We start from the raw sequence: 57,671 nt of genomic DNA, 5'->3' as shown, positions 1-57,671 counted from the left end.
TGCGGCCACCAGACGCTTGGTGTACGGGTGCTGGGGGTGCTGCAGCACTTCAAGGGAGGGACCAGATTCGACGACCTGGCCCTTGTACATCACCACGATATGCTGGGCGCGCTCGGCGGCCAGGCCCAAGTCGTGGGTGATGAACAGCACTGCCGTTCCGAGATTGTCGGTGAGCATGCGCAGGTGGTCGAGGATGCGCTTCTGCACGGTCACGTCCAGAGCGGAAGTGGGCTCGTCGGCGATAAGCAGATCAGGGCGGCAGGCCAGACCGATGGCAATCAGTGCACGCTGGCGCATACCGCCGGAGAACTCGTGCGGATACTGACGGGCGCGGGTGGCGGCATCGGGCAGACCGGCTTCGGACAGCAGGCCGGCGATGCGATCGTCCATGGTGGCGCCAAGCACATACTTTTTGGCAATGCTCCATGCCTGTTCGCTGGCCACGCCTGCCTTGATGAGGTCATCGGCCACACGCCAACGGGTTTCGGAACCCGGAACCCATTCGCTTTCGAAGCCGGCTACAGCCTTGTCGAAGGCCTCGCCGGTCACGCCAGCTGCGTTCAGGGCCTTCTTGGCCGCATCCATCAGCTCAGGCAGTTCCTTGGAGCCGAGGAAGGTCTCATCATCATTGCCCTTGAGTTGCACTGCGGCCTCACCTGCGGCCAGTGCCTTGGCCAGAGAGGAACGCTTTTCATGGGCGACGTCCATATTGTTGGCCTTCAGTGCTTCCTTGACCTGCGTGCCGATACGCCACACGGGGTTCAGGTTGCTCATGGGGTCCTGCGGCACCAGACCCATCTTGGTGCCACGCAGCTTGTCGAATTCGGACTGCTTGGCACCGGCGATTTCCTTGCCGTCGAGTTTGATGGAGCCGCCGACCACGTGGCCGGTGCCAGGCAACAGGCCCAGCACAGCCATAGCGGAGGTGGACTTGCCTGAACCGGATTCGCCCACGATGGCCACCCACTGTCCGGGGTACACCGAGAAGGACGAATCACGCACGGCATGCACGGCCTTGCCGGTATCCGTGGTGAAGTCGATGGCCAAGTGGCTCACTTCCAGCAGCGGCCCATGTTCCTTCTGCATGGCGCGCAGATCGGAGTTGACGTTCTCAGTCATAATGTTTCCTTACTCCCTCGCTCAGGCCGTACGGCTCTTCGGGTCGAGGGCGTCCTTGACGGCGTCGCCCATCATGATGAAGGCCAGCACGGTGATGGCCAATGCAGCGGCTGGGTAGAACAGTACGAGCGGATCGGTCTGAAGGTTCGTCTGGGCGCTGGAGATATCGCCGCCCCAGCTCACCGTGGTGGTGGGTAGGCCGACGCCCAGGAAGCTCAGCGTAGCCTCCGCCACAATGTAGGAGGCCAGCGACGTGGTGCCGATCACGATGATCGGGGCCAAGGAATTCGGCAGGATGTGGCGGAACAGGTTACGTGCCGGAGTGGAGCCCAGTGCAGTGGAGGCCGTGTTGAATTCCAGATTCTTGGATTCCATAACGGCGCTTCGGGCGATACGGGCCACGCCCACCCATCCGAACAGAGCCAGCACAAGCACGATTTTCCAGATGGACTTGGAGGTCTTGAACATCTGCAGCACCACGATGGCACCGAGCAGCATCGGCAAAGCGAAGAAGATATCGGTGATGCGGGAGAGCACCGCGTCAAGCCAGCCGCCGAAGAAGCCGGCCACGGAACCGATCAGCGTGCCGAGGATCACCACAAGCAGTGTGGAGAGAATGCCCACGGACAGCGAGGTGCGGGTGCCGTACACCACACGCGTGTACACGTCGCAGCCCTGCAGGTCATAGCCGAAGGGATGCCCGTCAGAGGCGGGGCTCAGCGAATTGGCCAGGTCGCAGGCGTTCGGATCCTGCTTGGTGAACAGCCCCGGCGCGATGGCCACCACGATGATGAACAGAATCAGCAGTCCGGAGATGATGAACAGCGGGTTGCGGCGCAGCGTACGCCACGCATCGGCCCACATGCTGGTGGCAGGGGCGTTTTCGTCGACGGAGTCGACGCTTTGCAAAGGTGTTTCCTCGATCGGGGCGACATAGCGCTCCTGACCGGGCAGGGTTTCGACGGCATACCCGTCGGATTTGGTGGTGATATCGGTCATATCAGATATTCCTCCCTGGATCACGCGTAGCGGATGCGCGGGTCGAGGGCCGCGTACAACATGTCGACGATAAGATTGCACACCACGAACACCAGCATCAGCAGTGTGACGATGGACACCACAAGATTGGCCTCACCCTTGAGAATGGACTGGTAGGTGAGGAAGCCGATGCCGTGGATGTTGAAGATCTGCTCGGTGATCATGGCACCGCCCATCAGGGCACCGATGTCCTGACCGAGATAGGTGACCACGGGAATCAACGAGTTGCGCAGCACATGGCGCAGCATGACCTGACCGTTGCCCATGCCTTTGGCACGTGCGGTGCGCACATAATCCTCGGCGATGTTGGAGGAGATTTCGGCGCGGGTCAGTCGGATGATGTATGCCATGGACACCGAACCGAGCACCATAGCCGGCATAAGCAGGTCGAGGAAGGTGGGGTCAGAGCCGGCGGTCACGGGCAGAATGGACCATTTGATGCCGAGCAGGTACTGCAGCACGAAGCCGGTGACGAAGGTCGGCACGGAGATAAGCAGCAGGGAGACGATTAGGATAACCGTGTCATACCACTTGCCCTTCTTCAAGCCGGAGATGATGCCGAACACCACGCCGAAAATGGCCTCGAACACGAACGCCATCAAACCGAGCTTGATGGTGACGGGGAAGGCGCGAGTGATTTCGTCGATTACCGGCTGACCGGCAAAAGTATTGCCGAAATCCAGGGTAAGCGCGTTCTTCAGATAGATGAAGTACTGGATGATGAACGGCTGATCAAGATGATATTCAGCGCGGATCTGGGCTGCGACGGCCTCATTGATGGGCTTGTCTCCGAACATGGCCTTAACCGGATCACCGGGCAGGAAGAACACAAGCGCGTACACAAGAAATGTCGTACCAAGAACCACGGGAATCATCTGCAGGATTCGTCGCAGCAGATACTTGCCCATTTGGTTGTCTCCTTGTTTACTTTGACCGGTTCGGAATGCAGCAAGCACCCTTGCCAGTCGACAAATACTCGGTTAGTTTACCGCAAGGGCTGACGAGCCCTTGACAATTGCACGGATTGTGGCCTTTTTATGCTGCTGAATGCTGCCACGCTCCTATACGACAAGGGCGGGAACCCGAAGATTCCCGCCCTTGTTTGCCATGAATGGCTTACCGAAAACGAATCGGCGAAGGTGAGGTCAAACTCACTTCTTGGTCATGGATTCGTAGGTCGGCAGGTTCTGCCAGTTCATCTCGAAGCCGTCCTTGACGTTCAGGGAGGCCACGCCGTTGGCGTTGGAGTAGTACAGCGGGAATGCCGGCAGATCCTTCAGAAGGATCTCCTCGGCCTGCTGGTAAAGCTTGTTGGCCTCATCAGTGCTCTTGGCGGCAGCAGCCTGCAGGCACAGGTTGTCGAACTCAGGGTTCTTGTAGTCGCCATCGTTGGAGCCCTTGCCGTCGGCAGCGGCGGTGGAATAGAGCTGCCACAGATAGTTCTCAGCGGACGGGTAATCCGGCTGCCAGCCAGTGCGGAAGGCACCGGTCATCTGGCGGTTGGTGATCGCGTCGCGGAACTCCTGGAAGGTCGGGATCGGGTTGGTGGAGGCGTTGATGCCGAGGTTGTTCTTGAGCTGGTTCACCACGGCGTCATAGATCGGCTTGGCACCGCCATCGGCGTTGTAGGCGAAGGTCAGTTCGCCATCGAACTTGGAGATGGCGTCGGCCTGCTCCCACAGCTTCTTGGCCTCATCCGGGTTGTACTTGAGGTATTCGCTGCCCTTGAGGTTCTTGGAATAGCCAGGGGTCTTCGGGGAGGTGAAGTCGGTCGGAGCGGTGGCTTCGCCGTTGAGTACCTTGTCGATGATCTGCTGACGATCGATGGCCATGGAGATGGCCTCACGACGCAGGTTGCCTTCCTCAGTGTTGTTCTGGAAGTGTTCCAAGTTGGAGGGGATGGTGAAGGTCTGGATGACGGAGCCGGCCTCGGAGTAGTACTGGATCTTCTTGTCGGTCTTGTAGGTCTTGGTGAAGGAAGCCGGGACGGATTCCATCACGTCAAGGTTGCCGGCCTGGATATCGCGGTAGGCGGCGGTGTCGTCGGTGTAGATCTTGAAGGTCACGCCGTCGTTCTTGACTTCCTCGTTGCCCTTGTAGTCAGGGTTCTTGACGAGCACGAGTTCCTTGTTGTGATCCCACTTCTCCAGCTTGTACGGGCCGTTGGAGACGGGCTTCTCGCCGAAGGCCTTGGTGTCCTTGTAGAAGGCTTCAGGCAGCGGGGCGAAGGCCAGGTAGCCGACCTTGATCGGGAAGACGGAATCGGACTGGTTCATGTCCACGGTGAAGGTGTGGTCATCCACAACGGTCAGACCGGAGAGCTGCTCGTCACCCTTCAAGCCGTCCTTCTGCAGATCCTCATAACCCTTGATGGTGGAGAAGAAGGAGGAGCACTTCTGGGCGTTCTTGGCGTTGGCCACGTAAGACCAAGCCTTGGTGAAGGACTCGGCGGTCACCGGGGTGCCGTCGGTGAACTTCCAGCCATCCTTAATCTTGATGGCGTACTGGGTGGCGTCGTCGTTCGGGGTGATAGATTCGGCGACCTCGTTGGAAGCGTTGCCGTCCTTGTCGAAGGAGACGAGGCGGGAGAACAGCAGATCGCCCGGCTTGCCGCCACCGGTTTCGTTGGTGTTGCCCGGGATCAGCGGGTTCTGCGGTTCGGAAGCGTAAGCAGTGATGACATTGGAGCCGGCAGTGGTGCCGTCAGCGGCGTTGTCGGCGCTGGAGCCGCCGCAAGCGCTCAGCAGCATGGCCATGGAGCAAGCCATGGCGGCGAAAGCAAGAGCTTTCTTCTTCATTGATTATCTCCTATTCATTGGAATACGGAACAGTACCGTTCCATCTCACGCGAACGGGGTTGGCGATCCTGACCGTTATGTATCGTGCGGTCGGGAACACACCAACCCCGTTGCTGATTGATTGTTAGTATCCCTCACTTGGCCGACAACCGGTAGTCCGTTTGTTACGACAATGTGAATATCCGGTGTTTCTTGTCTGGCATTGGTCTGTGAATTGGGTGTTTTTTCGCTCTGCCCGGGCTTGTTCCACACTTGGAGTCAAGCCCTCGGAAACGCCTGACCGTATCGGGCTTTGAGCTGTTCGATGGACACATGCGTGTAGCGCTGCGTGGTTTTGAGCGAGGAATGGCCCAGCATCTCCTGCACCTGACGCAGGTCCGCGCCCCCATCCAGCAGGTGGGTAGCGGCCGAATGACGCAGTGCGTGTGGGCTGATGTCAGGGACGCCGGCGGCCCGTGCGGCTCTGTGCACCACATCCCTGGCGACGCGCTGATTAAGACGTGCGCCGCGGATTCCCAAAAACAGCGCATCAGTCGCTTGGCGCTGAATATCGCTTGCGTGCCCCTGACCAGACATGCGATTCGTCAGCAATCCGCAACGCACATCAAGCCAACGCTCCAGTGCCTGTGCGGCCGGGCCACCGAACGGTACCACGCGCTGCTTGTTGCCTTTGCCCGTCACGCGAATGGTGCGTTGGGTGAAATCCACATCCCGTACATCCAAGGCGACCAGTTCGGCAACACGGATGCCCGTGGCATACAACAGTTCCAGCATTGCCATATCCCGCGCTCGAATTTCTAGGGGTTCCTCGGCGCGATGGTCGGTGTCGGCATCGTCTGGCTCGCCGCAGTTGCCAGCTTTTGTCTCATCCTGCGCTTTGTCAGGTTGCGTTGCGGCGGATGCGCAGGCGTCGGCCGTATCCAGCAATTGTTCGGCCTGGGCTTCACTGAGCACGGCGGGCAGCGTATCGGGAATTTTCGGCGTCATCAATGTGGCGGCGGGATTGACGCGTATCAGCTCATGCTCGTGCGCCCAAGCGAAGAATCCACGCACCGCCACGGTTTTTCGAGCCATGCTGCTTTTGGCGTGGGTTCTGGAGACATACGCCATCCAACTACGCAAATCGTCCAGACTGATTTCGCACAGATCCTGCATGCCACGCCGATCGAAGAACTGCAGGCAGTCCTGCACATCCGCGCGATACGCTTTCAGCGTATTGGCGGATAAGCCGCGATTGGCCTTGAGATAGCGCAGGAATGCGTCCAGCGTGTCTTCGAATCCCATAATCGGCCCTTCTCCTCGAATATTATGCGCCGGCACACGGCCCTGCCAACGACTATAACCGTCAGTCACGGTGTATTCTGTTAGCACACCGAACACTGTGGTTACGGGTATTCGCTTCAGCTTCATGGAAGGGGCATATCATGACATTGCCAAGACAGATCCCAGCGGGCGCACGCGTGGTGGTGCGCGTCACCGAAGGCGTCGATCAGACGGATGGCCGCATGAAATTCCGTGACTATGTGGGCCATGTGATCTCGTGGAACGGCTACACGCTGGAACTGCTGCGCGATGCGGCGGCCAATGGTTCACGTCCGCAACAGAACGTCACCATTCACCAAGAGCAGATCGCCACGTTGAAGCCCGTTCCCGAGCGCCCGGATAATCCTGGACGGCCGTAAGTACGCTAGGCTACGGCGTAAGTGACATCTCTCCCCCGAAAAACCACAGAGGCAATTATCCGCTAGCGCATCGCCGGCTGTTGCACAACGGTAGCTGTGCGCTCTGAGCCGGCGGCATTGAGGGCAATGATGGCTTCGCCTCGACGGGCTGATTCAAGCAACGCCTGCTGCCAGCCGTGTTCGGGAATTAGCATGGTGTGTCGAGACGCTTCAGCACCTGCATTGACGGCAGCCTTGTAAGCCCGGAACGGATCTCCTGCGGCAAAGAATTCGCCGATTGCCCGCTCGTTACCATCGTGCAGATGATCGGCGATGTCCGTCAGCCGTGCGGCCATATGTCGCAGCAGCTCCTCGACGTTTACGGCATCCTCTTCAATCATCGCGCGAGTGCGCTCAGGGTCGGTCAAGGCGACGCGGGTCATGTCACGCCAGGATCCTGCGGCCAAGGCGGCTGCGATATTGCGATCGGGATTGGCAACCAGTTCGTTGATCAGCGCGGTGGATACCGCGTGGGGCATGTGGGAGATCATCGCCGCGGCCTTGTCATGGCTATCGTCATCCACCACGATGAGCCGATTGCCGATGGCTCCGCAAATCAACTGGGCCACTGCGGCAAAACGCACATAATCCGTGCGTTCATCCACGGTAATAGCCCAGAGAGCCCCGTCATAGAGGTGTGGGTCGGCTGCCTGCCAGCCGGAATGCTCATTGCCGGCCATCGGGTGGGCGCCCACGTATTGTTCACTCAGCCCGGCTTCTTCGATTTGTTGGCGCACCATGCCCTTCACCGACCCCACGTCGGTAAGCGTGATATCAGGATGGGCATCCAGCAATGGTTGCAATGCGCCCAGTATTGCAGGCATGGCTTTCAGCGGATTGCACAATACGATGATGTCTGGTTCGGCTGCCACTAGCTGCGCCAAACTAGGCACACAGCGAATACCATCTGCTTCGGCCTGTGCATAAGGATGCGGACGATGGTTCCATGCCACAACATTGACGCCGCGATCCACCAGTCTGCGGGCTAAGGAGCCTCCGATCAGGCCGAGGCCGATGATGCCGATATTGCTTACCACAGCATCTCCCTTCGCACAATGTCATGCTCTCGCCAGTTGCTGTCCGCCATTTCGGATTCGATATGCACGCCTCCGGTGGGCAGCATCCACGTGTTCACCGGCGGATTGGGGCGTTCGCGACGCGGATAGACGGCCAGGGTCTTCACCCAATCGCCATGATCGACAATCTCTTCCAAGGCGTTGCGGAAGCGTTGCTCCCATGGCGCGGCGTCGACGGTGGCGATGAAGCTGTATGTGCCGTCGTGGCCTTTGATCGGTCGGGAGATGAAGCTGGTCATATTCAATCCTGCGTCGCGCAGCACGTCCAGCAAATTCGCCAGCACGCCGGGACCAGTGACCAGCGGAATGAAGGTGACGATGGTTTCGAATTCCTCCGCCTGCCCATGGCCTGCACGGGCGTTGAGCTCGTGCACCACATCGCGCGGGGCGATAATAAGGAATTCAGTGTGTGCGCCGTCATAATCCTGCACATGTTCGGCGATGGTGCTCAGATGATACAGTTCGCCGCAGATGCCGGGGCCGAGCGCCACTTGGCCATCCTGCAGGTCGCGGCAAGCCGCCGCATTCGATGAAGAAGGTTTGGAGCGCAACCCGTGCGCGGCGATGAACTGCTTGCATTGGGCCAGACCGTGGCTATGCGCGAGCACCTGCGCACCGCCCAACCCCGTTCCGCTTGTCTGTGTGTCATGGGTGACGAAGGCATTGAAGGCAATGTCAACGCTCACTCTGGCGAATCCCGCCACATCCGGCGCATCGATCAGCGCGTCGAGGTTCGGCACCACATAGCCTTCGACGTTATTCTCCCATGCGATCACGCCCCACCCTTTGTGGGATTGCACGGCCTCGAAAATCGAGGGAATGTCCGGCATGGCGGCCAAATCGAAATCGCCAAGCAAATGGAATTCTTCGGCGGCCATCATTGCCGCCTGATGCGTGAAGGTACCCTCGGGCCCCAGATAGAACAACGTCATTCGTGCCATAGGCATCTATGGTAGCGGCACCACCGTGAAATCAGCGTTGTTTGGTTCACGATGACGAGATGATGTCGCCCTCAGCATCGGCGTCGGCATGGGTACCAACGTCAGCATGAACGGCATCAACCTTACGCGGAGGCACCACGAACCATGCACGCGGCAGGCATAGCTCGATAACCTGCACCGCAATCAGGCCATACAACCAGATATAGCCGGCATGCTGGCTGAAGAACGGCATATCGCCTTGGAATCCGCCTACGATTACGGCATTGCCGCTGGAGGCGGTCAAGGCCAGCCACCATGCGGTACTGGACGATGAGATCAGATGCAGGGCCAAACCCACGACGCCCATGCGCGCACGGGCGCACCATGTGGACAGTCCAATAAGCAGGAATGCCAGTGCCAACCCGTAGGGAATGTTCATATCCGCACCCATACGGTGTGCGAATGTGCCCACGAATGCGGCGAATGCGCCGGCCAGCAACGTGATAAGCGTTCTGACCAGCGCATTCTGGCGATGCGACCAAGGAAGCATAATCACCTTCTGATTGGTCTGATTAACAATCCAACAGCATCCAAGCCGCTGCGAAACAGGCTCAGGCCTTGGTCTGGTTGTTCTGGCGACGCTGCTTGGCGCGCCACTTGTACCAATCCTCACGGCCGAGGATGATCTTGCGCACACGCACGGATTCCGGCGTCACTTCCACGCACTCATCTTCATTGGCGAAGTCGAGGCATTCCTCGAGGCTCATCTTGATCGGCGGGGTCAGGGTTTCGAGCACGTCGGCGGTGGAGGAACGCATGTTGGTCATATGCTTGGCCAGCGTGATGTTCACATCCAGCTCGTCAGGCTTGTTGTTCACACCCACGACCTGGCCTTCATACACCGGCGACTGCGGATCGACGAAGAAGTTGCCACGAGCCTGCAAACGCTGCATGGCGTACGGGGTGGCAACGCCCTGACGATCGCAGACCATGGAGCCGTTCTGACGGGTCACGATCTGGCCCGCCCACGGAGCATAGCCGGCGGAGATGGAAGAAGCGATGCCGGTGCCGCGAGTGGCGGACAGCAGCGCGGTACGGAAGCCAATCAGGCCACGGGACGGCACGGTGAACTGCAGACGCACCCAGCCGGAGCCATGGTTGGTCATGCCGTCCATACGGCCCTTGCGGTCGGCCATCAGCTGGGTGACGGTGCCCATGTATTCTTCGGGCACGTCGATGGTGGTGTTTTCCATCGGCTCGTTGATCACGCCGTCGATGGTCTTGGTAACCACCTGGGGGCGGCCGACGGTCAGCTCGTAACCTTCGCGGCGCATCTGCTCGGCAAGCACGGCCAGGGCGAGTTCGCCACGGCCCTGCACCTCCCAAGCATCGGGTCGGTCGGTGGGCAGCACCTTGATGGACACGTTACCGATAAGCTCGCGATCGAGACGATCCTTGATCATGCGGGCAGTGAGCTTGTGATCCTTGCCTTCGGTGCCGGCCAGCGGGGAGTCGTTGATGCCGAAGGTCATCGAGATGGCCGGGTCATCCACGTGAATCAGCGGCAGGGGCTTGGGATCGTTGGGATCGACGATGGTTTCGCCGATCATGATGTCGTTCACGCCGGCGACGGCAACGATGTCGCCGGGGCCAGCGGAGGCAACCGGGAAGCGGTCGAGGCCCTGGGTGCGCAGCAGCTCGGAAACACGGAAGTTCTCGATGGAGCCGTCCACACGAGACAGGCCGTAGGTCTTGCCCTTCTCCAGCGTGCCGTTGTATATACGCACCAGGCCGAGACGTCCGAGGAAGTCGGAGGAGTCGATGTTGGCCACATGCGCCTGCAGCGGCGCGCCTTCCTCGTATTCGGGGGCAGGAATGTTCTTGATAATGGCTTCGAACAACGGTTCGAGGTTGTCGTTGTCGGGCAGCTGGCCGTCCTCAGGCTGGTTGACGGAGGCATAGCCGGCCTTGGCCGCGCAGTAGATCACCGGCAGGTCGAGCAGAGCGTCAAGATCCAGGTCGATGCCCTCGTGCTGCACATCGTCGGCCAGGCCGAGCAGCAGATCGGAGGATTCGCCCACCACTTCATCGATACGGGAATCGGGGCGGTCGACCTTGTTAACGCACAGAATCACCGGCAGCTTGGCTTCCAAAGCCTTGCGCAGCACGAAACGGGTCTGCGGCAGCGGACCTTCCGAAGCGTCGACGAGCAGCACCACGCCGTCGACCATGGAGATGCCGCGCTCAACCTCACCACCGAAATCAGCGTGGCCAGGGGTGTCGATGATGTTCAGGGTGATGCCATCGGGATGGCCATACTTGGCGGCCAGCGGGCCGGTGTATTCCACGGCCGTGTTCTTGGCGAGAATGGTGATGCCCTTCTCACGCTCAAGATCGTTGGAGTCCATCACGCGATCGGGGACTTCCTCGCGCTCACTGAAGACATGGGACTGCTGGAGCATGGCATTGACCAGGGTGGTCTTGCCGTGGTCGACGTGAGCCACAATCGCCACATTACGGATATCACCGCGAACCGCCATCGAAACCTCTCTTAACTGTTGATTTTGGGTTCTTTCGTCTGTCTACCGATTCATTACGCTCGGTACTTACACATAAACCGACCTAAGCGTAGCGGCATATCAGGACACTGTGCAGAGCACTCCCCCGATATCGCAAATGGCTGCTGCCGACGATAGCAACGTCGGCAGCAGCCATAAACAAGCTACGCTTCCATGTCCGTTCAGCCAAGCACGGTGGCGGAATCGGTGATGGTGATCAACGGTGTGAACAGAGCCATGGTGTCGAGGGCGCGCTGATGGTTCTCCGGCGAGCTGCCGGCGCAGGCGTCGGCCACCACGCGTACGGCCACACCGGCGTCGGCGGCGGCCAAGGCGGTGGTGATCACGCAGCAGTCAGTGGCCACGCCGCACAGGGCAATCCGTTTGGCGCCATCGATGGCCTGTGCCAATTCGTCGCCCCATTTGCCGAATGTGTCCTTCGAAACCACCGGATGGCCGACGGCGAGTGCCGCGGTATCGGCGGTCAGATCGTACATCGGATCATCCGGTGGCACGAGGAACTGCGGCCAATCCTTGAAGTAGTCGACCCATGCGTTCAAGGCTGGCGTGGGTGCCACATATCGCGTATAGGCAACGCGGTCGCCGTAGGCCTTGGCAAGCGCCGAGAAGGCCGCGTCGGTGGTGTGGAAGCTGCCATTCGGGCAGGCCCAATCGGACCAGTCGGATTCAGCGAATACCTTCTGGCGGTCGATGACGACCAGCCATTCGTCATTGGGTACACTCATGGCTCAGGCCTCCTGTTCCTGACGCTTGATGTCGTCGCGCTGGAAGATGATCGCGCCGAGCAGGCCAACCAGCAATGCCACGATGACGCCGAGGTTGGCGGAGGCCCAGTTACCGTCCTTGCCGCCGAAGAGGCCAAGGAAGTAGCCCTGCCATTCGAGCCAGCCGGCGGAGGTGTTCACCACCAGGCCCCAGCCGAGCACGGTGCCCACGGCCAAGATGACCAGCGACTTGATGTTCCAGGCACCATAGCGGCCGTTGGCGTCGTAAAGGTCGTCGGTGTTGTAATCCTGCTTGCGCAGCAGCACGTCGGCGATGAACAGGCCCGTCCATACGGCCATCGGCACGCCGAGGGTGATCAGGAAGCCCTGGAACGGGCCGATGAAGGTGTCGGAGAAGAAGGTCACATACACCACGCCGAGCACGGTGAGGGCGGCGGTGAGGGCGGCGGCGGCCACGCGCGGCATCTTGATGCCGAAGCTCAGCAGTGCCAGTCCGTTGGAGTAGTTGTCCATGATAGCGCCGGACATCAGGCCAAGCACGGCCACGATGGTGAACGGCACGAGATACCAGGTCGGCAGAATGGAGGCCATGGCGCCGATCGGATCGTTGCCCACAGCCTCAGACAGTTCGGGGCTGGAGACGGCAAGCAGTCCGCCGTAGACGACCAGCAGCACAGGGGCCAGCGAGGCGCCGACCGTGGTCCACGCCACGATGCCGGAGTTCGAGGATTTGCGCGGCAGGTAGCGCGAGTAGTCGGCGGCCATATTCACCCAGCCGAGGCCGAATCCGGTCATCACGAAGAAGCATGCGCCGAGTACGGCAGGCAGGGAGCCATTGGCCGCAGAGCCGATGGCGGAGAAGTCGATGTGGGACCAGCCGAGGATAAAGAAGCCGACGGTTACCACGCCGGTGACGATGGTGATAACCTGCTGGGCTTTCATGATCAGGTCGTAGCCGAAAATACCGGCGACGACCACAAGTCCGACCACCACGATGGTGGAGATGAGCTTCGGCGCGGCACCCGATCCCAGCCCCAGACGATCAAAGGTAGAGGCGAGGGCGAGCACGGCGGTGGTGGTCAGCGAAATCTCCCAGCCGAGCGTGGCGATCCAGCTCAGGACGCTCGGCACCTTGGCACCTTCCACGCCGAAGGTGGCGCGGGTGATCACCATGGTCGGGGCGTTGGCACGCTTGCCGGCGATCGAGACCACGCCGACCAGCAGGAAGGAGACCACGATGCCGATGATGGTGGCGAGCGTGGCCTGCCAGAACGAGATGCCGAAGCCCAATGCCCATGCGCCATACGACATGGCCAGCACGGAGATGTTGACGGCGAACCACGGCCAGAACAGATCTTTTGGCGTGCCGTGGCGATCGGATTCGGCAATGGTGTCGATGCCCTGCTCCTCCACGCTGAACGCGGAGTTTCTCTCTTTGTTTTCAGTAGTGTCACTCATGGTGACCCCCTTGGGTGTTTGGTTTGGTTATTCGATGAATCGACAGGCGAAGGAACTATTGCGCATGTTCCGCGTGGCGCCGCCGCTCCGGACGGGAGGGCATGAGCGCGGACAACGCATCATCCACAGGATCTCGTTCGACAGTTGCGGCGTTCACTTCACCGCCGTCGAACGCATATGGCGCGCTGATGCGCGGGGTGCGTTCGGACGCATACCGGTAGATGGTGGCAGGGCGTTGACGCCCTTCCCTGGTCTTCTCTCCGGTGTCTTCGAGCATGCCTGAGGCCAGGATTTTGCGACGGAAGTTGGCCAGATCCACCAGTTTGCCGTCAATAGCCTCGTAAACGTCATGCAGCTGCCGCAGGGTGAATGTTGGGCCGAGCAGACGAGTGGCCACGTCGGAATATTCGATTTTCGAACGCAATCTGGTCAATGCGTAGTCAACGATTTCCCGATGGTCGAAAGCCAACGGCGGCAGCGTGTCTTCGGGGAACCAGCGCACGTTGTCGCCTTCCTCGAATCCTGCCGTCTCCCCCTGGCCCACCAACGCCCAGTAGACGATAGAGACCATGGGAAGTCCGCCGTGCGAGCGCTCAGGATCGCCGAAGGTGTAAAGCTGTTCCAGGTATCGCGGATGCAATGCCGTGGTGGATTCAAGCGCCGCGAATGCCGATTGTTCCAGTGAACGGTCGGCCCTGAGACCGCCGCCGGGCAGCGCCCAATCGCCAAGGAAGGGTTGCTTCACCCTTCTGACCAGCGGCAGCCACAATCGCGATCGATCGGATCGGTCGCCGTTGTTCATATCAGGCTTGTTCAGAGGCACATCGCCGTCACTGTTTTGGGAGATTTGGGAATGCTTGGGTCCCAAGGCCAGTATCACCACGGATACGCCGACTTGGGGCGGCGCACTGCGCCGTTCGGAGACATTGCCGAATCCCATGCTATTCCACCTTTGCCGTGCGGATGCCATCGATTACATTGGCTCCCTGATGGGAACCGGATGACAGTGCATCAGCATACCACTACTTATAGTCATCGTGACTATAAGTCGGTGCGCTCCGTTTCATCGGCAAGGTCTGCGGCACTCACCACATCCGCCACAGCGGGCAGGAAAGGTGCCAGTGCAGGCAGTTCATCAAGACTGTCAAGGCCCATATATTCCAAAAACAGCTCTGAGGTGACCAGTAGCGCAGCTCGCGAATCAGCTTCGATACCTTGTTCGCGAATCAGACCGCGCACCGTCAGCGAACGGATCACGCCATCGGAGTTGACGCCACGAATGGCGGCCACCTGGGCACGCGTCACCGGCTGCCTGTAAGCGATAATGGCCAATGCTTCCAATGCCGCCTGCGATAGGCGCGCTGTTTGCCCGTCGGTGACGAAGGCGGCAACCACGGGCTCGAATTCGACACGGTTGGCGAATTGCCAGCCGCGAACGCCGCGTCGCAGTTCGAAACCGCGATTTTCACTGGCATAGGAGTCGCGCATACGCTCCAAGGCTTCATGCACTTCGCCGATATCGACATGCAGTACGCGAGCCATGTCATCGGCGGTTTGCGGCTGGTCGGCGACCATCAGAATCGCCTCCAAGCAGGAGTCGAGGCCGCCGGGAAAATCATCCACTGTTCGGATTCCAGCGTCTGTCATGTGGGTTCCTTCATGTTGCATAATCATGCGAAATCACCTTCGCTGATGGGTGTGTCACCCACGTCTTCTTGCGTTCCGGCAACCCATCGCAAAAGCAGCTGTCCAAATGGGGCATCCTGCCGGTATTGCAGCACGCCATGTTTAAAGAACATCAGTACGGCCATGAATCGGGCGACGATTTCAAGGCGCGACACGCAGTCACGGGTCAGGTCGCGGAATGACATGCCCGTCTGCCCGCAAGCGCGCAACCGTTCGCGCACCACCGCCGATTGCGCGCGCAGATCGACCAGCGGCACATGCAGCTGATGCGTCGCTACCTCGCTGGCCGGCGCGTTGGCGATGACACGAGCGGCGATGGCGGCCAAATCCGCCGGTGTGATGGTCCACACCAATTCCGGCAGCAGATCCTTCATGGATTCGTCCAGCACACCGGGATGTGCGAATCGCCCGGCATTGGCTGCAAAACGCATACGAAAATCGACGGCGGCCTGTTTGTAGGCGCGGTATTGCAGCAGTCTTGCGAAGAGCAGATCCCGCTCGCGCAGGGCGTCAAGGCTTTGCTCATCACGCTGACCGTTTTCTGTGTCAGGCAGCAGGGCCGCGGACTTCGCTTCGACGAGAATGGATGCCACATCAATAAAGGCGCTGGCCTCATCCATATTGCGGCCAAAATCCAGCGTGCGCACATAGGCGAGGAATTCCTCAGTGATGGATGACAAGGAGACTTCGGTCAGTTCCAGTCTGTTATCGGCAATCAGGGTGAGCAGCGCGTCGAACGGGCCACTATAAACCTCAAGGTTCACATGGAAAGCCGAACCGGTGATGGATTCGGACTCGTCTATCTGGTCGTTCAGCTGGCCACTCACCTGTTTGCCCAGCTGTTCGATCGATTGCACGCTCATAGCAGCGGATTATTCATCGCGGATATCGCTGTGTCAGCTCGGCCATTTCAGGCCACGACACCGCGGGCGACCAGTTCACGCGCCACCTCACGGTATTCCTTGGAGGTTTTGTGCTGCGGCGCATAGATGACCACCGGGGCAGCCGCCACATTGGAGTCAGGCAGTTTGATGGAACGGGAGATAACGGTGTGGAACACCTTGTCCTGGAACGCTTCGTAGATGCGTTGCATCACTTCCTCACAGTGCAGGGTTTTGGTGTACATGGTCACCAACACACCATACACCTGCAGGGCAGGGTTGATGCGGCTCTGCACCTTTTCGATGGATTGCATCAGCAGGGCCACACCGCGCAGGGCGAAGAACTCGGCAGCCACGGGGATGATCACGCCGTCGGCTGCGGTGAGCGCGTTCACGGTGAGCAGGCCCAGCGACGGCTGACAGTCCACGATAATCACATCGTATTCGTTCTTAAGCTTGCGTAACACGCCATTGAGAATCTGCTCGCGGCCTACTTCGGTGACCAGCTGCACCTCCGCCGCCGACAAATCGATGTTGGCGGGAATGATGTCAATGTTTTCGAAGGCGGTGTGCTGCACCACCTCGTGCGGATCAAGCGTGGGATCGAACAGCGCGGTGTAGATGGTGCTGTCCACAGCGTTCGCATTGATGCCCAAGCCTACGGTGGCGGCACCCTGCGGATCAAAGTCGATAATCAGCACACGGCGCCCGTATTGCGCCAGCGCGCCGCCGATGTTGATGGAGCTGGTGGTTTTGCCTACGCCGCCCTTTTGGTTGCACATGGCAATCACCCTGGCGGGGCCGTGCTGTTGCAGCGGCTGGGGTGCGGGAAAGGTTTCGTATTCACGTCCAAGCAGATCGGTAGGCATACCGTTTACCTTATCATCTTCAAGCCCTGTGTTTTGGTTCACCGCTCTGATGGTTCCCGGCAAATCGAACATTCCCTGTTCACACATACTTACAGCCTACTCTGGGAGAGTTCTCACACTGCTATCGGTGCGCCCTGGGATGGGCGGTCAGATACGTTTCGATGAGGTTTTCGGGGCTGACATGCGTGTAGATCTGCGTGGTGGTCACGCTGGCGTGCCCCAAGAGCTCCTGTACGGTGCGCACGTCCGCGCCGCCTTGAATCAGATGCGTGGCGAAGGAGTGTCGCAGCGTATGCGGGTGCAGGGGTTTGTCGATGTGGGCGCGCTCCCCCGCCGCCTTCACCACCTCCCACACGGATTGACGCGACAATCGCCTGCCACGCTTGTTTAAAAACAGCGCGCGACGTTCCGACACTTTGGCGCTGGATTTCGCTTCCAATACGCCGCGCGCCTGATCCAGATATTGCCGCACGGCCGTGCAAGCGTAGCTGCCAAGCGGCACCAGTCGCTGCTTGGATCCCTTGCCCATCAGCCGCACCACATGCTCATCCAAGTCGATGTCTTCGAGATTGGTGCCAACCGCTTCCGACACGCGGCAGCCGGTGGCATACATGAATTCCAATAATGCTTTGTCGCGCAGCACCACGGGATCCGTGGCACCGCCCATCGTCGCCGCGTCAAGCAGACAGGCCACTTCGTCCACGGTGAGCACATCCGGCAGGCTGCTGGCACCTTTCGGGGCCTTGACCGTCGCCGATACATCGTCGAGCACGGCATGCTGGCTCAAGGCGAATCGGTGGAATTCATGCAACGAGGCCAGGCGGCGGGCTTTGGATCGCGCCGACTCCCCTGCGATGTCAAGCGCCGCGACATAATCCTCGACATCCTGCTTGCTGATGGCGTTCACGTCATGTATGCCGCGCGACTGAAGCCAGGCGACGTATTTGTTTATGTCGGATTCGTACGCTCGTACCGTGGCGTCCGCAAGTCCTCTCTCCACGCCGATGTGTACGAGAAACTGCTCTTCAAGTCGTGTGAATCCTGAGGTCATGGTGTTTATGATACGGCTGTCGATGATATGGCAAAGCCCCACACCAATCGGCGTGGGGCTGATGATCTACCTAGTCAGGTACGAAGCCTTAATGGGCTCCTGTCCAGACTCAGGCCACCGGGGCGTTGACGTCCTCAGGCAGAGCAGCCTTGGCGGCCTCCACGATGGTCTTGAAGGTCTCGGGATCGGAGACGGCCAGCTCGGCGAGAGCGCGGCGGTCCAGTTCGATGCCGGCGAGCTTCAGGCCCTGGATGAAGCGGTTGTAGGTGATGCCTTCGGCGCGGACGGCAGCGTTGATGCGCTGGATCCACAGCTTGCGGAAGTCGCCCTTGCGAGCCTTACGGTCGCGGAAGTTGTAGTTAAAGGAGTGCAGCAGCTGTTCCTTGGCCTTGCGGTACAGGCGGGAACGCTGGCCGCGGTAGCCGGAAGCCCTTTCGAGAACAACGCGACGCTTCTTGTGGGCGTTTACTGCGCGCTTGACACGTGCCATAATCTATTCCTCAGCTTTCTAAAAGTCTTCTATTCGTTGCGTGACGCCTAAAGGCTCACTTCTGGATGAGCTGCTTGAGCTTCTTGGCCTGGCCACCGCGCAGAACGTCATCGGCGGACAGGGCGCGACGCTTCTTGGCGGACTTGTGCTCAAGGTTGTGGCGCATGGCGGAACCGACCTGCATCACCTTACCGGTGCCGGTGAGGCGAACGCGCTTGGAAGCGGCGGAATTACTTTTCATCTTCGGCATTGCTGCCCTCCTTGCTGGTTTGCTTCTTCATATCGGAAGTCGTGGGGGAAATCGAGGCCTTCGCTTCAGCAGCGGCCTGTGCCTGGGCCTCCTGCTTGGCAGCCAGACGAGCGGCCTGACGTGCCTGGCGTTCGGCGCGGGACTGGTCGCCGCGACGGCGCTGCTCGGACTGGGTGTGCACCTTCTTGCCCTTGGGCGCAAGCGTCATGATGATGTTGCGACCCTCCTGCTTCGGCTGGGACTCGATGGTGCCGAATTCCTCGACATTCTCGGCCAGACGCTGCAGCAGTTCCACACCACCGATCGGGCGGGAGATCTCACGACCACGAAGCATAATGGTGACCTTGACCTTGTCGCCTCCGGACAGGAAGCGGCTCACATGGCCGGTTTTCACCTCGAAATCGTGATCGTCGATCTTCAGGCGGAAGCGAATCTCCTTGATTTCCGCCGTGCTCTGGTTGCGGCGAGCTTCACGAGCCTTAATCTTCTCGTTGTACTTGAACTTGCCGTAGTCGATGAGCTTGGCGACCGGAGGCTTCGCGTTCGGCGCCACCTCGACGAGATCGAGGTTCGCCTCCTTGGCAAGGTTCAACGCGACCGATGTCGCGATGACGCCCACCTGCTCGCCCTTCGGGCCGATCAGGCGCACTTGCGAGACGCGAATCTCGTCGTTAATGCGTGGTTCGTCGCTGATGATGACTCCAATCCTCTGCTGTTCCTCGCGAGACTTCCTACTGGATGGAGTTCATGGCAAGCCAAAGCCCGCGTTGCATAACGCAAGTTTTCTTCTGGCCAGCGCTTGGCGCTGTGTCATTGCGAACACCATATCTTGTGGCATTCGGTAGGCTGTTGCCTTGAACCCGAGGCCCTAATAGGCTTCCAGGTGGGGTTGCCCCGCTTTCTTGATTTCTCAAGCCAAATGACTATATTACCATGCGGCTGGACAAGGGCGACACACCTTGCCACCCCAGCCATCATCAGCGCACGGCACGCAGCAGGCCTCCGATGCCCTCCTCGGTCAGAATCTGCCGATACGGGCCGGCCTCGTTGGCGATGATGGCGTCGATGGCGCGCATGCCAAGCACTTCAACGGGGGCGCAGTCATCCGTCAGGATCGTCGAATCGTCGTCGGGGGCGTCCACATCCTGAAAACGGGCAGCGACCTCATCCATATACCACTTGAGTTCCTCGCTACCGGTGCGCATATAGGTCACCGTGCGCAGCGGAATGGCCTTGGCATCGCGTTTGATGTCAGAGGCACCCTTGGTGGCTTTATCTTCACCCTGCACTTTGGCAAACAACTCACGGTTGGTGGTGTTGGGCACATCGGCGGTAAGCATATTGCGCGCGTCAAACACGCTGGCGATGGTGTCGCTGAGCGCTTCGTTAATAGAACCGGCACCGTCGGCGGTCATATTCATATTGACCACCATCACCCCACCGGGGTTCAGATGCTCTTTGACCATGCGGAAAAACTCCGCGGAGCTCATCTGGAAGGGGATGGTGATGTCCTGATAGGCATCAACCATAATCACGTCATAGGTGTCATGCGAGGCGGCAAGCCAGGCTCGACCGTCATACGTGGAGACGGGGATATCCGCGGGCTCGTCGAAGTACTCCCCCGCCAGTTCAGTGATTTTTTGGTCGATTTCCACGCCGGTGATCTGCATGTCGGGATAGTACTGCCGCAGCTGGCGGGCATAAGTACCGGTGCCCATGCCGAGAATCAACGCCGATTCGGCCTTGTCCGCCAGAGCCGGGGCCGCCAGCGCGGTGTCGTAATACATGCCAGTCAAGCCCGGAGCCTTCATGGTGACCGATTGCACGCCGAATAATACGTTGGTGGACAAAATCGTGCGGTCGGACAGGTTTTTGACCTGCAGATAGTTGTAGATCGATTCGCCTTCGTAGGCGAGGTTCGTCTCCCAGAACGCGAAACCCGTCAGAGGGCTGGCCAGCGAGGTAGCAACGAAGATCACGGCGCTGATGGCACAGGCCACACGCTTGGCTTTGATAGAGATGAAATATACCAGCGGGATCGCCAGCAGCACACCGGAGAAGATCAGGAAGCTGACGAAAGTGCCGACTGCGGGAATCGTCACAAAAGTGGGCAGGAAGGTGCCGAGAATCGAGCCGATGGTGTTGCAGGCGGAGAGACGTCCGACCACGCTGGCGTTATCTTCCAGCGATGTGGTGGCGAATTTGTTCAGACCGGCGGTCACGGTGCCGAGCAGAAACAGCGGCGGTACAAAAATCAGCATGCAGCTGACAAACGCCGCGATAATCAGAAAATTGGTGGATACGGTGACGATCAGCAGACCGGACACCAGCAGAATCACATATTTGCCAACCAGCGGGATCAACGCGATCCATACGGCCGCCACCATAATGCGCAAATACAGTTTGTCGGGGTTCGGATCCTTATCGGCCCATTTGCCGCCGAACACCGCACCCAGCGCCAGTGCGATCATGATGGTGCCGATGATGATGGTCCACACGATCTGCGAGCTGGAGAAGTAGGGGGCGAGCAGGCGCGACGCCCCCAGTTCGGCGGCCATGACAGCCATGCCGGAGAAGAATTCGGTGATATACAGAAACACCTTTGATTTCAAAATCGGCCGTTCGCTGGCCTGGCTGATCCGCGCCATAATTCTCCTTCGGCAGCTGGGTGGGGCGACTGTGCTCAGTGACGCTTGGCGATTAGATCATTGGTCCAGTAGGCCAGCGGCGGCAGAAGCGCCAGCTGCAGGGCGATGCCGGGCAGACCGGCGACCAAGCTGGACGTCCAGATCGAGGCAATGGACATATCCCTGCCGAAGGCCAGTACGGCGACGGCCACGGCGAGACTATAGGCCACACGACCGGCAATCTGGGCGATCAGTACCTTAGCAATGGCGGGCAACTTGATGTCGCGCAGCAAGCCGGCGACCAGACCGTACACGCACAGTTCGACCACCATCAGCGGCAGCATGGCAAGCATCGGCATGCCTGAAAGCGCGAAGCTCACCAGTGGAGCGGCCGCTCCGGCGATGGCACCGGCGGCAGGGCCAGCCACCAGACCTACGAAGATAATCGGCAGATGCATGGGCAGGAACGCCGACCCCAGTGCGGTGCCGAGGCCCGAGGCCGCGCCCATCGCATGGAATAGCTGAGGCAGTGCGACCGCTGCCACGATGGCGAGCGCCGTGGCGGCGGTTTTGGTGGTTACGCTCAGGCGCGGCAGATCGGCGCGGCGGATGGCGGTGGTATTGGCTGATGTCATTGTGATACTCCTTGGTAGTTCAGTTTGTTGGTTCGCCTGATGGTTCGCCGTTCAGGCTGAGGGTGATATCGGCGAAACGGCGTGTGTCTGTGGACGTGAAGTAGCGTTCCTCCATCGGAATCCATTCGTCGAGGAATCGCCGCAATAGTGCGGCGTTGCGGGCTTCGAGACGACGACGCTGTTCAGCTGGGTCGACATCCACGAACATGGTCAGATCGTAGTAGCCGCGCAGTTCGGGGTGCAGGGCGTAGCTGCCTTCCACGATGGTTAGCGGCGCGTGTGGATCAAGCTCAATGGCGGGCTCGAAGCATAGCGCGCGACAATTCCATGGCTGGTATGAGGTCGTGCGACCGTCATGCAGGGGTTTGAGCACTTGGCTTTCCACCCGTTCGCGATCCACGTTGCCGCCGGGTTCGGCGAGACGCTGATCGGTGCGTTGTTCGGGGCGCAGGAAGAAATCATCCATGTGCACGATTTGCGCGCCGACTTTCTGCGCCAGTGTGGCCGCCAGAGTAGTTTTACCGGCGGCGCACCGCCCGTCAATGCCGATAATCATCGCGTGAGGCCTTAGTCCAGCACGGTCAAACGATAGGCGCGCGAACCGATGCCGAGTGCTTCGGCGTGTTCGAGAATGTGCTCACCATGGCGGCTGGCGATGCGTTCGGTGACGGATGCACCGTCGTCGGCGGCATGAATCAGATCCACGCAGGCCTGGTCGAGAGCCACCGGGTCGAGCGAGGAGAGCACGCCGATGTCGTGCATATCCGGCTCGCTCGGCGTGGCGAAGCAGTCGCAGTCCACGGAGATGCGATTCATCACGTTGAGGTATTGCATGCGCCCGCCCATATGGGTGATCACGGCTTCGTCGGCTTCTGCCATCGCCTCGATGAATTCGAGTTGCGGGGCTTCGACCCACCGATCGGTGGCACGGCCGCCGGAATGGATCCAGCGCTTGCCGTTCGAGGAGGCCAGGCCGATAGATACGTTCTTGAGTGCGCCGCCGAAGCCTCCCATCGGATGGCCTTTGAAATGCGAGAGCACGAACATGGAATCGTAATCGTCGATGTGCTTGCCCACGATGTCGTAGGCGATAACCTGATGCTTGGCCACGGGAATCTCGATTTCGCCGCCCATATCAAGGATTTCGACCGGTGCGATGTCCGCATAGCCGTGATCCTTCATAATCTGCAGGATTTTCTCGGGTGTTTCGCGGTTGCCGTCGTATGCGGTGGCACATTCGACCAACGTGCCGCCAAGTTCGCTAACGAGATCGGCAATCAGTGCCGGGCTCAGGTTGTTGGATTTGTCGGATTCGCCGGAGTGGATTTTGATCGCCATCTTGCCGGGCAGCTTTGCCCCCCAGCGCATGATAGGCGTCGAGAATCGATGCTGGCGTGATTGCGGGCGTGAAGAACACCTCTGGCGCGTGTTCGTCGTTGACGCGGTGTTCCAGACGGGTGACATCAATGGACATGGATAACCTCACTTCCCTAGGGATTTGTCTCGACGATACCAACTTACAGCCGACTTGAAGCAAATTGTCATGTTCTTCGGCGTTTTATACTGACCGCTATGAACGTTACACAGCATGATGCCACCACTGCCCCGCACCAGGTATGCGTGATTTTCGCCGCCGGCCAGTATTACGCAGAGCGCCCCGAAGTGCCTGCCGGCGCATTTGTGGTCGCCGCAGACGGCGGCTACGACCATGCGAACGAACTCGGCGTCACGCCCGATGTGGTGATTGGCGACTTTGATTCGATCGCACAGTTGCCGGACACGACGGACACCATCGCGCTGCCCGCGCAAAAGGACGAAACCGATATGCCACAAGCGGTGAAAATCGGCTGGAATCATGGCATCCGGGAATTCCACCTTTATGGCGGCCTTGGCGGACGCATTGATCATTCGTTGGCGAATCTACAGCTGTTAGCCGGCATCGCGCAGCATGGCGGTATCGGTTTTCTGCACGGTAATGGCACTGTGGTCACGGCAATTGCGAACGGCGAGCTGACATTCGCCGCCAATCAGGTGGCCGAGCGGAGAATGGTTTCCGTATTCGCCCATTCCGACCACGCACTGGGCGTCACGATTCGAGGATTGAAATATGAGACACAACCGGTGGATTGGGTCAATAGCCATGCGCTGGGAGTGAGCAACGAGTTTCTGCCCGGTGTGGCCTCGTCGATTAGCGTTCGCGAGGGCACGCTGATCATCACATATCCGGCAGAGGCACCTGCCCCCGAATGGAACACCAGCGTACAGGAAGCACAATCATTCGGCGAAATCGATGATTACGAATCGCAACTGCTTTCCCCGCTGTTTCGTCAGTGACACTGTGCATTCGTCAATTACACTGTGCAACAGCACACGAGTGTGAACGCTCACAAAAAATCGGCGTGTTCTGCCGAAACACACGGCGAAATCTTGCCTGAAGTACAGGCGACGCATTAGAGTAACAGGTGTTGGTAAACAATGGCCTAGCTCGCCATGCGCGCCAAGGCCACCCTCAAGGGAGAATTACATGACAGTTAAGATTGGTATCAACGGCTTCGGTCGCATCGGTCGTCTCGCCTTCCGTCGCATCTTCGAGCTGCAGGCTCGCGGTGGCGAAGCCTCCGACATCGAAGTGGCCGCCATCAACGATCTGACCACCCCGGCCACCCTGGCTTACCTGCTGAAGTACGATTCCACCCACGGCACCTTCAAGCACGACGACGGCACCCTGGTCGACGTCAAGGCCACCGAGGACTCCATCATCGTCGACGGCAAGGAATACAAGGTTTACGCCGAAAAGGATGCCAACAACATCCCGTGGGTTAAGAACGACGGCGTCGAGTTCGTGCTCGAGTGCACCGGCTTCTACACCTCCGCTGAGAAGTCCCAGGCCCACCTGAACGCTGGCGCCAAGAAGGTCCTGATCTCCGCCCCGGCCAAGGATGCCACCACCCCGACCGTTGTGTTCGGTGTGAACCACGAGATTTTGAAGCCCACCGACAACATCGTGTCCGCTGGCTCCTGCACCACCAACTCCATGGCCGCCATGGTCAAGCTGCTCAACGACAAGTGGGGCATCAAGGCCGGTTTCATGACCACCATCCACGCCTACACCGGCACCCAGATGATCCTGGACGGCCCGCGTGGCACCAAGACCGGTCGCGATCTGCGCGCCGCCGCCATCAACACCATCGCCCACTCCACCGGTGCCGCCAAGGCCATCGGCAAGGTTGTGCCCGAGGTCAACGGCAAGCTACAGGGCCACGCTCAGCGCGTGCAGGTGCCGGACGGCTCCGTCACCGAGCTGACCACCGTGCTGAACACCGAGACCACCGCCGACGAGATCAACGCTGCCTTCAAGGAAGCCTTCTCCAACACCGAGTACTACGGCTACAACGATGAGGGCATCGTCTCCTCCGATATCCTCGGCGACACCCACGGTGGCGTGTTCGATCCGACCCAGACCGACGTCAACACCGTTGACGGCGTGACCCTGGCTCGTACCGTCTCCTTCTACGACAACGAGAACGGTTTCACCTGCAACATGATCCGTACTCTGCTGTACTTCGCCGAGATCTCCGAGTGAATCGTCGCGGCCATAGCCGCATAGATTTATAACGAATCTTAAGTAAGAACCCCGCCACATACGGCGGGGTTCTTGCGTTATATGCGCCGCATTCGCGGACGCGCTACATTCGTCATACAAGGCGAGTACAACAAACAGATATGGGCAAGAAGAACAAACAAGCCAAGGGCACAGGCTCCACACCGGCAACCGTGCAGCTCGAACGCGCCGGAGTGGAATTCCACCTCTACGAATACGAACATTCCAACGACCATATGGATGATGGCTACGGGGTGGAAGCAGCCACCAAACTCGGCTTCGACGAGCATCAGGTATTCAAAACATTGATGGCCGATACCGGCACCGAACGCGTAGTCGGCGTGGTGCCGGTGAGCGGGCATATGGATTTGAAGGCCTTGGCCGCCGCCGTTGGCGCGAAAAAAGCCACAATGGCCGACCCAAAGGTTGCCATGCGCGAATCAGGGTATGTGGTCGGCGGTATTTCCCCATTAGGGCAGAAAACGCGACACAAGACGGTATTGGACGAATCGGCCCTGCAATTCGACGAAATCCTGGTCTCCGGCGGCAAGCGCGGTCTATCCGTCGGCGTGCATCCTAACGACTTGCTCAAGGTGTTGGATGGCATCGCCGCGCCCATTGGCACTTGGTAAATTTGGCTGGCCGCCGCGGACTTGCAGCGGCCAGTACCATAATCAACCTACCCGTGAATCGGCCGTCGTTGTCGCGGCCGTTATCGGCGCAGTTCAGCCGGCAATACGAAATGCATGGTCTCCTTGATGGTCTCCACGGATGTAACTGCGGTGAAGCCCTGCGATCGCAATGATTCAATGACACCGGCAACCAATTCCTCGGGCACAGAAGCACCAGACGATACGCCTACGGCTTCAACGCCTTCGAACCACGTAGGATCAAGCTCAGTGGCATCATCCACGCGATATGCCTTGCCACGCTCCCCCAATCCCTCTTGGGCGACCTCCATCAGACGCACGGAATTGGACGAATTGGCGGAGCCGACAATCACCACACAATCGGATTGTTCGGCCACCAGTTTCACCGCAGCCTGACGATTCGACGTGGCATAGCAGATATCGGAGCTCGGCGGCTCCTCAATCCAAGGGAATCGTGCTTTAAGCGCCGCAATCGTGCCGGCGGTTTCATCCACGCTCAGCGTAGTCTGGCTGAGCAGCACCAGCTTGGTATCAGGAGTAAAATCCAGCGACTGCACGTCATCGGCATGCTCGATCAAATGCACATGCTCGGGGCTTTCGCCCACCACGCCGACCGCTTCGTCATGCCCATTGTGACCGATATAGACGATTTCATAGCCTTCGCGTACGAAGCGCAGCACTTCGCGGTGCACCTTGCCCACCAGCGGGCAGGTGGCATCGATAATATTGAGCCCGCGACGCTTCGCTTCAGCCTTCACCACTGGGGATACGCCGTGAGCGGAAAACACTACTGGAATTCCTGCTGCAGCGGCTTCGTCGGGGATTTCGGACAGTTCCTGCACGAATACCGCGCCCTGCGAAGCCAGATCCTCAACCACATGCCGGTTGTGCACAATCTGACGACGCACATATACCGGAGGAAGACCTGCCAAGCGGTCTTCCTGTGTTTGTGCGGCGGCATGCAGAATCGTCTGCACGGTCAGAATCGCGCGATCCACGCCGGCGCAGAATCCTCGGGGATCAGCCAACACCACGGTTTTCGACATCATAACCTCCCTTTAAGCGCAACTGGGCACCAGTGTAACGTGCCCATTGCGCAACGGGTTCAGCGCGTGCAACAAGCGACCTCGTCACGAACGCGCTACACTGGTCGTTAGCGGTAACAATGCGTTGCCGACCCAACTATCCCATTGCACCAACCCATTGACGGGAGTGAAGAAACCCATGACGAATACCACGCCGCGCACCGGCCAACAGTACAGCATCTCCTATGGCGACTATCAGGCCGTCATCACCGAACTCGGCGCCACCATGCGCAAGGTGACTTATCAAGGCAAGAACGTGATCGTGCCGCTGGGAGCCGATGACCCGGTGACCTGCTGCCACGGCCAGCTGCTCGTGCCCTTCCCCAACCGCATCGCCGGCGGCACCTATACCTTCGAAGGCAAGGAATATACGCTGCCGATCGACGAGCACGACCGCAACACCGCCATTCACGGCTACGGATACCGTTCGTTCTGGAAGCTGGAGAAACTCACCGAAACCTCCGTTACCCAGTCCTGGCGCGCGCCGTTCCTGCTTGGCTACCCCTTCGACATGACCGTGACCGCCACCCATGAGCTGACCGAGGACGGTCTGCAAATCACCGTAACCGCCGAAAACAACGGACAAACCGACGCCCCGTGGGCTCTGGCCATCCATCCCTGGCTGGACAACGGCTTCAACGGCTACGGCGACGAAATCGACGGACATAACGCGCAATGCCATCTGACCGTACCGGCCGCCACCCACGTGACCGTGGACAAAAACCTCATCCCCACCGGCACCGAACCTGTGGAAGGCACCAAGTACGACCTCAACAACAACCCGCTGCTCACCGGCCAGCCCTTCGATGATGCCTGGACCGATGTCAAGCACGACGCCGACGGCACCGTAACCGCCACCTTCACCCGCCCCGACGGACTGGTGATCAAGGTCGGCGGCGACGAAACCATCACCTCCTTCCAGGTGTGCACCGGCACCGGCTTCCCCGCGTTCATGCACCCGGCCGGCACCGCCGTGGAACCGCAGACCGCTTACGCCAACGCGTTCAACACCGGCAACGATCTGATCGTGATCAAGCCCGGCGAGTCCAGCACCACGCGGATGTTCATCAAGGCCGAGCAGCACTGAGCGCAACATACGACTAATGGAATATCACACGCCACATAGGCTTGCGCATACATCCGTCCAACGCTGTTGGACAACGTATTTGCACATAGTCGGTGGCGTGTGGCATAATTCCCAAGGCCATTTTTTACTGCAGTAAAGGAGTCCATCATGGGCATGCGCGGACGTAAGCGCAAGGATCGTCGTAAGAAGGCTGCCAACCACGGCAAGCGTCCCAACGCCTGATCTTTGTTGCGTGAATAACGCTAGTAAGACCCGCCCGACCATCAAGTCGGGCGGGCCTTTTTGTGTCGTAACATACACTGTGCGCCCATGAGCCTATCGCCTCATCCGCTTGAGCAGCGGCTCGGGGCACAGCACCACTTAATTCTCGTCGCAGCAGCAGTGGTCGAGTGTGGCCTTGAGTTTGGCCATCAGACATTCAGGGGCCTGATCAGGGCGCAGATAGGCGCGCAGTGCGGCGATAATTGCCTGTTCGCGGGCATCACAGCAAGTCGACGGGTCGAAACAGCCCTCGACATCGGACGATACGCTCGCACTCGATCCGTTTCCCGGCGTGGATGAGACTCGTTTGGTTACCGATGTGGTGCTTACCAGCGTGCCATCCGCTTCGGTGGAGGTGGTTGAAGTGACATGCACCTCGGTCTGGCTCACCGTGCCATCGGGACAGGTACGAGTGATGGAGATATGACGTTCAATGGGATGATTATTCATCAGATCTCCCCTTTCAAGGCGGTATTGCTTGCGGTTGCGGCGGTTGCATCATTGGCCGCGCCGCGGCCGTTGATTCCATTATGAACGTCCTTGCCGGTCTCGTCACCATTTTTGGCGGACGGTGAACCAGCCGCACCGGCATGATGTGTCGAAGCAGCCGCACGCCGCTTCCCATCATCGGCGATATATCCCCGCTGCCTGGCATACGAGGCCAGCTCCCGTTTCAGTTGCGTGCGGGCACGGTTCAAACGGCTCATCACCGTGCCGATTTTCACGCCCTGTTCCTCGGCGACCTGACTGTACGACTTTCCGTCAATGGCCGCATCGATGAACACCTGCCGGCGTTCGGGGCTGAGTTTGGCGAGCGCGGCCATAATCTCCTCAGGAGCGAACGCGTCGAGATACTCCTCTTCAGCGGATTTCAGACCATCCGACGTATGTTCTGCAGCATCATAAATATCCCAGTCATCATATTCGCCGGTCGAATCATTGGCTCGTTGTGGCTGACGCTTGGCTTTGGCGTACTGGTTGAAATAGGCGTTGCGCTCGATGGTGGTCATCCACGCCTCGAAGTTGGTTCCTTGTTGGAACGAGTCGAAGGCCTTGAACCCTCGCTCGAAGGTGTCCTGCACCAGATCCTGCGCGTCGTCTGGATTGTTGGTCAGCTTCATGGCCTGCCGGTACAGGGCGTTGACTGCAGGCATGGCAAGCTGTTCGAACCGCTCGCGTTTGGCGGCCAGGCTTTCACCGTTTTCGGATTCGCGGATGTTTTCGCTGTCGCTCACGCCTCCACATTCTAGCCGGACGATGTGCCCATATCGTGGCTGATGCCGCGCGTGCCGCGCTACGGGGTGCAAGACCTGTAGAATGACTACTCGGCTAGAAACAGGGAGAATATCTATGGCTTTGACGTTGGCTTCGGCGGCCGCACTGCTCAAGGAACACCATCTATTGCGCGAAATCATCCAAGGTGACGTATGGACCGACGATCCGGTTCGCATTGCCGGTGCCGACACGCCGTTCGCGGATATTACCTACGACACCCGCACTGTCGCCCACGGCACGTTGCTGTGCTGCAAGGGTAATTTCAAGGCGGAATACCTGAACGGTATCGATTCCAAGGGCTTGGCTGCCTGGGTGGCAGAAGCCGATTACTCCTCCGCCACCGCCGCCCCCGGACTGATCGTCAACGATGCGCGACGCGCCATGAGCCTGCTATCCGCACAGTTCTACGGGCGACCGCAGGACGAATTGACCGTTATCGGCATCACCGGCACGAAGGGCAAAACCACCACCGCCTATTTCACGCAGGCGATGCTCAACGCCGTTTCGGGTGGCAAGGCCGCATTGTTCTCTTCGGTGGACAATTGCCTTGACGGACATACCTACAAAGAATCCGACCTGACCACGCCCGAATCGATGGACGCGTTCCGCATGATGCGCCAGGCCGCCGATAACGGCATGAAGTATCTGGTGATGGAGGTCTCCTCCCAGGCCTACAAGGTCGATCGCGTCTACGGGCTGACATTTGATGTGGCAGCATTCCTGAATATCTCCCCCGACCATATCTCCGCCATCGAGCACCCGTCGTTCGAGGATTATCTGTATTGCAAGCGTCAGATCATCGCCAACGCGAAATCTCTAGTGATGGGTGCGGACAGCGCCCACGCCGACCTGTTGCGTGAGGACGCGACGGCTGCCGGCATCCCGGTCGCCTCCTTCGCCCTGCATGATGACAAGGATTTGGGCACGGCCGCGGATGTGACCATGCATCCGATCGATCAGGAGCACACTGATTTCCGTGCCACTGTCGCAGGTGTGAATGTCGGTGACATTCACCTGGCACTTGACGGCGACTTCAACTATCTCAACGCCGCTGCGGCCATCGCCATCACGCGTGCCGCCGGCGCAGCGTTCAGTGCGGACAACGTGGCCAGCGACATCAGCCAGTTGGCCCTGCACGCCATCGAACCGGTGCGCATCGCCGGGCGTATGGAACAGTTCCAAGATCCCAAGTCCAACACGCTGGCCATCGTGGATTATGCGCATAACTATGCATCCGTCACCGCGCTGCTGGACTTTGTGTACGAGCGCTACGGCAGCCGGAACCCGCGCATCACGCTCCTCACCGGCTCAGCCGGCAACAAAGCCTACGACCGCCGCCCTGAAATCGTGCGCGCCGCACAGGATCGCATCGAGCATTTCGTATTCACCGCGGAAGACACCGACACCGAGCCCTTCATCGACATCTGCATGGAAATGAAAAGCTACGTAACCAATCCGAACGTGACCTCCACCGTCATCGACGACCGCCCGGCCGCCATCACCAACGCGATTTACGATGCGCGCGCCCACGCCGACCGATTCAACGTAATCCTGCTGATCGGCAAGGGCGATGAACGCTGGATCAAGTCGCATCACGCACATGTGCCGTTCGAAGGTGACGATCGCATCGTCGAGCGCATGTTCGCCGAGTAACGACGTCTCACACCACCTTTTCATTTCAAGACCTCACCATTTCACCAATCAAAGGACCGTTATGATCACGCTTGAGAAAGTCGATTCCGCCACGCTGGAGCGCGAAGCCGCCGCAGCCGGCATCGAACTGCCCATCGAACAGACCGGCGTCTGGTCCGCCTTTCAGGCGGATATCGAAGGCCGCACCCCGTGGGGCGACTTTCTGATTCGTCGCGACGGCGAGCTTATCGCCGTGATTTCACTCATCGACTTCGAAACACACGGCTACCATTACCTGCGTTCCATGCATGGACCAGCTTGGGTTACCAAGCCCTCCGAATCGGACGAACGCGAAGTGTTGGATGCATTGGTTTCCACGGTGCGTGCACAGAGCCACAACGTGGTATTCCTGCGCGTGGATACCTGGACTACTGCTGGCACAAAGCCTGTGCTGTCCACCGTGCCCTACGATCTGACCGTGGTCATCGACGTGACCGGCGGCGACGAGGCGATCCTAGGGCGTATGAAGCGTCGCGGACGCCGTGACGTGCGCAAAGCCCTGCGTGAGTGCCCGGCCGAAGTCGCCGACGAAACCTCAGCAGCATTGGCAGATTTCTCCGAATACTATGACGTGATGGTGGAAACCGGCAAACGCGACGGCTTCACCCCCGCGCCCATGAGCGACTATGCCGACATGATCCGCGCCCTCGGTGCCGATCATTGCCGCGTATTCGCCGCACGCATCGAAAATCGTGTGGTTGCTTGGTCAATCGTCACTGTGAACGGCACGCACGCCGTGCGCTATTATGCCGGCATGCGCAACGAAGTGATGCGTTTGCATGTTACCGACAAGCTGCTGTATAGCGAATGCTGCATTCTGGGCTCGCAGGGTATCACTGCTTATGATCTGATGGGCATCGGGTCTGATTTTGCGCCGTCGCTGAAGGGGCTGAATGAGTTCAAGACCAAGTTCACCGAGGAGATTACGCCGGTGGCGCCGGCGCGGGATGTGCCGGTGAAGAAGGGGTTCTATACCGCCCTTACCTTGCTGCAGGCGTTGCGTCGTAAGTTGCGTAGTAGCAGTAAGTAAGTGCGTACGTAGTAGTCGAGTATCAGCGGTGTCCGGTGGAGCTGATTGGGGACGGTTGTTTGCGGTTTTTTTCGTGAGATTTCCGTAGTACCGGCGGTGCCAGCAGTTCCAGCGGTGCCAGCGATGTCCGGTGGGGGCCGGGATTCTCGTATGTGACACGCTCCGGGCCGCTCTGGCCAAGTCTGTACGGTCATATACGAGAACCCCGGCCCCCACCTCGTTACGTCTGCAAGGTTACTTTTTGACGAGCCTTTGGCCGTCGTTTATCTGTGGGTGCGACGAGCTGGTGGCCGTCGCTTTTGTGGCTGGATTATGCCGCGACGGGGTTATGGGCGTCTCTGTCGAGCCTTTGCGAGATGACGGATGTAACCCCGTCGGATCGCATTGTTACGCCGTAGAGGGCGTCGGCGATGGACATGGTGCGTTGTTGGTGGGTGATGATGATGAGCTGGGCGTGCTCGCGCAGTTCGTTGAAGGCGTTGATCAGTCGTGTGAGGTTTGTGTCGTCGAGTGCGGCCTCCACCTCGTCCATTACGTAGAACGGGCTGGGGCGCGCGGTGAAAATCGCGAATAGCAGTGCCAATGCGGTCAGTGATCGCTCGCCGCCTGACAATAGGCTTAATTGTTTGACGCGTTTGCCGGCGGGGCTTGCCTCGACCAGCACGCCGGTGGTGAGCATATCCTGCGGGTTGTCGAGACGCAGCCGTCCGGTGCCTCCGGGGAATAGCGTGGCGAACATCGTCTCGAATGCCTTGGCCGTATCGTCGAAGGCGGAGCGGAACACTTCGACCATAGTGGCGTCAAGATCGTTGATGAGCTGCATCAGATCGTCGCGTGACTTGGCCACATCGGCTCGCTGATCGTTCAGATAGGCGTTGCGTTCCTGCAGAGCATCGTATTCCTCGGTGGCCAGCGGGTTGATTTTGCCCAGCGCAGCCAAATCGCGTGTGGCTTTGTCAAGACGTTTTTGTTGCTCTGCGCGATTGTATGGCACAGTCTGATAGGCGATTGGAGATCCTTCGACTCCGGCTTCGCCTCCGCTCAGGATGACAGAAGCAGCAATACCACCTCCGTTCGCGGTGTCGGAAGCAGCAGCCTCGCCTTCGCTGATGACGGACGTAGCCTCCATTCCCTCGTCATTCCGAGCGGAGCGTAGCGGAGTCGAGGAATCTCCCTCTTCGAGTGGGATGGGGTTGCCGTTATCGTCCAGCACGGGTACTGGTTGGTCTGGGCCATACTCGGCGATTAGTTCCTCCAAACTCATGCCCAACGCGTCGGACACTTGCTGCGTAAGCTGACCGTATTCGGCGGCGAGACGCTCACGGTTCACATCCAACGCATGCTCGCGCCCTGTCAGATCAGTGACTTTGGGCTCGAGAGTGTTGCGTTGCGCGCGCAGCGTTTTCAGTTCTTCATCATGGTTGGAAACTGCCTGCTGCAAAGCCTCACGCCGCTCAGTCACGCGTTTGAGACTTTGTTCGACCATCGCCGCAACCTCGCGCGCATCATCGGCCACCGATTGCAGTCGGGCAATCTGTTCGCGGCGACGTGTATTCAGCTGTTCGATGCGTGCGCATCGTTCGGCAGCCTGTTTGGCATTGTCGCGCAACAGGCCGGCCTGGCGTTGCAACGAATCGGCGGTGCGCCCTGCTTCGGTCCATGCGATTTTCGCCGCAATCTCATGCTCGCGCGCCACGGTGAGTTCACGTTCCAGCGTGCGTTCACGTTCATCCAACTCATCGAAGTTGGCGCTGCCATCATCGGCTTGTCGGGCGGATTCGAGCGCACGATTAAGATCATCGAGTTTCAGCTGGTGCTCTTCGCTGCCTGCCTCAATTTCAGCAACACTGGCTTCCAACCGCTTACGCTGATTTGCCAGCGTTGCAACACGATCGGCAGCGGCTTTCAGCGATTGGCGCGCCTGCTCGGCGCGTATGCGCGCTTCGGTGCGTTTGGCGGACTCCCGATCCACTGCTCGCGCAGCCTCGTCACGCGCCTCCTTGGCCTGTTCCAGTTCTGCGGTGAGCGTTTCCAGCTGATGTTCCAATTGCTTGACTTGCGCCAGAGCCTTGTCTCGCCTAGCCGCCAGTGATAAATCCGATTGGGCCAGGGACGAACCGCCCGCTGCAGCCACGCCGCGGGTGAAGATTTCACCGGCTTTGGTCACCGCACGGGCGACCGTACCGTCAGCTACCAGCTGTTGCGCGTCCTCGGCGGTAGCCGTCACGGCCACGTCGGACAACAACATACGTACCGCAGCCACCACAGCTTCAGCCTGAGATTGGTTCGAAGCAGCTGGATTGATGTCAATCAGTTCGGCGGCCAGTCGTGCTCCACTGGGCATAGCAGCCACTGCTTCTGCTGCCGCTCCCCCACGATAAGCAGGGGCAGCGCTCGTCTCGCCGGCTGCGGCGGTAAGCATTACCGCTTTGCCAAGCTTATCGGTGCGTGCACGTTCCAACGCATGCATCATATTGCCGGTTGCAGGCACCACAACAGCGCCGGCGAACTGGCCCAGCGCATGCGCTATGGCTTCTTCCCAGCCATCTTCAACATGGATGAAGCTAGTCAGCCGCCCCAGAGCGGCCACATCCTTGTCCTGCTCCAAAGCACCTGAGGCGTTGCGGCTTTCCAGCGTATCGCGTAACGCGTCAGCTTTGGCGTTCAGGGAGATAATCGTCGATTGCAGGGTGCGTTGACGGTCGGTCAGCTCATTCAGGGCGTCTCGTCGTACGGCAAGCTGTGCGCGGGCCGCTTCCAAGGCCTTGCCATCATCGTCGCTGACGTTATCGGTCTCACGGCGCAATGCGTCCAACTGCTGTTGTGCGTCCTCGCATTGGCTGTTCACAGATTGCTGTTGCGCACGGTAATCGTCGGCACGTGTCGCCGCCGATTGCACGGCCGCTTCCTCGCGGGCGATGAGTTCGCGCAGTGAGGCGATGCGTGAGTCACGTTTCTGCACGGTAGTGCGCAATTGCGTCAACGTCTGGCGCACCGAGGCGAGTTTTCTCTCATCGTTGGCACGTGTCTCGATGGCTTTGTCGAGTGCCAGTCGCGCATCTGCCACGACTGTGGACTGTGTTTCAGCCTGTGCTTCGAGTTCTTCAGCTCTTTTGAGCAGTATTGAGGGATCCTCGCCCGTATTCGTCACAATCTGCCCGGCCAATGATCGGCCGCGCTCTTCAGCCAATTGCGCCACCGCGTTCAACCGTTCACGGGTTTGCGAGAACTCATGCCAGTATTGGTTCGCTTGGGCGATGGCGGGATTCGAGGCCGAACTCAACGCCTCCACCTGTTCGATGCGCACCTTGACCTGCGCCAATTCACGTTGGGCGGCGGTCAGCTCAGCGCGCACCTGCCCAAGCTCACTGCGCACGGCTGCACGTCGCTCCATCGCCTGTTGGGCATCGTCGGCGTAGAGGCGCGATCGAGCGTCACGCACACTCACCTGAATGGCATCGGCACGACGCGCGATGCGCGATTGGCGACCCAAAGGCCCCATTCGTCGGCGAATCTCCCCCAGCAGATCGTCCAAGCGAGCCAGATTGGTTTCGGTATTGGCCAGTTTGCGCAGCGCACGTTCCTTGCGTTTGCGGTGTTTGAGGATGCCGGCCGCTTCTTCGATGAAGGCGCGATGTCCGGAAGGATCGGCTTTGAGAATCGCATCCAAGCGTCCCTGGCCCACAATCACGTGCATCTGCTGGCCAAGCCCGGTATCGCTTAGCAGTTCCTGGATGTCGAGCAGTCGGCAAGGAGTGCCGTTAATGGCGTATTCGGAGCCGCCGTTGCGGAAGATGGTGCGGGAAATGGTGACTTCGCTGTAATCGATGTCAAGCGTGTGATCGGTGTTGTCGATGGTCAGCGACACCTGTGCGCGGCCGAGCGGAGGGCGGGAGGATGTGCCGGCGAAGATCACATCCTCCATCGAAGCGCCTCTGAGGTTTTTGGCCCCCTGTTCGCCCATCACCCAGGTCAGTGCGTCGACAATATTCGATTTGCCGGAGCCGTTGGGGCCCACAACTGCGGTAATGCCCGGCTCGAAGCGCAACGTGGTGGCGGATGCGAAGGATTTGAAGCCGCGAATGTCAAGCTGTTTAAGGTACATTCACGCTCCTTCTCTCCACGCTTTTCCTACGCATCCGTCTCATGCCCGTTGTTTCAGCGTCATTCGCCTGCGGCGGAATGCCCGCGCAACAGGAACGTCACTGCTGCTCGTCACCCCACATATCATCATCTGCGGTTTCGTCATCGTCTGGATTCTCAGTGTCATCCGGTTCAACGGCGGGCTGGTGAATGGCCTGCGCCTTAGCCATAGTGGGGCTGGCATGGCTTTCCAACATGGCGCGTGCGTCACCTGCCGTAACGAAACTGCCGCAAATAAGCACGCCGTGGCCATAGCCCACGCCCAGCTCATCCTCGGCATCCACCATATTCACAGCCGTTTGGATGGCATCAGGAAGATTCGGCTCCTTGACCACGCGGTCGGCACCGAACACGTCGATGGCGATGGCTTCCAGCTCGTCGGCCGGCATCACGCGCTCACGCCACGAGTTTTCGGTGACGACCACCGCGCTCAGCAGCGGTTCGAGCACACCTAGGTATTCCTCGACCTGCTTGTCGCGCATCATGGCGACCACGCCGACAAGCTGCTTGAAGTTGTAGTTCTCTTCGATGGCGCGGCGCAGCGCCTCCGCGGCGTTCACGTTATGGCCACCGTCAAGGATAATCGTGGGCGAAGTGCGGATTTGTTCGATACGCCCCGGCACCTTAACCGAGCTCAACGCTTCGGCCACCAGATCGCCGTCCAGTGGCGCGTTGACGGGGAGCACCACTTCGGCTGCTGCGAGCGCGGCGAGCGCGTTATGCGCCTGGTGTTCGCCGAATTTGGCAATCGGCACGCCCTCATAGGTGCCGTTGGGCGTGGTCAGGGTGGCGACCTGGCCACCCACGGCGGGCATACGGTCGGAAACAGTCATTTCGTAACCGTCGCGCACCAGTGTGGCATGGTTGCGTTCGGCGGCTTCGACCAGAATCGGCATGACGGCGTCCTCGTGCGGCTGTGGGCCGATGATGGCGGTGCAGCCGGGCTTGATGATGCCTGCTTTTTCGGTGGCGATTTTCTCCACCGTGTCGCCCAGCCACTTCATGTGGTCCATATCCACCGGGCCGATGATGGCGGCGTCGGCGTTGAGCACGTTGGTCGCATCCCACAGGCCGCCCATGCCGACTTCGACAATGGCCACGTCCACAGGGGTGTCAGCGAACTTCCAGATGGCCATGGCAGTCAGCACTTCAAAGAAGCTCATCTTAGGCTTGCCTTCAGCTTCCATCTTGGCGTCCACCATCGCCACGAGGTCACGGGTCTGGTCCCAAATGTCGATGAAATCGTCGTCGGAGAGCTGCTGGCCGTCAATGGCGATGCGTTCGTTGATTTTCTCCAGATGCGGTGACGTGTATAGGCCGGTGCGCATGCCGTAGGCGCGGCAGATGGCCTCGGCCATGCGTGCGGTGGATCCCTTGCCGTTGGTGCCGGTGATGTGAATCACGCGGAAGGACTGTTCGGGGTGCCCCAAGATGTCAAGCATGAGGTTCATCCGGTCCAGATCGAGATTGGTGGTGTTATGCTCCGGCGGGCGGGACATGATGTCCAGTTCCACGTCGCGCATGGTCTCGTTGTTGCGGTTCGGATGCTCATACGACATAGTCGTGCTTCGTTCCTCTCATTGACTGTGACAAAACTTCCCCCATTCTAGCGAGCGGCCTTTATAATTGTGCACATTCGGGGGAATGCCATGAGAAGGGGTAGGACGATGGCCGAACAGCATGAGGTTTCCGTCGGCATAGTGGACAATGATGTGCTGGTGCTCGACGCTTTATGCCAAGCGATATCGAGGTATCGTGCGCCTCTTCGCATTATGTGGGCTACGGTCTCTGCGAATCTTGCCTTGGAGTATTGCCAGACAACCCGTATGCGGCCGCAAGTGGTGCTTACGGATATGGAGATGCCGGAGTTATCGGGAGTGGAGTTGGCGCGCGCATTGAGTCAGATGTCCACTCCTGTGCCGGCAGTGGGCATTACCGCGTTCGATGAATCTTTGCATGCGCCCGTTTCTGGCAGTGGTTTATCGTCGGTTCTTGCCAAGGAGACTCCCCTGCCCATGCTGGTACGCGCACTGGGAGAGGCTGCTGGCGACTCGTTTGCGGCGCACTGGTCCGAGCCGATTGCCATGGATAATCCGTTGTCTGATATGGAGTGCCGAATATTGCAACTGTATGCGCAGGGGCAAACCACCGAGGCCATAGCTCGGCAATTGCATATCAGCGCGACCACTGCCAAAACCCATGCGCAACGTGCATTCCGCAAACTTCAGGTGCACGGACGCACCGAAGCCATAGCCATATGCGTCAGCAGGGGTTGGATACGATGAGCACACGAATATCACGCAGCCGTTCCGATCATGCGTCGCATGTCACATCGATTATCGGATCGGCCTTTTGCCTACTGATATTTATTGCGGAACTTGCGGTGTCATTTAACCGTATGTCACCGGTTGACTATTGTTGCGCCGCAATATATCTGCTCATGCTGCTGCTGTCTGTGGCGTGCCCCAAGGTCGCATATGTTGCGATATCCATACTGTCCATCGTGGAAATGCTGCTGCCGGTTACCATTGGCGGGCCGACAACCCTCTGGGGCGTCTGGTTTTCGCTGGCATGGCTTGCCAACAGTGTGCCACTTTGGGTGTCTTTGCCCCTAGCGCTGGGAAATACAGGGGCATGTTTGCTCAGCCCGTTGCTGTATGCGATGCCGGTGACGCTGGGAACCGTCTGCATGTCAGCCTCGTTCACCGTGGCCTTCTGCATTGGCTATGCCTTTCGATGGAAGGCGTATAAGGATCAGCTGCTGGCTGAAAAGGCGCTGGCAGACAAGCAGATCCGCTACCAGCAGGAACGATTGGCCATCGCCCATACGGTGCATGATTCCATCGCCGGGTCGCTGATTTATGCGATATATCTCTGTCGCCTGCACGCGGACAATGCGAATGATGCGCAATCCACCGCCGCGTTCAAACAATTGGAAAACATTCTTTCCCAGACGGTGCATGATATCCGGTCGGATGTGCTTCCACCTCTGCGTGCCGGGGAAGCCGCCGGTCAAGATCAGCCGGAGGGCGGTACCAATCAGCCGCCTGCAGCACTGCATGACATGACATTGAACGATGTGATTCGCAGGCAACAGGAACGTCTTGCATCATTGGGTTTTATCGGCATCGTTAATGTAGATGTAGATTATGAAGTGACGAAGCATCCTGATATGCAGCAGCCATGCATCAGTATTGTGCTTGAGTTGACCAATAACATCATGAAACATGGGAAACCAGGATGCTATGTGCTGCGCGTCACGCATCACGATGATTCCATATGTTTCTTTGCCTCCAACCAATGTGCTCAATCCGAGCAACAGCATTATCAGCAAGCAAGCCCTCGCTCACTTGCCTCGATGGTCGCGTCCGCCTCAGGATCAATGCATATCAGCAATGAAGACAACGAATGGTCCGTCTCCATCACCATCCCCTGCAAGTGATGCTGCTGTTTTTAAAACCGTCGGCATTGCGCGGCAACAGTGCTATTCACCTATGGTGCCATCAGTATTGCCGTGCTGGTATACCAGCAAGCCCCAAAGAATCACTACGAAATAAATATGACCAAGAAATCTGCTCAATGAACCGCTGAATAGCACCATACAAGCCGTTGGCAGTATCAGTGCAATGGTGCAAGCTATCGCGATCGTCATACTCCACGATTGCAAACCGAACCACACGAACAGTGCCAATACCCCTATGGCAGCGATAAGATATACCACCAACCATGGTGTGATAGTTGTATGTTCAGCTTCCGCCGCCGCGCTAATCGACAGCGAATCATATATCAATATGCAAAACCATAACCGCCAATCCCATTCCCCCACCCCATCAACGTGCCGCATTGACTCAATCTCCTTTGTCTTTCGTGATTTCGTGAATGGAAACCACGAGAGTGGTGTCACTCTGAGCTTGCACGGTAAGCGATGTTGCGTCAGGGAATTGCTCAACCGGCAGTGACACAGCCGCAACGCTTGGGGCGACGCAGGCCTCATTGAGTATCAGACGCCTGCTCCCGTCAGGGCCGCTGAGTGAAAGCGAAAATGATGATTCGGCTTCCTGCTTGCACATATAGGCAATGTAATAGTCATCTGAATCGTTGACATCACCTTCCAATGCAACGTCGGCATTGCCTGAAATTGATCCCTGCCCCAATGTTTGTATATCTGATACAAAATCGTCGGTAAACACATTGTTCTGCAGATATTCCTCCAACGCGTCCTCACTGAATGCACGATATGCCTTGGTTACCTCCTTGAAATCAGTATCCTGAGTTTCGATTTGCTCAGGCTGTTGTTTGGACGGCTGAGACGACTCATCATCTTGCGGGCTGCACGATGACAATCCTCCCAATATTGCAGCCGCCATCAGAATGGCACCTGCCCGATACAGTAAAGCTTTCTTCATGGCAACACTCCATTCGCTCACCATGCCGATCCGCGTCGCTGCAGGATTAATCGGACATGTCGTATGAAACGGCGTTTCATAAAACCAACGATAGAAGCAACTCCCTTGAGACTCCACTGCAACATGTCATCCAAACGGGCGCATTATCGGATACGTCAACCTATGCCCTTCACATGATGAGGGAATATCCGAGTAGGATTGTCATCGATACCATGAAGGCACAATCCACAAGGAGCATTGATGTCCACAGTCATCACTGAGAAGGACAAAGAGTATGAGGCCGAGGAGCGGGCGGCGGCACCCGGCGCGAATCAGGCGATGAGCGACCGCGTGAACAATCGTTCGCTGCGCCCGCAGTCCTCTGCGTTCAAGGAGTTCATGAAAACCGGTTGGGCCGATGAGGATCCCGATATTGAACCGCTTGAGGCGGCCAAGTTCACCCCGGCTCGTTTGGAGGCGCTGGGCAAGGCCTTCCCCGGCGAGCGTTTGGTGATTCCGGCCGGCCAGCCGAAGGCGCGCAATAACGATTGCGATTACATGTTCCGCCCCGACACCACCTTCGCCTATTACACGGGCCTTGGCGTGGATTATGAGGCTGGTGCCGTGCTGGTGCTCAACCCCGTGGCCCCCGACTCCCCCGAAGCTGCCGCCGGCAAAACGCATGAGGCCGAACTGTTCGTGGCCCCTCGCGCCGACAATTCCACTGAAGACTTCTTCATGTCCGCCCATTACGGCGAATACTGGGTTGGCCCGCGTGCTGGCCTGAAGGAAATGACGGCGATGACCGGCATCGAAACCCATGACATCGCCCAGCTGGCCGACGCACTGTCCAAGGATGTGGGTGCCGAGGCTGGCGCGGTGCGCGTGCGCGTGGTGCGTGAAACCGATCCTGAGATCACGTCGCTGGTTGAATCCATCCGCGAGGCCAACGGTTTCGCCGATCCAGATGGCAATGCCGCCGATGATGACAAGCTGCACGAGTTCGCCGCCGAAGCCCGCATGACCAAGGATGCCTATGAGGTTGGCGAAATGCGCAAGGCCGTGAACGCCACCAAGGCCGGTTTCGACCGTCTGCTGGCTTCTCTGCCGACGGCGCTCGACAAGCCGCGTTCCGAACGTATTCTTGAAGGCGCGTTCAACGCCGTGTCCCGTGAGCTGGGCAATGCGGTGGGCTATGACTCCATCGTGGCTTCCGGTCCTCACGCTCCGATTCTGCATTGGATGCGCAACACCGGTGTGGTCAAGAACGGCGATCTGTTGCTCGTGGACGCTGGCGTGGAAGTTGATTCGCTGTATACCGCCGACATCACCCGCACCTTCCCGACCAACGGCAAGTTCACCGACTTCCAGAAGCGCTTGTATCAGGCGGTGCTGGACTCCCAGCAGGCCGGCTTTGAGGCCGCCAAGCCGGGTGCCACCTACTCCGATATTCATCATGCCTGCATGCGTGTGATCGCCGAACGTCTGCACGAGTGGGGTCTCTTGCCGGTGAGCGTGGAGGAATCGCTCTCCCCATCCGGCCAGCAGCACCGCCGTTGGCTCGCCTGCGGTGTTGCGCATCATCTGGGTCTTGACGTGCATGATTGCGCGCAGGCTCGTTTCGAGGCGTATCAGGGCGCTCCGATTCGCCCGGGCATGATTTTCACCATCGAGCCGGGCCTCTACTTCCGTGAGGATGACCTGCTGATTCCACCGGAATACCGTGGCATCGGCATCCGTATCGAGGATGACGTGCTCATGACCGAGAACGGCCCCGAATGGATTTCCGCCGGCATCCCCAAGCAGATCGACGACGTCGAAGCCTGGATGGCCGAACAGGCAAAGCAGGCCTGAGATGGCAACACCGCAGTTTGTGCTTGATTTGCGCAAGAAAATCGGCCATGACCTGTTGTGGCTGCATGGTGTGACGGCATGTGTGTTCGACGAGCAGGATCGTATTCTGCTCGGTCGCCGCACAGACACCGGCGAATGGGCAATGGTTTATGGCATCATCGACCCAGGCGAACAACCCGCCGATGCCGCCGCCCGTGAAGTTAAAGAAGAGACAGGAGTGGACGTCATAGCCACCGACTTGGTGTCCGTGGTCTCCGAAACCAAGTCGAAAACGTACGCGAACGGTGACAATGTGCAATACATGGATCATTCGTTCCTGTGCGCCTTGAAGCCCGGCGGCAACGCTGAGCCTTTCGTCGGCGACGACGAAAGCCTGAATGTGGGCTGGTTCGACATGGACAATCTGCCCACTCCCCTGGCGCAAAGCACCGTCGAACGTCTGGCGATATTCCGTCGCTATATCGAAGGCAAACAGCGCGGCGACGCTCATGCCTTTTTTGTAACAGCCGGGCAGCTGCACTAGCCACACCGACTGTGCTGGCTTCCAGCCAGCACAGCTTACAGATAAACGCGAGGAAGGGCTTCCCATGGGGAGGCCCTTCCTCGTATCAACTCACAGCGGTTACAACAACAAACCGCCTCATTAGGCTCAAGCTTCCTGAGCGAGCAGCTCGTGTAGATGAGCGCGGTGGAGCTGCTGTTCGCGCGGATCAGGTACCGGCAGGGACGCCAGCAGCTTCTGCGTGTACGGATTGGCAGGATGCTGCATAATCTGGTCAGCATCGCCGTGTTCGACGATCTGGCCCTTGTGCATCACCATAATGCGGTCGGCGAGCATATCGACCACTGCCAGATCATGGGTGATGAACAAGCAAGCGAAGCCGATTTCAGCCTGCAGACGTTTGAACAGCTCCAGCACCTTGGCCTGCACCGACACATCGAGGGCCGACGTAGGCTCGTCGGCGATCAGCAGCGAGGGCTTCAAAGCGAGTCCTCGCGCCAAGGAAGCACGCTGACGCTGGCCGCCGGAAAGCTCATGCGGGAAGCGGTTCATATAGGCGCGCGGCAGCTGCACCATCTCCAGCAAATCGCCCACATAATTCTTGGCTTCGGCCACCGAACCATACTTTTTATGCACGATCAGTGGTTCGGCCACGTTTTCCGCGATGGTCATCAGCGGGTTGAACGAGGAGCCTGGATCCTGGAACACGAAACCGATATCGGCGCGCTTCGGCTTGAAATCACGTTCCTTGACACCGTTCATTTCGATGCCGAGCACGTTTAGGGAGCCGCCGGTGACCTTCTGCAGGCCGGCGATGGCGCGACCGGTGGTGGATTTGCCGGAACCGGATTCGCCGACCAAGCCGAGCACTTCGGAGCGGTGGATGGTGAAGTCCACGCCGTCGACGGCCTTGAAATCAGGCTGCATGAGGTGGCCCGGATAGGTGATGGTCAGCCCCTTGGCTTCGACGGCCACCGGCTGCGTGCGCCAATCGGTTTTACGCTCGATCACGTTGCCGTCCACGTCGCGCACGACCAGCTTTTGACCGATGCGCGGCACGGCACCCAGCAGACGCTTGGTGTAGTCGTCCTTGGGGTTATAGAATACCTGTTCCACAGTGCCCTGTTCGACCACATGGCCGCGGTACATCACGACCACCTGGTCGGCGATGTCGGCGATCACGCCCATGTTGTGGGTGATGATGAGCACGGAGGCGTCGAATTCGTCACGTGCCAGACGCAGCAGGTCGAGGATTTCGGCCTGCACCGTAACGTCCAGTGCGGTGGTGGGCTCGTCAGCCAGAATCAGGCCGGGGTTGAGCACCAGCGCCATGGCGATGACGATACGCTGCTTCTGGCCGCCGGAGAACTGGTGCGGATAGTAGTCCACGCGGGTTTCGGCGTCAGGAATGCCAACTTTCTTGAGAATATCGATGGCCTTGGCGCGCAGTTCCTTCTTGTCTTTGAGACCATGGGCGCGCAGGCCCTCCTCGATCTGCCAGCCGATGGTGTAAACCGGGTTGAGCACCGAGTTCGGCTCCTGGAACACCATGGCCGCTTCGGACCCGCGCATCTGACGCAGCTGCTCGCCGGAAAGCGAGAGCACGTCGAGCGAATCGGAGCCATCGCGCTTGGACAGGTACACCGCGCCCGAGGTGGTGGCGGTCTCCGGCAGCAGTTTAATAATCGAACGTGCGGTTACGGATTTGCCGGAACCGGATTCGCCGACCACGCCGACCACAGTTTTGCGCGGAATCGTGAAGTTCACGTCCTCAACGGCCTTGATCGAACCGGCGTCGGTCATGAAGGAGACGGACAGATCCTTGATTTCGGCGAGATTGCCTTGGCTGTGTTCACTCATGGTTCACTCCTTGCCCTTGGCCGTGCCAGTGGTATTGCCTTCGCCGGTCCATTCGGACACGGTGAACGACGGATCATGGTCGGTGACGGTGGCCGGCGGGTCGACGGTGGAGTCGAGTTCGGCGACCACTTCGTTGCGCACGGAAGGCTTCTCCGAGGGATCCACGGAGGTGTCTTCGATGGAGCCGACGACTTCGCCGGCGGACTTGCGTGCGCGCAGACGCGGATCGGCCAAATCGTTCAGGGACTCGCCGACAAGGGTGATGCCGAGCACGATGAGCACGATGGCAAGGCCCGGGAACACGGCGGTCCACCAGATGCCGGCGGTCACGTCGGAGACGGAACGGTTCAGATCGTAACCCCATTCGGCGGCTGCGGTCGGCTCGATGCCGAAGCCGAGGAAGCCCAGACCGGCCAGGGTCAGGATGGCTTCCGAGGAGTTCAGCGTTAGAATCACCGGCAGGGTGCGGGTGGAGTTCTTGAACAGGTGCTTGGTCATAATGCGCCAGGTGGAGGCGCCAACCACGCGGGCTGATTCCACGTAGGCGGATTCCTTGATACGGATGACCTCAGCGCGGATCGTGCGGAAATACTGCGGAATGTAGACCACGGTGATCGAAATGCCGGAGGCCAGAATGCCGCTGACCAGACCGGACTGGCCGTGGGAGATCATAATGGCCATCAGGATGGCGAGCAGCAGGGACGGGAAGGAATAGACGGCGTCGGCGATCATCACGAGCACGCGATCCACCCAGCCGCCGAAGTAGCCGGAGACCAAGCCCAGCAGCACGCCGGCGAAAATGGACAGCAGCACAGCCACGATGATGGCGATGACGGCGGTGCGCGCGCCCCACACCACGCGGGAGAACACGTCGAAACCACCAGCGGTGGTGCCCCAGATGTGTTCGGCGCTGGGTGCGGCCTGCGCCGGGAAGGAAACACCGTTGGCGTCCTTGATCTGCGCATGGCCGTAGGGGGCGATCAGTGGCGCGAAGATGGCGACCAGCAGGAAGAAGGCTGTCAGGGCGAGGCCGGTGATCAGCATGCCCTTCTGCCAGCCAACTGCGACGCGCAGTTCCTTGATAATCGGGATTTTGGCCCATAGCGGCGTGTTCTTGTTGACATTCAGCTTATTCAGACGCTCGTCGCCGGGAACAGTGACTTTGTTTGTGGATGCGATGGACACGTCAGTACCTCACTCTCGGGTCGATGAGCGCGGCGATCACGTCGACGATAAAGTTGACGACGGCCACGATGATGGCGATGAGGATTACGATGCCCTGCACGGCCACGAAGTCACGGGCTTTCAGATACTGCGAGAGCATGAATCCCAAGCCCTTCCATTCGAAGGTGGTTTCGGTGAGCACGGCACCGGCGAGCATCAAAGCGATCTGCATACCCATCACGGTGATGATCGGGATCAGGGCCGGCTTCCAAGCGTGCTTGTTGAGCAGACGCTTTTCGGATACGCCGCGCGAGCGGGCGGCCTCGACATAGCCGGAGTTGAAGGTGGAGATCACGTTGGTGCGCACCAAGCGGATGAACACGCCTGCGGTCAGAAGGCCCAGTGCCAGTGCAGGCAGCACGGCGTGACGCAGCACATCGATGAGCACGGTTGTGTTGCCCAGCTGCAGCGCGTCGATGATATAGAAGCCTGTGGGAGACACCAGACGCGTGAACTGCATTTCGGAATCCAGCGAGGAGCGACCGGAGGCCGGCAGAATGTTGAGCCAAATGGCGAAAATCAGTTTCAGCACGAGGCCGAGGAAGAACACCGGGGTGGCGTAGCACAGGATGGCGAAGGTGCGGATGCCGGCGTCGGCGGCGCGGTCACGCTTGCGGGCGGCGAGACGGCCCAGGCCGATGCCGACGATCAACGCGACGATGAGCGCGAGGAAGGCCAGTTCGAAGGTTGCGGCACCATAACGGGTGAGGATAGTGATCACCGGCTGGTTGTCGGTCAGGGTGGTGCCGAGGTCGCCGTGCAGCAGGTCACCCAGATAATCGGCATACTGCACGATCAGCGGACGGTCGTAGCCGGCCGCATGGATACGTCGCTGCAATTCTTCGGGGGTGAGCCTGCCACCCATGGCGGCGGAAATCGGGTCACCGGTGGCGCGCATCACGAAGAAGACGATGGTGACAAGAATGAAAACGGTGGGGATGATCAGGAGGAACCGGGTCAGAATAAAGCGGAAGAATCCGCCCGACAGTCGGTTCTTCTTGGCTTGTTTCGGCTTCGCCGCATCCTTTGCGGCGGCCGGAGCTGCTGTGCTGGACACGCGGTGCTCCTTTTCAGTGGGCCAATAGGACTTTGGAAAATATGAATTGATACGAGAGCGCTGGGAGCCTTACGCGTCGAACACGCGCGGACTCCCAGCGTTAGTCAGTCAGCGTCACTTGGTGACGGAGGCGTAGCGGAAGCGGAAGGAAGCATCAAGCACGATGCCCTTCACGTCGGAGCTGGCGACAGCGGTCTGAGCACCCTGCAGCAGCGGGATGGTGGACAGGTCTTCAGTTTCGAGCTCCTGAATCTGCTTCAGGATTTCGGCGCGAGCGTTCTCGTCGGCTTCACCGGCCTGCTTGACGATCAGGTCGTTGACTTCCTTGTTGGAGTAGCCGTTGTTCACGAAGTTGCCGTCGCGGAAGAACGGGGACAGGTAGTTGTCCGGGTCGGAGTAGTCCGGGAACCAGCCGAGCTGGTAGACCGGGTAGGCACCGTCGGAATCCTCGGTGACCACACGATCCTTGTTGTACTGGGTCCATTCGGTCTGCTGCAGGTCGACCTTGAACAGGCCGCCTTCCTCAAGCTGAGCCTTGATGGCAGCATACTCGTCGGCGGAGGAGGAACCATAGTGATCGCCGTTGTACTGGAGCTTCAGATCAACCGGAGTGGACACACCGGCATCCTCGAGCACCTTCTTGGCCTTGTCGACCGACGGAGCGCCGTTACCGTCACCGTAAGCGGCCTTCAGGGTGTCATCGTGGCCGGACAGGCCATCGGGGATGAAGGAGTACATCGGGGTGTAGGTATTCTTGTAGACCTTGGTGGCCAGCTCGTCACGGTCGATCAGGTTGGCAACGGCCTGGCGCACGGCCTTGGCCTTGTTGGCGTCGGCATCGGGCTGGGATTCGCCGAAGGGCTGGATCTTCATGTTGAAGACGAGCAGACGCTCTTCGCCGCCCGGGCCCTTGACGACCTGCAGCTTGGAGTCCTTGGACAGATCCTCGATATCGGTCGGGGTCAGGGAGCGGTAGGCCACGTCGACCTGTCCCTGCTGCACGGCCATCTTGAGGTTGGAGGCATCAGCGAAGTACTTGACCTGCACGGCATCGTTCTTGGCCGGGGTCAGACCCTGATAGTCCTTGTTCTTCGCGTAGGCGGCGGTCTCGTTGAGCTTGAAGGCGGTCAGCGAGTACGGGCCAGCGAAAGCCTTCTTGGAGACGATGGTGTCGGCGTCGGTCAGCTTGTCGGCGTCGAAGGAGTCCTCGTCGACGATCGGGCCGGCCGGGGAGCTCATGACCTGCTTCAGGGTCACGTCGAAGGGCACAGAGTCGGTGAACACGACGGTGGTGTCGTCCTTGGCCTCAACGTTGGTGATGTTGGCCAGCAGCGAGCTCGGGCCGTTCTCATCGTTGATGGTCTTGATGCGGTCGTAGGAGAACTTCACATCGGAGGCGGTCAGATCGTTGCCATTGGCGAACTTCAGACCTTCCTTGAGCTTGACGGTGAACTGAGTGCCGTCCTCGTTCCAAGTGCCGTCATCGGCGGCGATGTCCGCAGACGGAGGTGTTGTAGTCCTGAGCGTACAGGAACGGGAACACCTGAATCTGCACGGCGTAGGAGCCGTTGTCGTAGGAGCCAGCCGGGTCGAGGCTGGTGATCTTATCGGTGGTGCCGATGGTGATGGCGGAGCTATCGCCGGAAGTCGCGGCGTTGTCGTCCTTCACGCCACCGCAGGCGGCGAGGGATGCGATGGCGGCCACGGATGCGATGGCGGCCAGAATCTTCTTGGAATTCACAAGAATCCTCTCTCTAATTTCATCTATCGCACCTGCATTATTAGATGCGATGTACCGCCGACTATCGCTTCGGTTTGTTAACCGAACGTTTCCATAACGGCCGAATTATGTTTCGCTTGTGGCATAAGGGGCCGATTTTTGGCGGTATTGAGCAGTTTTGCGGATTCCTGCGATTCATTGCGACAAAGGGCCGCATGGTGAGACGAAGCATATCATCGTCTCACCATGCGGCCCTTCATATACTCTAATCAACGCTCTGACGTGTGCACAGCCAGATGCTCGCCGACACCGATCAGCGCAGTTTGCGCCCGGCGCACCACACCTGTTCGACGCACCAATCAACGGGGTTGATCACGTTGAAATCGGCTGCGAAGCCCGGCGCGATAAGCCCAATCGGGGAACCGGTCACACTATTGGGCCGATCAAAGCCGAAGGCTCTGGCCGGGGTGAGCGTTGCCGCTTCGACGGCATCCGGCGCACTAACGCCCAGCTCGTTCACCGCCCGCTGAACAGCAACCTCCAGCAGCAACGTCGAGCCGGCGATGGCACCATTGGATACCAGACGCGCATGGCCATCGACCACATTCACATCCAACGCGCCCAGTTTGTAGGCACCATCCGGACAGTCGGTGGCGGCCATGGCGTCGGTGACGAAGGCGATGCGATGCGGCGCGAACTTCATCGCGAGCCTGACCATCGGATTGTCAACATGGAAGCCATCGTTGATCAGTTCGATGGTGACGCGCGGATCCTCAACCGCCGCTGGAATCGGCCCAGGCTCGCGGTGGTGCAGTCCGTTCATCGCATTGAACATGTGGGTCATCAGCCCTGCGCCCGCGTCGAAACCGGCCTTGGCTGTCGCATAGTCGGCGTCGCAATGGCCCACGGCAGGCACCACGCCGGCTTCGGCGAAGCGTCGAATGGCGTCAAGACCATGCGGCAGCTCCGGAGCAATGGTGATCTGCCGGATGCAACCACAGCTGCCGGACTGCCGGTCGCAGCCGGAAGCATTAAGCATGCGATTCACAATTTCAGGTACCGGATCCTTCAAACATTCCGGATCATGTGCACCCTTGCGCGCCATGGCAAGGAAGGGACCCTCCAAGTGGCAGCCGAGGATGTCGGGGCGTCCTGTGGCCATGGCATCGCGAACCGTGCGAATATTGTTGCAGATCTCGTCAATCGGATTGGTGATCAGCGACAACACCTGACGGGTTGTGCCGTGCACAGCATGCCCCGCGCGCGCCACGTCGATGCCGTGCCTGCCATCGTCGAAGCTATATTCCCATGCGCCATGGGAATGGATGTCCACATACCCAGGGGTGAGGATTCTGCCGGAGGCGTCGACAACGGCGGGTTTGCCATCTTCGGTTAGGTATGGTTCGCCCTCATACAGATTGGTGCCCGCTTTAACCCTCGGGGCATCGGGATCGATGCCCACTCGGCGGCATGCCGCTTCAAAAGAGTCATTGCCCACGCCGGAGGCGATGATGACGCCAGTATCATCGGAGACGACCCAATAGCCGCTTTGTTCACCGCGTGCATCGATTTTGCGCGCGTTGCATATGGCCACTGGGGATGGTTTGCCGCTCAGCGCCGCAGTGACGCGGGAGACGACTTCGTTTCTATCAGTCATGATGTTTCCCAACGACCCGAATCAGATGCCCTGCCAGGCGGGCTTGTGGGTGTAGGCATAACGATAGTAATCCTTGTGGCGCAAACGGCTTGCAGCCTCTTCATCCACGATGATTGTGGCATGGGGATGCATTTGCAGTGCCGATGCCGGGCAATACGCCGACACACCACCCTCCACCGTCTCTTCAATCGCCTCGGCCTTGCCTGAACCAAACGCCAGCAACACCAAGTGACGAGCCTTCATAATCGTGCCAATGCCCTGGGTGATGCAATGCGTCGGCACCTTATCGATGTCACCGTCGAAGAATCGAGCATTATCCACACGCGTCTGTTCCGCCAGAGTTTTGACCCTAGTGCCCGATGCCAGCGAGGAGCCGGGTTCATTGAATCCCACATGACCATCCGTGCCAATACCCAGAATCTGCACGTCAATACCGCCCGCGTCTTCGATCGCCCGGTCATAGGCCGGCCCAGCCGCAGCGATTCGCTCGCCATCTTCCAAAGGCGCTCCGTCCAACGCGTCACCTGGCACACGCACCTTGGCCGGATCCAATCCCAATGGTTCGATCACCGTGCGTCGAATCGTGGAATGATACGATTCCGGGTGTTCAAGCGGCAATCCGATATATTCGTCCAGCGCGAATCCTCGCACCTGCGATACATCAATCGATTCCGCCGTGACAATTTCCGCGAGCGCACGGTAGGCCGCCAACGGGCTTGATCCCGTCGCCAGACCCAGTACGGCATCCGGCTTCGCCTTGATCAAATTGGCCACACAACGGCCATAGATTGCGCCTGCTTCGGCTTCGTTCTTCACGATAATAATTTCCGGCATCATTACCTCCCTGTTGTATACCCCATGCCGTTGGCCACGATTTGCGCCCCTGCGTGAGGATCACGACGACTTCCTTGTCATACCCCTGTGTTGAGTTATCGATCCGCGTTCTGCCTGTCAAACATATCAGACATGCATAACTCGCATTTGTTAATGATACTTACCATTTTGGACTTGCACATGCTTCGGCGTTTTTAGCGGCTTGTAGACGTTAAACTGGAAATAATCGTGAAGTTGCATAACAGATTCACAGTTGAATTTGCTATGGTATACGCGACGCACAGCAAAACCAGCACAACCATTGAAGTCCTTCGGCTTCACCAGCACGACCCGCGGGAGGAGCAGCAGCCATGCCATACCAAGCCTTCGCCGGAGAGCCTGCCGCGCGATCGGCCAAAGCCTCACCCGCCGATGTTCGGCGCAACAACCGGCAAATCATTTTCAATCTACTATTCCCCACCAACCAATTCTCACGCGCCGAACTTGGCAGGCAAACCGGATTAAGTCGCGTTGCCGTCTCCGATGTGGTCGGCCAAATGCTGGAGGAAGGCCTGCTGCGCGAAACCGGTCAGGCCCCTAGCGCCGGCAAGGGCAAGCGCGGCACCCTGCTGAGCATCGATACCGACCGCCTGCGCATTATCAGCATTGATTTGACCCAAGAGCATCTTCTCAATGGCGCGGTAACCAATTTGCTCGGCCAACCTTTGAAACGCGCGGAAATCACACTGAACGACGACGGTGACGTGTCCGCGCAGATCATCATCGAGCTGATTGAGAAAATGCTGGGCATGTCTGACGGTGAAATAATCGGCATCGGCATCTCCTCCCCCGGCGTGGTCGACAACGGCGTCGTGCGCTCTTCAACCATGCGAGGCTGGCGCGATCTCGATTTGGCCACACCCATCAGCGACCATTTCGGCATCGATGTCACCGTGACCAATGACGCGATCAGTGCCGTGCTCACCGAGCGCTTCTTTGGTCAGGGTGGCCCCAATATGCTGTTCGTGCGCATGGACGTCGGCATCGGTTCGGCGATTCTGGTGAACAACAGGCCCGTAATCGGCGAAATGCACGCAGCCGGAGAAATCGGCCACATCTCCATCGATCTCAACGGCCCGCTATGCCCATGCGGCAAGCGAGGATGCCTTGAACGGTATCTATCAGGCAATATCCTCAAAACACGCATGGAGAATGCCTCCGAAAACCAGCGTCAAGAGATTCTGCGCGAGGCCGGGCTTCATTTGGGCCAGGCGCTGGCCATGCCCGCCGGCCTGCTCGATCTTGCGGATATCTGTGTGTTTGGGCAGCCTCTGGTAGTGAACGACGTGTTCCTTGAGGCCACGCAGCAGTATCTCGATGCCGCCACCGTCTCGTCATTCCATAAGCACACGGTGGTGCGTCGGTGCGAATGCGGACCGGACATCATCGTACAGGGCGAGGCCATTGCAGTGATATTGCATTATTTGGCCACCAAGTAGCCAGTAGCACGCGCCAATAGTACGCAGTGAGGCTCCAATCACCATGATTGGAGCCTCACCTATATATAGATCTTTTTCCTCGCCTATATCTGAGCTATGCCGCCAGCGCCGCGCCGATGGCACCCACCGGCTGTTCCACCGGTGCCAAGCGCAGGCGCGCCGGCAGATTCAACGATTCCAGGAAATGACACTGCGCCTCTCGCCGATGCAGTTCGGCGTTGATTACTTCCAGCAGCGGCTCGCCGGTTTTCGCCATGCCGCCGCCCAAGATAATCAGACGTGGATCGACCGACTGAGCCAGTATCTGAATGGCGTCGCCGATAGCACGCATCACCATATCCAAGGTATCCACGGCTTCGGCTTCACGGCGAATGGCCCGTCGGATCAGATCCGGCATCGGCGGATCGGCGTGTGGCCACAGGCGCGCCACCGAAGCGCCGGACGCCACCGTTTCCAAGCATCCGTATTGTCCGCACGGGCACTTGAAACGATGCGGCTCGACCGGCACATGCCCGATTTCACCGGCTGCGCCACTATAGCCGTGCAGCAACACCCCGTCCTGCACAATGCCCGCAGCCAATCCGGTGCCAAAATTCAACAGTGCAATGGTGCCGGTCAATCCTTCGGCACCGCCCAATAGTGCGGCCGCCCCAACCGCCGCCGCATTGACATCATTCTCGACATGCGTATCAACGCCGGTGCGCTGGGCAATTTCAGGGCCCATATCCATACTGACTACATCGAGATTCACAATATCCCCCACGTGCCCCGTGTCGGCATTGACCTGGCCCGGCGTGCCGATGCCGATGGCCGCGACTTCCGCAAAGCGCTCACCCGCCGCCTGCCTAGCGACGGACTCAATGTCTTCGAGCACCGCCTGGTTGCCGCGCCTGGCCGCGATCCTCGCCTGCCCCAGCACTCTGCCATCAGGAGACACCAGCACGGCCTCTATTTTGGTGCCGCCGACATCGACGCCTATTCTCAAGCCATTCGCATTGTTTGTCGACATAAGTTCTCCTTGCTCATCATTGAACACACTCGGTCGGGCTGTTGTTTGTGCTATGTGCAACCGAATATTGACTACTATCCTAACAAATTCAGGTGGGGTACACACCGAGGGGTGGGGGACATTTGGATTGTTTTGGAAGTAAGGTACGCGAGTTTTGTGGGAGGTTGGGTTTGTCATAAGGATGGCTCCGTCGTCGAAGGCCCACCGGGCCTTCTCCTCCTCGCGTCGCGCGCTTGTGATTTTCCGCAGGAAAATCGGCAGACAACGGATGGCTCCGTCGTCGAAGGCCCACCGGGCCTTCTCCTCCTCGCGTCGCGCGCTTGTGATTTTCCGCAGGAAAATCGGCGCGCGACACGCCGACCAATGTTGATTGCGGAAATTGATTAACTGCGTTAATATCTTAATCAAGTTCAGATTCAACGACGAGCGGACAACACCGCAACGGAGCTAGAGCAAAGGAGTTACGCGTATGAACGCCTCAGGCATCATCACCCCAGCATCCCAAGCTTCCGTCTCCGAATCCAACCGTTCGCGCATCCTCAAGCACCTCTACCACAACGGCGTCAGCTCCAGGGCACAAATCGCCAAGGCCTTGGGATTGACCCCCGCAGCCATCACCAAAATCACCGCCCGACTCATCGAAGCCGGAGTAATCGAAGAAACCGGTGATTTTGAAGGTGAGAAAAACCGCCGTTCCATCGGTCTCAATCTCGACACCGCACGTTTCCACACCATCGGCATCAAATTCGCCCGCTCTCTCGTGCAGATCGGCGTATTCGATCTGTGCGGCAACACGCTAAGTCTCGAATCACTGCCCACCGTCTACGACAACACCATCAACGACACCATCGCCATCATCCACGACCGCATCACCGGCCTGCTCGATGACGATCCGAGCATCGTGGCCATCGGCATGGCTGTTCCCGGCCCCTACCTGCGCAAAGTCGGCCGCACCGCCGTGGTTTCCAGCATGCAGGGCTGGCGCAAAATCAACTTCATCAACGAGTTCTCCCACGCCTTCCGCGTGCCTGTTTTCATCGAACAGGATGCCCGTGCCGGCGCACTCGCCCACTACCTGTTCGATCCGGCAGTGCACGCTGACGACAACATCGCCTACTATCTGGTCGGCGAAGGCGTCGGGCTTGGCGTCATCGACAACGGACGTCTGATCAACGGTGCAATCGGCGCTGCCACCGAAATCGGCCATATCTCCATCGATGTCAATGGACGCCCCTGCGACTGCGGCAACTACGGATGCCTCGAACGCTACTGCTCCACCCCGGCCATCCACGACATGCTGATCAGCAATGGCACCGTGGTACCCGAAGCGGCGGATATGACCCACACCGACGCAGTGCGCGCGCTATTCGACAAGGCGAATGCCGGCAACGACGCAGCGCGCGATATGGTTCGTCAAATCGCACGCTATGTGGGCTACGGCTGTGTAACCATCTTCAACGGCTTCAACCCCGAGCACATCATCATCGGTGACATCGTGGCCGAAGCCGGCCCCTACTTCCTGCGTGAAGTGCGCAAAACGGTGGCCGAACGCGCCATCCCCGAATTAAACGACACGACTTCCATCACTCTGTCCACCCTGCCTACGGATGCCACCGTCTGCGGTGCCGCAGCCGTAGCCGTCACCCAATTTTTGGAATGCCCCTCGGTATTCTTCGACGTGGCCTAACCGGTCTCGTCGGCAACGATTTCCACGCGAAATCAGCAAATAACAACCACAAGGAAAGGAACCACCATGACCACCCCCATCGTTCTCAGCCTTGGCGAACTGCTGTGGGATATGCTGCCCGGAGGCAAGCGCGCCGGAGGCGCCCCGGTCAACTTCGCCTACCATGCGATGAAGAACGGCACCGAAGGCTGGGCTATCAGCGCGGTCGGCGAGGATGAGCTCGGCGACGAACTGATTGCCAAGGCCGACGAAGCCGGCATCAACACCGTCATCCAGCGCAACGCATGGCCGACCTCCACTGTGGAAGTCGCGCTGAAGAACGGCATTCCGGAATACACCATTGTCAAGGGTGTCGCCTGGGATCATATCCTGTACACCAAGCAGCTTATCGACGTGGTCTCCAAGGCCGACGCCGTGTGCTTCGGCACGCTGGCCCTGCGCTCCCCCGAAACGCACGCCACCATCACCGAACTGCTCAAGCACACCAAGCCGGGTGCGATGAAGTTCTTCGACATCAACCTGCGCGGCGACCACTACTCCAAGGAACTCATCGAGGAACTGCTCAAGGCCTCCACCGTGTTCAAGATCAACGACGAGGAGCTGCTGCTGCTGCGCGACATGTTCGATATCCGCGGCACCTCGGGCGAAGACGCCTCCCGCTGGTTCCTCGAGCAGTACGATCTCGACTATGTGATCCTGACCGCCGGCAGCGCCTACTCCACCATCATCTCGCGCAAGGGCGAATCCTCCACGCTGGACACCCCGCACGTCGAAGTGGTTGACACCGTGGGCGCAGGCGACTCCTTCTCCGGCACTTTCACCGCACGCACGCTGCTTGGTGACACGCTGGCCGAAGCCCACCGCAAGGCCGTCAACACCGCCGCGTTCGTGTGCACCCAGGCCGGTGCCTGGCCGCAGTACCCGGCTGAGATGACCGACTACCTCGCCGCCGAAGGCAAGTAGTAGCTCCGGGCTTCCAGCCCTCTACCCACCAACCAACCAATCGGTTTCCCAAGAGCGTTCTTGGCAAGCCGCTACCATTCCTTTCCTTTTTGGCCTATGGCTCGCGCCTGGACAACGATGTTCGGGTACCTTACTCGCACCCAACTTCAGGCGTGAGCCATATCCAAAATCGAATCGACATAACTGAATACAGCAATAACTGAATACCGACACCAACGTTCATTGCCTCATTGCATTTAAGAAAAAGGGAAACATAAAATGAGCAACGAAACCGTTAAGACCGGCAACGCCGGATTTGCGAAAATCGCACCTGTGATGTTCGCATTCTTCGTCATGGGCTTCGTCGACCTGGTCGGCACCGCCACTAACTATGTCAAGGCCGAGTTCACCTTGGCCGACGGCACTGCAAACCTGTTCACCACCATGGTGTTCTTCTGGTTCCTGATCTTCGCAGTGCCCACCGGCATCCTGATGAACAAAATCGGCCGTCGCAAAACCGTGCTGCTGTCCATTCTCGTCACTCTTGTGGCCATGGCCCTGCCGATTATCGCCTATGTGATTTTCGCCGGCACCGCACGCCTTGTGCTGATCGTCATCTCCTTTGCCTTCCTCGGCATCGGCAACACCTTGATGCAGGTGTCGCTTAACCCGCTGCTGACCGTGTTCGTCAAGGGCGACCAGCTGGCCTCCACCC

General features: G+C 59.1%; 51 protein-coding genes and 2 pseudogenes (2 of these 53 running past the window's edge). 16 read left to right on the top strand and 37 right to left on the bottom strand.

Going from position 1 to position 57,671, the window contains the following annotated elements; translation table 11 throughout:
• The 5 genes from G1C95_RS00970 to xerA form a co-directional block, all read right to left on the bottom strand.
• A protein-coding gene (locus G1C95_RS00970; protein WP_169171072.1) for a dipeptide ABC transporter ATP-binding protein crosses the window boundary here: on the bottom strand, nucleotides 1–1,119 show its 5' portion. It extends 897 nt beyond the left edge of the window; only the first 1,119 of its 2,016 coding nucleotides appear in the window; it begins with the start codon at nucleotides 1,117–1,119; the stop codon falls past the left edge of the window.
• Nucleotides 1,120–1,140: 21 nt separating this feature from the next.
• Nucleotides 1,141–2,118, bottom strand: a complete 978-nt coding sequence (locus G1C95_RS00965) for an ABC transporter permease (RefSeq protein ID WP_169171071.1) — start codon at nucleotides 2,116–2,118, stop codon at nucleotides 1,141–1,143.
• A gap of 20 nt (nucleotides 2,119–2,138) precedes the next feature.
• The gene (locus G1C95_RS00960; RefSeq protein WP_169171070.1) at nucleotides 2,139–3,065 is read right to left on the bottom strand and encodes an ABC transporter permease; all 927 of its coding nucleotides are present in this window, start codon (nucleotides 3,063–3,065) and stop codon (nucleotides 2,139–2,141) included.
• A gap of 243 nt (nucleotides 3,066–3,308) precedes the next feature.
• Complete coding sequence (locus G1C95_RS00955; RefSeq protein ID WP_169171069.1) at nucleotides 3,309–4,955, bottom strand: peptide ABC transporter substrate-binding protein; 1,647 nt, start codon at nucleotides 4,953–4,955, stop codon at nucleotides 3,309–3,311.
• A gap of 258 nt (nucleotides 4,956–5,213) precedes the next feature.
• Complete coding sequence (gene xerA, locus G1C95_RS00950; RefSeq protein WP_169171488.1) at nucleotides 5,214–6,239, bottom strand: site-specific tyrosine recombinase/integron integrase; 1,026 nt, start codon at nucleotides 6,237–6,239, stop codon at nucleotides 5,214–5,216.
• Between the two features lie 140 nt (nucleotides 6,240–6,379).
• Between xerA and G1C95_RS00945 the strand changes: the two genes are divergently transcribed.
• The gene (locus tag G1C95_RS00945) at nucleotides 6,380–6,637 is read left to right on the top strand and encodes a DUF6725 family protein (RefSeq protein ID WP_169171068.1); all 258 of its coding nucleotides are present in this window, start codon (nucleotides 6,380–6,382) and stop codon (nucleotides 6,635–6,637) included.
• Between the two features lie 62 nt (nucleotides 6,638–6,699).
• Here G1C95_RS00945 and G1C95_RS00940 read toward each other — a convergent pair whose 3' ends face one another.
• The 18 genes from G1C95_RS00940 to G1C95_RS00855 form a co-directional block, all read right to left on the bottom strand.
• Complete coding sequence (locus G1C95_RS00940; RefSeq protein ID WP_169171067.1) at nucleotides 6,700–7,713, bottom strand: prephenate dehydrogenase; 1,014 nt, start codon at nucleotides 7,711–7,713, stop codon at nucleotides 6,700–6,702.
• Nucleotides 7,707–8,693, bottom strand: a complete 987-nt coding sequence (locus tag G1C95_RS00935) for a prephenate dehydratase (protein WP_169171066.1) — start codon at nucleotides 8,691–8,693, stop codon at nucleotides 7,707–7,709. The genes G1C95_RS00940 and G1C95_RS00935 overlap by 7 nt, the downstream gene beginning before the upstream one ends.
• Before the next feature lie 46 nt (nucleotides 8,694–8,739).
• Nucleotides 8,740–9,222: an alcohol dehydrogenase gene (locus G1C95_RS00930; protein ID WP_240947361.1), complete on the bottom strand. Its 483-nt coding sequence runs from the start codon at nucleotides 9,220–9,222 to the stop codon at nucleotides 8,740–8,742.
• 61 nt (nucleotides 9,223–9,283) lie between these two features.
• Nucleotides 9,284–11,212: a translational GTPase TypA gene (gene typA / locus G1C95_RS00925; RefSeq protein ID WP_169171065.1), complete on the bottom strand. Its 1,929-nt coding sequence runs from the start codon at nucleotides 11,210–11,212 to the stop codon at nucleotides 9,284–9,286.
• Nucleotides 11,213–11,412: 200 nt separating this feature from the next.
• Entirely contained in the window at nucleotides 11,413–11,976 is a 564-nt protein-coding gene (locus G1C95_RS00920) for a cysteine hydrolase family protein (protein ID WP_169171064.1), read from the bottom strand.
• Between the two features lie 3 nt (nucleotides 11,977–11,979).
• Nucleotides 11,980–13,434 carry a purine-cytosine permease family protein gene (locus tag G1C95_RS00915; protein WP_169171063.1) on the bottom strand — a complete coding sequence of 485 codons (1,455 nt, stop codon included), beginning with the start codon at nucleotides 13,432–13,434 and terminating at the stop codon, nucleotides 11,980–11,982.
• 55 nt (nucleotides 13,435–13,489) lie between these two features.
• Nucleotides 13,490–14,374, bottom strand: a complete 885-nt coding sequence (locus tag G1C95_RS00910) for an NUDIX hydrolase (RefSeq protein WP_169171062.1) — start codon at nucleotides 14,372–14,374, stop codon at nucleotides 13,490–13,492.
• Nucleotides 14,375–14,475: 101 nt separating this feature from the next.
• A complete protein-coding gene (gene scpB / locus G1C95_RS00905) occupies nucleotides 14,476–15,081 on the bottom strand; it encodes an SMC-Scp complex subunit ScpB (RefSeq protein WP_240947360.1) in 606 nt (201 codons plus the stop codon).
• Nucleotides 15,082–15,104: 23 nt separating this feature from the next.
• The gene (locus G1C95_RS00900) at nucleotides 15,105–15,983 is read right to left on the bottom strand and encodes a segregation and condensation protein A (RefSeq protein WP_169171060.1); all 879 of its coding nucleotides are present in this window, start codon (nucleotides 15,981–15,983) and stop codon (nucleotides 15,105–15,107) included.
• 47 nt (nucleotides 15,984–16,030) lie between these two features.
• Entirely contained in the window at nucleotides 16,031–16,870 is an 840-nt protein-coding gene (locus G1C95_RS00895; protein WP_169171059.1) for a ParA family protein, read from the bottom strand.
• A 121-nt stretch (nucleotides 16,871–16,991) separates the two neighbouring features.
• Nucleotides 16,992–17,921 (bottom strand): site-specific tyrosine recombinase XerD, encoded by a 930-nt coding sequence (gene xerD, locus G1C95_RS00890; protein WP_169171058.1) that lies wholly within the window; start codon nucleotides 17,919–17,921, stop codon nucleotides 16,992–16,994.
• A 109-nt stretch (nucleotides 17,922–18,030) separates the two neighbouring features.
• Nucleotides 18,031–18,411, bottom strand: a complete 381-nt coding sequence (rplT, locus tag G1C95_RS00885) for a 50S ribosomal protein L20 (protein WP_169171057.1) — start codon at nucleotides 18,409–18,411, stop codon at nucleotides 18,031–18,033.
• A gap of 55 nt (nucleotides 18,412–18,466) precedes the next feature.
• Nucleotides 18,467–18,661, bottom strand: a complete 195-nt coding sequence (gene rpmI, locus G1C95_RS00880) for a 50S ribosomal protein L35 (RefSeq protein ID WP_169171056.1) — start codon at nucleotides 18,659–18,661, stop codon at nucleotides 18,467–18,469.
• A complete protein-coding gene (gene infC, locus G1C95_RS00875) occupies nucleotides 18,642–19,367 on the bottom strand; it encodes a translation initiation factor IF-3 (RefSeq protein ID WP_169171487.1) in 726 nt (241 codons plus the stop codon). The genes rpmI and infC overlap by 20 nt, the downstream gene beginning before the upstream one ends.
• A 271-nt stretch (nucleotides 19,368–19,638) precedes the next feature.
• Complete coding sequence (locus G1C95_RS00870) at nucleotides 19,639–21,309, bottom strand: spermidine synthase (RefSeq protein WP_240947359.1); 1,671 nt, start codon at nucleotides 21,307–21,309, stop codon at nucleotides 19,639–19,641.
• Between the two features lie 35 nt (nucleotides 21,310–21,344).
• Nucleotides 21,345–21,923: an ECF transporter S component gene (locus G1C95_RS00865; protein WP_169171055.1), complete on the bottom strand. Its 579-nt coding sequence runs from the start codon at nucleotides 21,921–21,923 to the stop codon at nucleotides 21,345–21,347.
• Between the two features lie 19 nt (nucleotides 21,924–21,942).
• Nucleotides 21,943–22,479 (bottom strand): uridine kinase family protein, encoded by a 537-nt coding sequence (locus tag G1C95_RS00860; RefSeq protein WP_169171054.1) that lies wholly within the window; start codon nucleotides 22,477–22,479, stop codon nucleotides 21,943–21,945.
• A gap of 11 nt (nucleotides 22,480–22,490) precedes the next feature.
• Entirely contained in the window at nucleotides 22,491–23,261 is a 771-nt protein-coding gene (locus G1C95_RS00855; protein ID WP_240947358.1) for a DUF362 domain-containing protein, read from the bottom strand.
• Between the two features lie 234 nt (nucleotides 23,262–23,495).
• Between G1C95_RS00855 and G1C95_RS00850 the strand changes: the two genes are divergently transcribed.
• The 3 genes from G1C95_RS00850 to ybaK all read left to right on the top strand — a co-directional run bounded on the left by G1C95_RS00850 (nucleotide 23,496) and on the right by ybaK (nucleotide 26,156).
• Nucleotides 23,496–24,257 carry a thiamine diphosphokinase gene (locus G1C95_RS00850; protein ID WP_169171053.1) on the top strand — a complete coding sequence of 254 codons (762 nt, stop codon included), beginning with the start codon at nucleotides 23,496–23,498 and terminating at the stop codon, nucleotides 24,255–24,257.
• 190 nt (nucleotides 24,258–24,447) lie between these two features.
• The gene (gene gap / locus G1C95_RS00845) at nucleotides 24,448–25,506 is read left to right on the top strand and encodes a type I glyceraldehyde-3-phosphate dehydrogenase (RefSeq protein ID WP_169171052.1); all 1,059 of its coding nucleotides are present in this window, start codon (nucleotides 24,448–24,450) and stop codon (nucleotides 25,504–25,506) included.
• Between the two features lie 140 nt (nucleotides 25,507–25,646).
• Complete coding sequence (ybaK, locus tag G1C95_RS00840) at nucleotides 25,647–26,156, top strand: Cys-tRNA(Pro) deacylase (RefSeq protein ID WP_169171051.1); 510 nt, start codon at nucleotides 25,647–25,649, stop codon at nucleotides 26,154–26,156.
• 80 nt (nucleotides 26,157–26,236) lie between these two features.
• On the opposite strand, the gene G1C95_RS00835 is transcribed toward ybaK, so the two are convergent.
• Nucleotides 26,237–27,220, bottom strand: coding sequence for a 4-hydroxy-3-methylbut-2-enyl diphosphate reductase (locus G1C95_RS00835; protein WP_169171485.1), 984 nt, complete (start codon nucleotides 27,218–27,220; stop codon nucleotides 26,237–26,239).
• 178 nt (nucleotides 27,221–27,398) lie between these two features.
• Here G1C95_RS00835 and G1C95_RS00830 point away from each other — a divergent pair, with 178 nt between their 5' ends.
• Complete coding sequence (locus G1C95_RS00830; protein ID WP_169171050.1) at nucleotides 27,399–28,346, top strand: aldose 1-epimerase family protein; 948 nt, start codon at nucleotides 27,399–27,401, stop codon at nucleotides 28,344–28,346.
• 147 nt (nucleotides 28,347–28,493) lie between these two features.
• A complete protein-coding gene (locus G1C95_RS12740) occupies nucleotides 28,494–28,568 on the top strand; it encodes a 50S ribosomal protein bL37 (RefSeq protein WP_003817083.1) in 75 nt (24 codons plus the stop codon).
• A gap of 138 nt (nucleotides 28,569–28,706) precedes the next feature.
• Here the strand turns inward: G1C95_RS12740 and G1C95_RS00825 are convergent, their stop codons facing one another.
• Both G1C95_RS00825 and G1C95_RS00820 read right to left on the bottom strand, forming a co-directional pair.
• On the bottom strand, nucleotides 28,707–29,057 hold the full coding sequence (locus tag G1C95_RS00825) for a hypothetical protein (RefSeq protein ID WP_169171049.1): 351 nt from the start codon (nucleotides 29,055–29,057) through the stop codon (nucleotides 28,707–28,709).
• On the bottom strand, nucleotides 29,057–29,797 hold the full coding sequence (locus tag G1C95_RS00820) for a sigma-70 family RNA polymerase sigma factor (RefSeq protein WP_417852244.1): 741 nt from the start codon (nucleotides 29,795–29,797) through the stop codon (nucleotides 29,057–29,059). The genes G1C95_RS00825 and G1C95_RS00820 overlap by 1 nt, the downstream gene beginning before the upstream one ends.
• 160 nt (nucleotides 29,798–29,957) lie before the next feature.
• On the opposite strand from G1C95_RS00820, the gene G1C95_RS00815 reads away from it, so the two are divergent.
• A complete protein-coding gene (locus tag G1C95_RS00815; RefSeq protein WP_169171048.1) occupies nucleotides 29,958–31,535 on the top strand; it encodes a UDP-N-acetylmuramoyl-L-alanyl-D-glutamate--2,6-diaminopimelate ligase in 1,578 nt (525 codons plus the stop codon).
• A gap of 61 nt (nucleotides 31,536–31,596) precedes the next feature.
• A complete protein-coding gene (locus tag G1C95_RS00810) occupies nucleotides 31,597–32,604 on the top strand; it encodes a lipid II:glycine glycyltransferase FemX (RefSeq protein WP_169171047.1) in 1,008 nt (335 codons plus the stop codon).
• A gap of 310 nt (nucleotides 32,605–32,914) precedes the next feature.
• Here G1C95_RS00810 and G1C95_RS00805 read toward each other — a convergent pair whose 3' ends face one another.
• Nucleotides 32,915–36,709 carry an AAA family ATPase gene (locus G1C95_RS00805; protein WP_169171046.1) on the bottom strand — a complete coding sequence of 1,265 codons (3,795 nt, stop codon included), beginning with the start codon at nucleotides 36,707–36,709 and terminating at the stop codon, nucleotides 32,915–32,917.
• 124 nt (nucleotides 36,710–36,833) lie between these two features.
• Nucleotides 36,834–38,306: pseudogene (locus G1C95_RS00800) on the bottom strand (bifunctional folylpolyglutamate synthase/dihydrofolate synthase); the annotation flags it as partial.
• 108 nt (nucleotides 38,307–38,414) lie between these two features.
• Here G1C95_RS00800 and G1C95_RS00795 point away from each other — a divergent pair.
• Complete coding sequence (locus G1C95_RS00795) at nucleotides 38,415–39,032, top strand: response regulator transcription factor (protein ID WP_169171045.1); 618 nt, start codon at nucleotides 38,415–38,417, stop codon at nucleotides 39,030–39,032.
• 218 nt (nucleotides 39,033–39,250) lie between these two features.
• Entirely contained in the window at nucleotides 39,251–40,189 is a 939-nt protein-coding gene (locus G1C95_RS00790) for a sensor histidine kinase (RefSeq protein WP_169171044.1), read from the top strand.
• Nucleotides 40,190–40,231: 42 nt separating this feature from the next.
• Here G1C95_RS00790 and G1C95_RS00785 read toward each other — a convergent pair whose 3' ends face one another.
• Nucleotides 40,232–40,591 (bottom strand): hypothetical protein, encoded by a 360-nt coding sequence (locus G1C95_RS00785; protein ID WP_169171043.1) that lies wholly within the window; start codon nucleotides 40,589–40,591, stop codon nucleotides 40,232–40,234.
• A 4-nt stretch (nucleotides 40,592–40,595) separates the two neighbouring features.
• Complete coding sequence (locus G1C95_RS00780) at nucleotides 40,596–41,153, bottom strand: hypothetical protein (RefSeq protein ID WP_169171042.1); 558 nt, start codon at nucleotides 41,151–41,153, stop codon at nucleotides 40,596–40,598.
• A 240-nt stretch (nucleotides 41,154–41,393) separates the two neighbouring features.
• On the opposite strand from G1C95_RS00780, the gene G1C95_RS00775 reads away from it, so the two are divergent.
• Both G1C95_RS00775 and G1C95_RS00770 read left to right on the top strand, forming a co-directional pair.
• Nucleotides 41,394–42,986: an aminopeptidase P family protein gene (locus G1C95_RS00775; RefSeq protein WP_169171041.1), complete on the top strand. Its 1,593-nt coding sequence runs from the start codon at nucleotides 41,394–41,396 to the stop codon at nucleotides 42,984–42,986.
• 1 nt (nucleotide 42,987) lies between these two features.
• Nucleotides 42,988–43,509 carry an NUDIX hydrolase gene (locus tag G1C95_RS00770; protein ID WP_169171040.1) on the top strand — a complete coding sequence of 174 codons (522 nt, stop codon included), beginning with the start codon at nucleotides 42,988–42,990 and terminating at the stop codon, nucleotides 43,507–43,509.
• A gap of 126 nt (nucleotides 43,510–43,635) precedes the next feature.
• Here the strand turns inward: G1C95_RS00770 and G1C95_RS00765 are convergent, their stop codons facing one another.
• The 6 genes and pseudogenes from G1C95_RS00765 to nagB all read right to left on the bottom strand — a co-directional run bounded on the left by G1C95_RS00765 (nucleotide 43,636) and on the right by nagB (nucleotide 51,840).
• Nucleotides 43,636–45,348 carry a dipeptide ABC transporter ATP-binding protein gene (locus G1C95_RS00765; protein WP_169171039.1) on the bottom strand — a complete coding sequence of 571 codons (1,713 nt, stop codon included), beginning with the start codon at nucleotides 45,346–45,348 and terminating at the stop codon, nucleotides 43,636–43,638.
• 3 nt (nucleotides 45,349–45,351) lie between these two features.
• The gene (locus G1C95_RS00760) at nucleotides 45,352–46,533 is read right to left on the bottom strand and encodes an ABC transporter permease (protein WP_169171038.1); all 1,182 of its coding nucleotides are present in this window, start codon (nucleotides 46,531–46,533) and stop codon (nucleotides 45,352–45,354) included.
• A 1-nt stretch (nucleotide 46,534) separates the two neighbouring features.
• A complete protein-coding gene (locus G1C95_RS00755) occupies nucleotides 46,535–47,629 on the bottom strand; it encodes an ABC transporter permease (RefSeq protein ID WP_169171037.1) in 1,095 nt (364 codons plus the stop codon).
• Nucleotides 47,630–47,743: 114 nt separating this feature from the next.
• Nucleotides 47,744–49,370 (bottom strand): annotated as a pseudogene (locus tag G1C95_RS00750) (ABC transporter substrate-binding protein).
• 292 nt (nucleotides 49,371–49,662) lie between these two features.
• Nucleotides 49,663–51,006, bottom strand: coding sequence for an N-acetylglucosamine-6-phosphate deacetylase (gene nagA, locus G1C95_RS00745; protein WP_169171036.1), 1,344 nt, complete (start codon nucleotides 51,004–51,006; stop codon nucleotides 49,663–49,665).
• Nucleotides 51,007–51,027: 21 nt separating this feature from the next.
• Nucleotides 51,028–51,840 (bottom strand): glucosamine-6-phosphate deaminase, encoded by an 813-nt coding sequence (gene nagB, locus G1C95_RS00740; RefSeq protein WP_169171484.1) that lies wholly within the window; start codon nucleotides 51,838–51,840, stop codon nucleotides 51,028–51,030.
• Between the two features lie 350 nt (nucleotides 51,841–52,190).
• Between nagB and G1C95_RS00735 the strand changes: the two genes are divergently transcribed.
• Entirely contained in the window at nucleotides 52,191–53,318 is a 1,128-nt protein-coding gene (locus G1C95_RS00735; protein WP_169171035.1) for an ROK family protein, read from the top strand.
• 94 nt (nucleotides 53,319–53,412) lie between these two features.
• Here the strand turns inward: G1C95_RS00735 and G1C95_RS00730 are convergent, their stop codons facing one another.
• A complete protein-coding gene (locus G1C95_RS00730; protein WP_169171034.1) occupies nucleotides 53,413–54,327 on the bottom strand; it encodes an ROK family protein in 915 nt (304 codons plus the stop codon).
• Between the two features lie 469 nt (nucleotides 54,328–54,796).
• Here G1C95_RS00730 and G1C95_RS00725 point away from each other — a divergent pair, with 469 nt between their 5' ends.
• The 3 genes from G1C95_RS00725 to G1C95_RS00715 all read left to right on the top strand — a co-directional run.
• On the top strand, nucleotides 54,797–56,014 hold the full coding sequence (locus tag G1C95_RS00725) for an ROK family transcriptional regulator (RefSeq protein WP_169171033.1): 1,218 nt from the start codon (nucleotides 54,797–54,799) through the stop codon (nucleotides 56,012–56,014).
• A 66-nt stretch (nucleotides 56,015–56,080) separates the two neighbouring features.
• Nucleotides 56,081–56,977 carry a carbohydrate kinase family protein gene (locus tag G1C95_RS00720; protein ID WP_169171032.1) on the top strand — a complete coding sequence of 299 codons (897 nt, stop codon included), beginning with the start codon at nucleotides 56,081–56,083 and terminating at the stop codon, nucleotides 56,975–56,977.
• A 258-nt stretch (nucleotides 56,978–57,235) separates the two neighbouring features.
• Nucleotides 57,236–57,671, top strand: partial view of an MFS transporter gene (locus G1C95_RS00715; RefSeq protein WP_169171031.1) — the beginning only. It continues 797 nt past the right edge of the window; the window shows 436 of its 1,233 coding nt (coding positions 1–436); it begins with the start codon at nucleotides 57,236–57,238; the stop codon falls past the right edge of the window.

The sequence above is a fragment of the Bifidobacterium oedipodis genome, assembly GCF_012932425.1.
Taxonomy (GTDB): Bacteria; Actinomycetota; Actinomycetes; order Actinomycetales; family Bifidobacteriaceae; genus Bifidobacterium; species Bifidobacterium oedipodis.
Note: the sequence above shows the minus strand (reverse complement) of the source record. Positions and strands in the feature narration are given on the sequence as shown.

Bases quoted from the DNA above. Each gene is read 5' to 3' on its own strand.
- typA (WP_169171065.1), bottom strand. From the start codon at position 11,212: ATGGCGGTTCGCGGTGATATCCGTAATGTGGCGATTGTGGCTCACGTC.
- G1C95_RS00770 (WP_169171040.1), top strand. From the start codon at position 42,988: ATGGCAACACCGCAGTTTGTGCTTGATTTGCGCAAGAAAATCGGCCAT.
- rplT (WP_169171057.1), bottom strand. From the start codon at position 18,411: ATGGCACGTGTCAAGCGCGCAGTAAACGCCCACAAGAAGCGTCGCGTT.
- scpB (WP_240947360.1), bottom strand. From the start codon at position 15,081: ATGACAGACGCTGGAATCCGAACAGTGGATGATTTTCCCGGCGGCCTC.
- G1C95_RS00910 (WP_169171062.1), bottom strand. From the start codon at position 14,374: ATGGGATTCGGCAATGTCTCCGAACGGCGCAGTGCGCCGCCCCAAGTC.
- G1C95_RS00730 (WP_169171034.1), bottom strand. From the start codon at position 54,327: ATGTCGACAAACAATGCGAATGGCTTGAGAATAGGCGTCGATGTCGGC.
- nagB (WP_169171484.1), bottom strand. From the start codon at position 51,840: ATGCCGGAAATTATTATCGTGAAGAACGAAGCCGAAGCAGGCGCAATC.
- G1C95_RS00865 (WP_169171055.1), bottom strand. From the start codon at position 21,923: ATGACATCAGCCAATACCACCGCCATCCGCCGCGCCGATCTGCCGCGC.
- xerA (WP_169171488.1), bottom strand. From the start codon at position 6,239: ATGGGATTCGAAGACACGCTGGACGCATTCCTGCGCTATCTCAAGGCC.
- G1C95_RS00935 (WP_169171066.1), bottom strand. From the start codon at position 8,693: ATGGCACGAATGACGTTGTTCTATCTGGGGCCCGAGGGTACCTTCACG.
- xerD (WP_169171058.1), bottom strand. From the start codon at position 17,921: ATGACCTCAGGATTCACACGACTTGAAGAGCAGTTTCTCGTACACATC.
- G1C95_RS00895 (WP_169171059.1), bottom strand. From the start codon at position 16,870: ATGCCTACCGATCTGCTTGGACGTGAATACGAAACCTTTCCCGCACCC.
- G1C95_RS00720 (WP_169171032.1), top strand. From the start codon at position 56,081: ATGACCACCCCCATCGTTCTCAGCCTTGGCGAACTGCTGTGGGATATG.
- G1C95_RS00795 (WP_169171045.1), top strand. From the start codon at position 38,415: ATGGCCGAACAGCATGAGGTTTCCGTCGGCATAGTGGACAATGATGTG.
- G1C95_RS00835 (WP_169171485.1), bottom strand. From the start codon at position 27,220: ATGTCGAAAACCGTGGTGTTGGCTGATCCCCGAGGATTCTGCGCCGGC.
- G1C95_RS00765 (WP_169171039.1), bottom strand. From the start codon at position 45,348: ATGAGTGAACACAGCCAAGGCAATCTCGCCGAAATCAAGGATCTGTCC.
- G1C95_RS00915 (WP_169171063.1), bottom strand. From the start codon at position 13,434: ATGAGTGACACTACTGAAAACAAAGAGAGAAACTCCGCGTTCAGCGTG.
- G1C95_RS00965 (WP_169171071.1), bottom strand. From the start codon at position 2,118: ATGACCGATATCACCACCAAATCCGACGGGTATGCCGTCGAAACCCTG.
- G1C95_RS00930 (WP_240947361.1), bottom strand. From the start codon at position 9,222: ATGCTTCCTTGGTCGCATCGCCAGAATGCGCTGGTCAGAACGCTTATC.
- G1C95_RS00815 (WP_169171048.1), top strand. From the start codon at position 29,958: ATGGCTTTGACGTTGGCTTCGGCGGCCGCACTGCTCAAGGAACACCAT.
- G1C95_RS00850 (WP_169171053.1), top strand. From the start codon at position 23,496: ATGAACGTTACACAGCATGATGCCACCACTGCCCCGCACCAGGTATGC.
- G1C95_RS00805 (WP_169171046.1), bottom strand. From the start codon at position 36,709: ATGTACCTTAAACAGCTTGACATTCGCGGCTTCAAATCCTTCGCATCC.
- ybaK (WP_169171051.1), top strand. From the start codon at position 25,647: ATGGGCAAGAAGAACAAACAAGCCAAGGGCACAGGCTCCACACCGGCA.
- G1C95_RS00955 (WP_169171069.1), bottom strand. From the start codon at position 4,955: ATGAAGAAGAAAGCTCTTGCTTTCGCCGCCATGGCTTGCTCCATGGCC.
- G1C95_RS00735 (WP_169171035.1), top strand. From the start codon at position 52,191: ATGCCATACCAAGCCTTCGCCGGAGAGCCTGCCGCGCGATCGGCCAAA.
- G1C95_RS00900 (WP_169171060.1), bottom strand. From the start codon at position 15,983: ATGAGCGTGCAATCGATCGAACAGCTGGGCAAACAGGTGAGTGGCCAG.
- G1C95_RS00725 (WP_169171033.1), top strand. From the start codon at position 54,797: ATGAACGCCTCAGGCATCATCACCCCAGCATCCCAAGCTTCCGTCTCC.
- G1C95_RS00785 (WP_169171043.1), bottom strand. From the start codon at position 40,591: ATGCGGCACGTTGATGGGGTGGGGGAATGGGATTGGCGGTTATGGTTT.
- nagA (WP_169171036.1), bottom strand. From the start codon at position 51,006: ATGACTGATAGAAACGAAGTCGTCTCCCGCGTCACTGCGGCGCTGAGC.
- rpmI (WP_169171056.1), bottom strand. From the start codon at position 18,661: ATGCCGAAGATGAAAAGTAATTCCGCCGCTTCCAAGCGCGTTCGCCTC.
- G1C95_RS00920 (WP_169171064.1), bottom strand. From the start codon at position 11,976: ATGAGTGTACCCAATGACGAATGGCTGGTCGTCATCGACCGCCAGAAG.
- G1C95_RS00860 (WP_169171054.1), bottom strand. From the start codon at position 22,479: ATGATTATCGGCATTGACGGGCGGTGCGCCGCCGGTAAAACTACTCTG.
- G1C95_RS00825 (WP_169171049.1), bottom strand. From the start codon at position 29,057: ATGAATAATCATCCCATTGAACGTCATATCTCCATCACTCGTACCTGT.
- G1C95_RS00810 (WP_169171047.1), top strand. From the start codon at position 31,597: ATGATCACGCTTGAGAAAGTCGATTCCGCCACGCTGGAGCGCGAAGCC.
- G1C95_RS00960 (WP_169171070.1), bottom strand. From the start codon at position 3,065: ATGGGCAAGTATCTGCTGCGACGAATCCTGCAGATGATTCCCGTGGTT.
- G1C95_RS00775 (WP_169171041.1), top strand. From the start codon at position 41,394: ATGTCCACAGTCATCACTGAGAAGGACAAAGAGTATGAGGCCGAGGAG.
- G1C95_RS00945 (WP_169171068.1), top strand. From the start codon at position 6,380: ATGACATTGCCAAGACAGATCCCAGCGGGCGCACGCGTGGTGGTGCGC.
- G1C95_RS00855 (WP_240947358.1), bottom strand. From the start codon at position 23,261: ATGGCGATCAAAATCCACTCCGGCGAATCCGACAAATCCAACAACCTG.
- G1C95_RS00830 (WP_169171050.1), top strand. From the start codon at position 27,399: ATGACGAATACCACGCCGCGCACCGGCCAACAGTACAGCATCTCCTAT.
- G1C95_RS00870 (WP_240947359.1), bottom strand. From the start codon at position 21,309: ATGGCGCGGATCAGCCAGGCCAGCGAACGGCCGATTTTGAAATCAAAG.
- G1C95_RS00780 (WP_169171042.1), bottom strand. From the start codon at position 41,153: ATGAAGAAAGCTTTACTGTATCGGGCAGGTGCCATTCTGATGGCGGCT.
- gap (WP_169171052.1), top strand. From the start codon at position 24,448: ATGACAGTTAAGATTGGTATCAACGGCTTCGGTCGCATCGGTCGTCTC.